Origin of the sequence: Idiomarina tyrosinivorans (assembly GCF_003987475.1) — a bacterium.
In the GTDB taxonomy this organism is placed as follows: Bacteria; Pseudomonadota; Gammaproteobacteria; order Enterobacterales; family Alteromonadaceae; genus Idiomarina; species Idiomarina tyrosinivorans.
On the sequence record NZ_PIQH01000009.1, the window covers coordinates 1 to 57,120 of the forward strand.

Sequence of the window (57,120 nt, forward strand, 5' to 3'; positions counted from 1 at the left end):
ATATTGATTAGCGTCTCGTTGGGGCGCGGGGGCTCCGGTAAAAAGCATCTCTGGCCAGGGAGGGCCAGAGACTGAGCGGCCATGGATGGCTCGAGCGTCTTTTTACCGGAGACACCGTGAACCAGCGGGACGCTGAGCACCAATCACCCCAGCGCCCACACCCCGAGTTTTCCCCCAACCCTGACGATGCCGCGAGCCTAAGCTAGCAGCCGCGGTAAAGAATTGCCGACGCGCCCAAGCTCATCGCCGTGGTAGAGAGCAACCAATCCCTAGCCAGCAGGCACAAAAAAGCCCGCGGTGAAGCGGGCTGTTGTTGGTTATCTCGCGTTTAGGCGAAGTTTTTGTTCACGAAGTCCCAGTTTACTAGGCTCCAGAACGCGCCTAAGTAATTAGGGCGAGAGTTACGGTAGTCGATGTAATAAGCGTGTTCCCAAACATCGACTGTCAACAGTGGAGTCATTCCGTCATGTGCAACTGGGGTGTCTGCGTTGCTAGTATTGACGATGTCGACAGAGCCGTCAGACTTTTTCACTAACCAAGTCCAGCCTGAACCGAAGTTACCTGCTGCTTGGGCGTTGAATTCTTCTTTGAATTTGTCGAAAGAACCAAATTTGCTGTTAATTGCGTCAGCGATTGCGCCTGTTGCTTCACCGCCACCGTTCGGGCTTAGGCAGTTCCAGTAAAACGTGTGGTTCCACACTTGTGCGGCGTTGTTAAAGATGCCGCCTTTTTGTGATTTGATCAGATCTTCTAACGACTGACCTTCAAGATCCGTTCCTTTCACAGCATCGTTTAACTTGCTGACGTAGGTCGCATGGTGTTTGCCGTAGTGGTATTCCAACGTTTCTGCTGAAATATGTGGCTCCAATGCGTTCTTCTCGTACGGAAGTGCTGGTAATTCAAATGCCATGATGTGTCTCCATAAGTTGTTGTGTGCTTTAGTCCGCTTATTCCTCTAGCCGACTTAAGTAATTATGCATTACGAGATATAAGGGCATCTGGTTCGCCTTTCAAGGAGATTTTTTAGATTAAGGCAATAGTTTTTGTCTAACTGAACATTCGCCGAGGTCTGTGTTAAACTTATGCGCTAACTACATGTAGCACAAAGCGTTTGAGGTCGACTAATGGAAACGCAAGACAAAATTAAGCAGCAAATTGCTGAAAACCCGATTCTTTTGTACATGAAAGGCTCTCCGAAGTTGCCGAGTTGTGGGTTCTCAGCGCAAGCGGTACAAGCCATGATGAGCTGTGGCCAAGCTTTCGCATACGTTGATATTTTGCAGAATCCTGATATTCGTGCGGAACTGCCAAAATATGCCAACTGGCCAACGTTCCCACAGTTGTGGGTGGAAGGCGAGCTAATCGGTGGTTGCGACATCATCTTGGAAATGTTCCAACAGGGTGAATTGCAAACGCTCATTTCTGAGGTTGCGGAGCGTCATCCTGCGCCGGAAGAAAAGTCATAATTGAGTAAAGCTTTTTGGGGGTTGTTTACGTAGTAAAGAGTCCCCATCTTTTTAGAGCAACAATTCTTTAAACTAAACAATGGAGTGAATCAATGGGTGTATTAGTAGGTCGTAAAGCCCCAGATTTTACTGCTGCCGCGGTACTGGGAACGGGTGAAATTGTTGAAGACTTTAAATTGTCTGATGCAATCAAAGGCAAAAAAGCGGTAGTGTTCTTCTACCCACTAGACTTCACCTTCGTTTGTCCATCTGAGTTGATCGCATTCGACAAGCGTTTAGACGAGTTCAAAAAGCGTGGCGTTGAGGTTATCGGTGTTTCTATCGATTCACAATTCACTCACAACGCATGGCGCAACACGTCAACCGACGACGGCGGTATTGGTCAAGTGAAATATCCGTTGGTTGCTGACGTACGTCACAGCATTTGCAAAGCGTATGACGTTGAGCACCCTGAAGCAGGTGTTGCTTTCCGTGGCTCTTTCTTAATTGACGAAGACGGTGTGGTACGTCACCAAGTCGTTAACGACTTGCCATTGGGCCGTAACATCGACGAAATGTTGCGTATGGTCGACGCCCTGAACTTCCACCAAAAACATGGTGAAGTTTGCCCGGCAGGTTGGGAAGAAGGTAAAGAAGGTATGAAAGAAAACGCTGAAGGCGTGGCTGCATACCTTTCTAAAAACGCTGACAAGCTGTAAGTCTAAGCGTTATCAAATAGAAAAGGGCGACATCCTCTGGGTGCCGCCTTTTTTGTTGGGTTAAAAGTGGTATTTGATGAGCAAGTTAGCATTGCGCTCGTCGATGCCATCAATACCAAATTTATTGTTCCAAAATACGTATTCGATCCCCACATAGAGTTTATCATCACCCAATCCCACCAACGGCGCGATGTTGTACTTTAGCTGTGAGGTAAAGTTCATTTCAGCAGCATGGCCGTTACTCGCCGATGACCAGTCAATAAAACCATCGTAGTAAAGTGGGCCTAAGGCCAATCCCCAGGTTGTGGTGAGTTGGTAGTTACTCTCATAAAACTCGTTGCTGCGGCGATATAGGTTGAAGTTTAGGTAGTCAAAGCCTGGCGCCTTTACCCCGATACCCGGGCCTATTAGGTAGTTGTTAAAGCCGTCACCAAACTCCCAAGTAGTCGCGACATAGAGCCCACTGATCCAATCATTACTCCAGTCGGTGACTTGTAGGCGCGGCGATAATTCACCGTAGGTTTCGGTAAAGCCATTGTCAGATTCAATGCGGTCAACAAACAAAAAGCTGTCACCCCAAGAGGTTGCGGCAGTGTGCTCGAAAGTGAAAACTTGGCGATCGTTGTCACCCAACTCATATTCACTACCGTTAAGGTAGGTTAGGCTGGCATCTTGCCAAATAATTTTCGCTTGAGCGGACGCGCAAAGTGCTAATCCGAAGGTAGCAGTGAGGGTTTTGATTAGGGTTCGCATAGCAGTTCCTGTTTGGTTTTCTATAAAGTTTACTCTGTGGCAGACGATTCGTCATCGCCGAATGACCAGCCGCCTAACTGCTGCCAACGATTAACCATCCAACAAAATAACTCAGCGGTACGCTCGGTGTCGTAGTCTGCGGAATGGGCGTGCTTTTGGTCGAAATCAATTCCCGCCGCTTGGCAGGCTTTAACTAACACTGTTTGACCTAGCGTTAACGCCGCCAGTGAAGTGGTATCAAAGGTCACAAACGGGTGGAATGGGTTGCGTTTGATATTCGCCCGCTGCGCGGCTGCCATCATAAAAGAATGATCAAACGTGGCGTTGTGTCCCACCAATACGCAACGCTGACAGCCAGCCGCTTTCTGTGCTTTGCGAATGGGTTTGAACATTTCTTTTAGCACTTCGGCTTCAGCTTCGGCACCCCGCAAGGCACTGAATGGATCGATGCCGTTAAAATCGATGGCGGCTTGCTCAATGTTAGCGCCCTCGAAAGGCTCTACATGGTAGTGGAGCGTTTGCTTGGGAAATAATTGACCGTTATCGTCAAAATCTAAAATCACTGCTGCAATTTCTAACAGTGCATCGGTGCTCGCATTAAAGCCCGCCGTTTCGACATCAATGACCACGGGAAAGTAGCCGCGAAAGCGTTGTTTCATTAAGGTGTTTGGCGATTCGCTCACAGCGCCCCCTGATTGTCGGCGTAAAAGCGCTTATTATGGCAGATCCGATAGGCAATTTCTTCTTTGCTAGGCTAAAGAGATTGGATTTTAGGCCGATAAAAAGTCAAAGAAAAATAGCGTAGCTTTAGGTGTGATCTATGATAAAACTTGCGCAGTTAACCCTTGCCGTAGCTGTTGGCGCCACATTAAGTTGTGCAAGCGCTAGCGCAGCTGTTAGGCACTATGGGGCGAGTTTGGATAATTCTGAATGGCAACTCGCGCAAGCTTCACGATTACAGTGTGAGCTGTCCCATACCATTCCGCGCTACGGTAAGGTGGAATTTGTTAGCCGCGCCGGCAAGCAGTTAAATTTGACCATGCATATGGATATGCGCCAACTGCCAGACACTTATGGGGTTGCTAGTATTCGTTCGATTGCGCCGAAATGGCAGCCTGGGCACGGTGGTTACCGGCTCGGTGATATGCGCCTGTACAAGCAGTTCGATGGCGAACTATCGAAAGACCTTGCTTGGACACTGTTAAGCGAGCTGGAGAAAGGTCGCTTGCCAACATTCTTCTATCAAGATTGGTATAACCAACGCGATAAACTCACAGTGTCGTTATCTGCGGTAAATTTTCGTCCGCAATACGATGAATTTATGCAGTGTGTTGGGCAGTTATTACCCTTCAGTTTCGAAGATATTTCGTACACGGTATTGACCTACCAGTCTGGTAATAAAGGGCTAACGACCAGCGCGAAGAAAAAATTGGCGCAAATTAGTCAATACTTGCAAGTGGATACCGATCTCGACTTGGTTCTTGTCGATTCTTACACCGATTCCTTCGGCGCGCGTTATCCAAACCAGCAACTGTCACAGCGTCGAGCCGATGAGATTAAGCAATTCTTCGTGCAACGCGGTGTTGCTGCTGATCGTATTATGACCGTAGGGCATGGTGAGAACCGTCCTATCGCCAGTAACGACGATAACCTTGGTCGCGATAAAAACCGTCGAGTTATCGTGCAACTATCAAAGCCAGACAACACGGGGTTAGCACTCTAACCCCTCAATCGCTGGTCTTGTCTTTAAACTCACACAAATCTTCAATAATACAAGAGCCACAACGCGGCTTGCGGGCAATACAGGTGTAGCGGCCGTGCAGAATCAGCCAGTGGTGGACATCCACTTTAAATTCCGCTGGTACCACTTTCAGTAATTTTTGCTCGACTTGGTTAACGTTTTTCCCTGGCGCTAGTTTGGTGCGATTAGACACCCGGAAAATGTGCGTATCGACGGCGATGGTAGGCCAGCCAAAAGCGGTATTCAAGACCACGTTGGCGGTTTTCCTGCCAACCCCCGGCAACGACTCTAACACTTCACGGTTTTCCGGTACTTCACCATCATATTCAGCGACCAAGCGTTGACAGGTTTTGATCACATTCTCGGCCTTGGCGTTAAACAGCCCGATGGTTTTGATGTACTGCTTAAGGCCGTCTACGCCGAGCGCTGCCATACTGTACGCGTCAGGCGCGACAGGGAATAACTTGCGGGTCGCTTTGTTCACGCCAACATCCGTCGCCTGAGCGGAGAGGATAACTGCTATCAGCAGTTGAAAAGGCGTGTCATATTCTAATTCAGTGGTTGGCTTTGGATTGTTGTCCCGCAACCGACTGAGAATTTCGATACGTTTCTGTTGATTCATAACGACTAATTGTTGTTATTGTGCCGTCACGCGAGCGCGCTCGACCGATTTCTGTGGTTGCTCTGCGTGCATTTTCTGGCGTTTATCAATGACATTTTTTGCGGCAATAATGAAACCCATGGTAATAAAGGCGCCAGGTGGCAAAATCGCCAGTAGTAACGGGTAATCAATTTGAAATAATTCAATTTTAAGCGACGCCGCCCAAGGACCGAGCAATAATTCTGCCCCTGCGAACAATGTGCCGTTACCCAATATTTCGCGAATGGCTCCCAGCAACACCAGCACACAAGTGAAGCCTAAGCCCATAGCAAAGCCGTCAAATAACGATGTTTGCCAAGGGTTCTTGGATGCGTAGGCTTCGGCGCGGCCGATAATCGCACAGTTAGTGACGATAAGTGGAATAAAGATACCCAGTGCTTGGTATAAGCCATAAACGTAGGCATTCATCAGCAACTGAATAACGGTTACCAGTGCAGCGATGACCATCACAAATACTGGAATGCGGATTTCATCCGGTACCCACTGGCGTACCAATGAGACAATTAAATTCGAGCCCATCAGCACAGCGAGAGTCGCAAGCCCCAAGCCAAGAGCATTAGTGACTGTCGAGGTCACTGCCAACAGCGGGCAGAGCCCGAGCAGCTGCACGAGTGCTGGATTATTAGACCATAACCCTTGTTTAGCTAATTGTTGATACTCACTCATGATGTTGCTCCTGACAGTGCGGCAAGTTATCACTGTAAACCTTTTCAGGATTCGCTTTAATAAATTCAACGGCGCGTTCCACCGCACCGACAACCGCCCGCGGCGTGATCGTGGCCCCAGTAAATTGGTCAAACATGCCACCGTCGCGTTTTACCGCCCAACGGTCATCGTCCGCACCTTTTACGGTTTTGCCATTAAACTCGTTAATCCAATCACTCTTGCGCGTTTCAATTTTATCGCCAAGGCCAGGTGTTTCTTTGTGTTCAAGTACTCGTACGCCCATAACATAGCCGCTGTTATCCACCGCAACCAACAGCCGAATAGCGCCGGAATAACCGTTCGGTGCGGTCACTTGCATAGCCACTGCTTGCGGTTTTTGCGCTAGCCACGCGCGATACAGTGTCGACGGTTGCTGCGCTTGCGGTAACGTGAGCAACCGGCAGCTTTGGTACAAGTCGTTGTCATGCCGAGCCGGCGGGATAATTTGATTCAAGGTACTGAGTAGCTGTTGCTGCGCCTGTCGCTCTATCTGCGACGCAGTGAGCTTTTCGGTGCCGACCACTAACGCCGTAGCAATGACGGCGAATAGTGCCAGAATCAAGCCATTTTTTCGCATGTTACTGAGCGTCATGCTGAACCTCCATGGCCATATACTGTAGGACGAGTATAACGGTCAATAATAGGTACGCAGAGGTTTGCTAGGAGTACCGCAAATGCCATGCCATCTGGGTAACCGCCAAAACTGCGGATAAGCCAAACCAGCAAACCAATTAATAGCCCAAAGATCCAGCGACCTTTATTTGAGGTGGCCGCGGAAACCGGATCGGTGGCAATAAAAAATGCGCCAAGCATGGTTGCGCCACTCAGCACATGTGTCACTGGACCTAACATTTGGTCGGGACTAATGCTGTGAGCGATTAACGCGGGTGCAGCGACTCCGACAATGACCCCTAACGGGATATGCCAAGAGATGATTCGCTGTTGCAGGAGCACTAAGCCGCCGACTAAATAGGCGACATTCACCCACTGCCAACCAACGCCAGCGATACCTTGGAAAACCGATTTCGCGGTCAATTCAGATAAGGTGTAGCCTTGGGTCAGTCCGGTTTTGACGGTATCTAATGGTGTTGCCATAGTGACACCGTCAATCCCGGTTCGCAGTTGTTCTACGCTAAAACCTGACGGCGTGTACTCAAATACAATAACGTGGAGGGTTTGCCACAGGCTTAAATCGTTATCGCTGAGTGTTGCTGGCGGCAACCAGCTAGTCATTTGCACTGGGAACGACACGAGTAATAGCACATAGCCGACCATTGCCGGATTGAAAATGTTCTGTCCCAACCCCCCGTACACTTGCTTGGCAACAATAATCGCAAAAGCCACACCAATCACTATCACCCACCACGGAGCCAACGGCGGAATACTGATCGCCAACAGCACTGCGGTGACCAATGCACTATTATCTTTTAAGCTGGCCAGAGCCGGGCGATTCCGTGTTTGCAACGCAATTGCTTCTGTAGCCCAAGCGGTGACGATGGCCAGTAGCAATTGGAAAAGCACACCCCAACCAAAGAAGAACAGTTGCACCAATACTCCTGGTATCGCTGCCAATAACACCCAACGCATCACATCGGAAGTTTGTCGGCGATTGTGCTCATGCGGGGAAGACGCAATAAAAAATGACATGGCTATGATTCATCCTTTTCGTTGTCTGCTGCGTCAGCCGCTTGCTGCTTTGCCTTTTTAGCCTTTGCACGGGCAATGGCTGCGGCCACTGCCGCTGACTTTTGCGGCTTATCGTTGGTTGCTGGGGCTTCTGCGTTGGCGGCTTCGGCTTTTTTCCGTTTTACCCGTTCAAGGGCCGCTTGCACCGGATCTTCTGCACCACTTTGTTGCGCCTCTTGTTTGGCTTTTTGTCGCGCTTCCGCGGCTTTGCGGTGACGTTCCAAACGCTCTTCTTTTTCCCGCTCTAAACGCTGTTGGCGTGCCTCAAAGCGCTCCCTAGCAATTTCTGCTTTGGCCTTTTCGCGGGCAATATTTTTAATTTCTGCTTTGGCCTTGCGGTAGTAATGCACGAGTGGAATTTCGCTAGGGCAAACGTAAGCGCAAGCACCGCATTCAATACAATCAAATAGCTGCTGTTGCTCCAACGCGTCGTAATCTTTGGCTTTGGCTAACCACTGTAATTGTTGTGGTTGTAGCGATGCAGGGCAAACATCAGCACAAGCGCCACAACGAATACAGGCGAGCTCTTGACGGGTGGGTGGCAACTCTTTTTCGGTTGGTGCTAGCAAGCAGTTGGTGGTTTTGACAACGGGTACGTCCAATGCCGGTAGCGTAAAGCCCATCATTGGCCCGCCCATGATCACGCGCGGAAGGTTATCAGGGGTAAAGCCTGCCTGCTCCATTAAGTGTGCGATTGGAGTACCCAATAATGCCCACACACACCCGGGTTGCTGGAGGGCTTCTCCCGTAAGCGTTACTACCCGCTCCAGCAATGGTTCACCGTCGATGATTGCGCGTTTAACCGCAAATGCGGTACCCACGTTTTGCATCAGTAAGCCGATATCCATAGGTAGGCCTTTACTCGGCACTTGGCGTCCTGTCAGCAGCTGTATAAGTTGCTTTTCGCCCCCCGATGGATATTTTGTTGGCACTATGCGCAGAGCAAACTGCGAACGCTCAGCGATGGCGTCGCGCATTGCCTGGATCGCTTCTGGTTTATTATCTTCGATGGCGATCAAGGCTTTTTCGATACCGGTAATATGCAACAAGATATCGACACCGGTGAGGATTTCCTCTGCATGCTCGCGCATCAGTCGGTCATCGGCGCAGATATAAGGCTCACATTCGACGCCATTAATGATTAAATAATCCAGTGGCTTTTGCTGTGCTAGTTTTTGTGCAGTAGGGAAGCCTGCACCACCTAATCCTGCAATGCCGGCTGCTTTAATGGTGGCAATCAACTCTGCCCGATCGTGTTGTCTGAAATCGGCTAAGGGCTTTTTCTCGATCCAGCGTTCTTCACCATCTGGGCTGAGTACAATAGAAAGCTCACTGAGTCCCGACGGGTGAGCGGTAGCGCGTGGTTCGATGGCAATCACCGTGGCTGAGGTTGGAGCATGGACCGGTAAGCCGTTAGTGAGTCCCGGTTTTGTTAGCGCTTGGCCTTTTAATACACGGTCTCCCTCAGCGACAAGTAAATCGCCAGCTTGGCCGATATGTTGGCGCAAGGGCAACACTAATTGTTGCGGTAGCGCAATGCGTCGCAGGGGTTTGTCACTGGCGGGTTGTTTGCGCTCTGGCGGATGGATTCCACCAGGAAATGTCCAAATAACGCCTGCTTCGATGTCGCTAATATTGCCTCGCATACCGCCTTACTCCACCATCTTTACAGGAATTGCTTGCGCCTCTGGATGGCGCTGCTGTATTTGTCCAAGATCCCACTGCCATGTTTCTGGACGCGGACGTTCCGCGACCATATCAATACAATCGACGGGGCAGGGCTCAACACACAAATCACAGCCAGTGCATTCATGTGCTATCACCGTATGCATTTGTTTTGCCGCGCCGAGAATGGCATCGACGGGGCAGGCTTGGATACATTTTGTGCAACCAATACATTCGTCTTCGCGAATGACCGCGACAGTTTTTACTGCTTCTTCACCGTGCGCTGAATCTAGCGGCTTAGCCTCTACGCCCATTAAGTCAGCTAGTTCTTTAATGGTGGCTTCACCGCCCGGCGGGCACTTATTGATTTCATCGCCGTTGGCGATGGCTTCAGCGTAAGGTCGGCAACCCGGATAACCGCACTGACCGCACTGAGTTTGCGGCAAAATGGCGTCGATCTGGTCGACGATAGGGTCGCTCTCTACACGGAACTTCACTGCAGCAAAGCCCAGTACGAGACCAAAAATAAGCGCTAAAACGCCTAATGCAATAATGGCACTGACAATACTCATTAATTCGTCACCAATCCACTAAAGCCCATAAATGCGAGTGACATTAAACCAGCCGTAATCATTGCTAGTGCAGAACCTTTGAAAGGGGCAGGCACATCGGCTGCGGCTAGGCGCTCGCGGAGAGCTGAGAATAAGATAAGGACTAGCGAGAAACCCAGCGCGGCGCCTAGGCCATAAATGATGGATTCAATAAAATTATGACGCTCGTTGATGTTCAGTAGCGCAACGCCCAAAACCGCGCAATTAGTGGTAATAAGGGGCAAAAAGATACCCAGCAAACGGTACAATGTGGGGCTGGTTTTATGCACCACCATCTCGGTGAATTGCACAACCACGGCAATGACCAAAATAAAACTCAGGGTTTGCAGTGACATTAAATCCAATGGCCGCAACAGATATTCGTTAACCAAATAACTGCAAACCGAGGCTAAGGTAAGTACAAAAGTGGTGGCCGCGGACATGCCAATAGCGGTGTCGAGCTTATTCGACACGCCCATGAAGGGGCATAAGCCCAAAAATTTTACTAGCACAAAGTTGTTTACCAACACGGTGCCAATAAGCAATAAAAGGTAGTCAGTCATGCCAACGGTTGTGAATCTGTGGAAAACAGCGCCTATTATCGTTTTTTCGCCGCCGAGAAACAACACGTTAAGCGTGTGGGATTATCTAAACCCCAGATTTTTAGCTTTTTGTCACTAATTCTTAACACCCATGTCACCACCTTGCCATGTCAGTTGGCAACCATGACCCCAGCATTCGTTTGCCAACTTGGTAAGCATTTGCTGCCACATTGCTGACTGCACAAGGGGGTTAACGATGAAAATTTTACTCGGTGTTCAAGGAACGGGAAATGGCCATTTAAGCCGCTGCAGTGCGTTAGTTGAAGCGCTAGAGCGCTATCAGGTGGATGTTGATGTGCTCATTTCTGGGCGTGCACCAGAGCAATTATTTGATGTCGATAGTTTTGGCGACTACCGCTGCATGAGCGGACTAACCTTTGCCACTTCACGCGGTAAAATTGATGTTTCAGCTACGCTCAAAAGCAATGCTTGGCAACAGTTTTGGCGCGACTACCATCGCCTTGACTTGACGCCATACGATTTAATTGTGAGTGACTTTGAACCGATTACCGCGTGGGCGGCGAGAAAGCAACGGCGACGTTGTATCGGCATTGGTCGCCAATATGCGTTTTGTTCAGCGTTACCGCAGGCAGAGGTTCGCGCCACCCAACGTTGGTTTATTCAACAGTTTGCTCCGGCAACAGACGTATTAGGTATGCATTGGGTGGAAGCCGACGGCGTACTGCCACCGATTATTCATCAGCGCGGGAGGCGCTTGCCAGCACTCCCGCAGCAGGTGTTGGTTTACCTGCCGTTTGAATCGTTGGATGATATTCGCCATTGGCTAGCCCCGCTTACTGACTACCAGTTCAGTATTTTTCACCCGCAGGCAAAACGGGGGCAGGCCGGTCACTTACAGTTCTTCGCACCTTCAAGAGTCGGATTTGCCGAGCAGTTTTCACAGGCCTCAGCAGTGATCAGTAATGCGGGATTTGAAACCACCAGTGAAGCTTTAAGTCAGGGAAAAAAGCTGCTGGTTAAGCCGTTGCATGGTCAGTTTGAGCAACGAGTTAACGCCAGTCTATTAGAAGCCTATGGACTGGGTAGCTTTCATCACCAATTGAGTGATGTAAAAATTCGTCAGTGGTTAAGTCATGCTCGCTCGAGCCAGCTGCACTGGCCCAATGTCGCTGAAGCGGTAGCGGATTGGTTAGCGAGCGGTGCTCAGCGACCTGCTACCGAGCTAGCACGAACGCTCTGGCAGCAGAGTCGAATCCGCCGAGTGGCCTGACCGTTAGGTAGAGAATTGTGATAGACGTTGACGCAATTGCTTCGCCAGTTCTGCCATTTGTTCGCAATCGTTTTCAGAGCGTTGAATATCGTCGGCGACGGCTTGCGATAATTGCGCCATTTCGTGGATGTTTTCGGCAACGTTCTGACCTACTTGTGCTTGTTCCTCTGTGGCGGTCGCAATTTGGGTACTCATATCTGAGGTTTGGGTAATTAAATCGGCAATAATTTGTAGTTCTTCGCCGGTCTGGTTTACCGCTTCTGCAGTTTCTTGGCTCAGGCGCTGACCCGCTTGCATCGCTTCTACCGCCTTTTGGGCACTGCTTTGTAAACGGCTGAGTTGTTGTTGGATTTGGTCGGTGGATTGCGCAGTGCGTTGCGATAGCATGCGCACCTCGTCAGCGACTACCGCAAAGCCGCGACCGGCTTCGCCCGCGCGAGCAGATTCGATGGCGGCATTCAGTGCTAGCAAGTTGGTTTGCTCAGAAATAGCAATGATGGTGTTGGCAATATCGCTAATGCTGTCGACGTCTTTGGCGAGCATCGATACCGTCTGATCCGCTTCTTCCATACTTTGGTTGAGGGTATTCATTCGGGTTAATGCAGCGCTGACTGAATCTGTGCCCACGCGACCATGTTGGTTGGCCTCGCTTGCCATATTGGCAGTTTGGCTGGCGTTATTGGCAATATCTTTAATGGTGGTTTCCATTTCATTCATAGCGACAGACGACATGTCGGTTTTTTCATTTTGTTCCGCGGCACGGCCACGCACAGTGCGCATGGCCTCGGTAATTGAGTCAACCCGCTGTGCCAGTTGTAAGGAGCTCTCTCGCACCGCATCAACAATATTACGCAGGTTGGCAATAAAGCGGTTGAAACTTTGTGCCAATTCACCGACTTCATCGTCACTATCGATATCGATGCGCTGGGTAAGGTCGCCGCCATCTGAGGCCATCGCTGATAAGCGCCGGGTTAGCAGTTTTAAGGGTTTGACTAAACGCCGCGAGAACCATACCCCGATGGCAATGAATGCGGCACAAATGAGCAAGCAAAGCACAACGATCATGATCGTAGCGGTATTGAGCCCTGATAGCAGTTCAGCCCGAGGAACCTCGGCAACAACGCGCCAATCGGTATTAGGCAAAGGCGCACTACCGACGAGCCAGCTATCACCGTTACGGTCAATCATGGTTTGCTGCACGCCATCTCCGCCAAGCAGTTGTTTGGCGGCTTCTGGAGTTAACAGTTTGCCAAGCTGAGGGAAGTCTTTGCGAGTAGGGTGTACCTGTACGGTGCCGTCGGCACTGACTAAGTACACCGAGCCTTGGTCACCTAAATGGTATTGCCGTACGGTTTGCTGCAAGGCTTGCAACGACTGACCAACACCGGCAACACCAACTAGCTGATTATCATACTTGGCACGTACGTTAACGAACACGGTCGGAATTCCGGTGCCCTCGTCAACGTCAAAATTTAGCGCGATATCGTTGCTGCTATTTAAAAATTCAAAGAACCATTGATCGCGTTCAGCGGAGCGAGAAAGTTGTTTAAGTACCCCTTGCTCGGTGTAGTAGTTGAGGCTACTTTGGCTGACAAAGAAGGCGCTAACAAAATTATTGCGTTGACTAACACTGGTTAAGTAATCAATGAGCAGTTGTCGTTGACTGCTGTCCTCGCCCTGCGCTGACCAGTGCGTCATAAAACGGTTGTTAGCAACGGCTTGAGCAACTTCGATAGGCTGGCTTAAGCTGAGCGCAATTTTTCCTTGCACATCCCCAAGTACCGCTGGTAGTTCATTGTTTTCCAAGCGGTTGGTGAGTAAGTCACGCATCACCCAAGTGCTAACCCCAACGGACACGATAACCAGCAATAACAGTGCGGCGCTGATCCCAGAGACTAATTGGGTTTGAATTTTCATTGTTGCCTCGTCGCTAACGCATAAATCAAAACGGAGATTTAAGTAGGCTATCGGCTACAGTGAAAGAATCTATAGATAGAATGGTATAGAAAGCGAGCTTATTTAAGCTGCTGCAGGAGATGGCTCCCCAGGTTGGATTCGAACCAACGACACATGGATTAACAGTCCACCGCTCTAACCAACTGAGCTACTGGGGAATATCTGAGGTTGGTATCGGTTATTGGCTCCCCAGGTTGGATTCGAACCAACGACACATGGATTAACAGTCCACCGCTCTAACCAACTGAGCTACTGGGGAACAACCGATAACGGTGGCGAATATTATAGTTAGGGGGTGGGGCTGTCAACCATTTGTCAGGCCTTTTTCAACGATTCCTGTTCGACTGCCGTTTTTCTGCGCAATTGTGAAAAGGAAATAAAAAATTCGCGCTTGTCAACTTTGCGAAAGGTCGAAAAATATTATTTATGTTATATTTTTATGTCAGCAAAATTATCCACAGATCGATGTAAGTGCCGAGCATCTTGGGGTGTACGATCTTACCCACAATTTCTGTGGATAACCATGTGAGCAATTTCAGGGATGCCCCATTTTTACAGGGCTTGAAAGGTATTTTTGACGTTGTACAAAAACTGCCTAAAAAATTAAAAAGCAAATAGAAACAACAACTTAATTATGTCTAATGAAAAATATTTGAAACGATTATGGTGGAGATTGCTGTATTGTGTGAAGAATCAGCACCTTGTGCATTTCTTGAGTCATTTGTTCAAAATTCATGCCCAAAATCACTAGACATCAGTGGAAAAATTTGTCTCGGACGCCAGTGCATGAAGTGGTAAAATTATGAACAGCTTGTAATAATTAGAAAAAACGTTAGATGTATAAAAAAGCGGTGGCAATTGGCCACCGCTTTTTCTCACCAATCTATCTAGCGGTATTGCTTGGCGAAGGTCGCTATTCTCTCTACAGCACTTTCTAGCGTCGCCAAGTCTGTTGCGAAAGATAAGCGGCAGTGGCCAGGGGCACCGAACGCTGAACCAGGAACTAACGCCACTTTTGCTTCGTTAAGGAGTTTCTCACAGAAGTCGACGTCATCATTGATACCGACTGTCGCCATTAATCCTTCGATATTAGCGAAGGTGTAGAAGGTTCCGTCACCCGCAATACAGTGGATGCCATCAATATCATTCAATGCTGCTACCAAATAGTCGTGGCGCTGTTTAAAAGCACTAACCATGGTAGTGATACAGCTTTGGTCTCCCTCTAACGCCGCTAAAGCCGCATATTGCGAAATACTGGCGGGATTCGAGGTGCTTTGCGATTGAATCTTTTTCATTGCAGCGATTAAGGCTTTAGGTCCTGCCGCATAGCCGATGCGCCAGCCCGTCATCGCATAAGCTTTAGAGACTCCAGAAAGAATGATGGTTCGTTCTTGCAAATCGGGTGCTGCCATCATGATATTGGCGAAGGGCTCGGTCGACCACAAGATATGTTCGTACATATCATCTGTTGCAATCAGCACATCTGGATAGTCGCGCAATACCTCTGCCAACGCCGCTAGTTCGGCCTTGGTATAAGCGGTACCACTAGGATTAGAAGGGCTATTTAAAAACAGCAGACGAGTGTTGGCTGTTAATGTCTCACGTAATTGCTCGGCAGTAATTTTGTAGCGTTGCTCAATGCCGCCGCTAACAATTACGGGCTCGGCACCAACAAGTTTCACCATATCTGGGTAAGATACCCAATATGGTGCGGGAATAACGACCTCATCACCGGGATTTAGCCAAGCGCTAAGTAGGTTAAAAATACTGTGTTTACCGCCCGCAGAAACCAACACTTGGTCAGCTTGATAGGTCAAGCCGTTATCACGTTTTAGCTTATCACAGACCGCTTGCTTTAATTCGCTGATGCCGTCGACGGCGGTGTATTTGGTTTTACCTGCGTTGATCGCGGCGATCGCTGCTTGTTTAATAAAATCCGGGGTATCAAAGTCCGGTTCGCCAACACCCAAGCCGATAACGTCGTGACCTGCACTACGCAGTTCTGCGGCTTTTTGGGTGACCGCTAGAGTAGGGCTAGGTTGAATTGCATTTACGCGATCTGAAAGCTGAAATTTCACAGCGAAATCCTTTTTATTTCGGTGCCAAAGAAAGCTCTTACTATACGTGATCAGGGGGAATTAAGTCCATTATCGTCGTTGACATTCATAGTCATCGGCGGTGCTTTCGGTTAGACTATCGGGCGGTTTGTAGCACGAGGTAGCCATGAAAGCACAACGGTCAAGAGACGCTCTACTGAACGACCCCATTGCAACGACGCTGTGGCAGATGACTTGGCCTGTAGTAATTGGTGTACTAACGCTAATCAGTTTTAACGTTGTTGATACGTTTTTTATCGGTCTGCTTGGCACAGACCCGTTGGCAGCCGTTAGCTTTACCTTTCCTATTACCTTCACGGTCATCAGTCTGACCATTGGTTTGGGCATTGGAACGTCCGCAGTGATTGCACGCCAGCATGGCGCAAACCATCCTGATTCTGCCAGGTTTGACGGTACCATCGCGTTACTATTGTCGGCGGCGTTGGTTGCCATTTTGGCATTGCTGGGCTTTTTCAATATGGACCGTATTTTTTCAGCGCTACAGGCACAAGACCGGTTGCTACCATTGATTCGCGATTACATGAGTATTTGGTTTGCCGGTAGTGTAATGCTGGTCACACCGATGATTGGTAATGCGGTGTTGCGCGCTTCAGGTGATACTCGTACCCCTTCTTTAATTATGGCAAGCGGTGGTTTATTAAATGCGATTTTCGATCCCTTATTGATTTTTGGGTTAGGTCCTATTCCTGCTATGGGGATTCGTGGCGCAGCCTATGCCAGTGTCATTTCATGGGCTATTGGCGTGGTGCTGGTGGTGATTTTGTTGGTACGAGCAAAATTGTTGAGTGTCAGTCCGCCACCGCAACGCACTTGGTTGCAGGAAGCACGTGTGGCAGCGAAAAAAATTCTCACTATTGGCTTACCCGCAGCAGGCGCGAACATGTTAACGCCGCTAGCAATGGCGGTATTAACGGCGATTGTCGCGGCATATGGTGCTCCAGCAGTGGCTGCATACGGGGTGGGAACACGGCTAGAATCGCTGGCCAGCGTGATCATTCTGGCGTTGTCGATGAGTTTGCCGCCTTTTATTAGCCAGAATCTTGGGGCGGGAAATATCCAACGCGTCGAACAAGCTTACAAAACTGCCATCAAGGCGGTGCTGGTTATTCAAGCCGTCATCTACATTGTGCTTGTGGCCTTGGCATCATTCATTGCTGATGCCTTTGCACAAGAACAGGCGGTAAAGAATATTGTTGAGTTGTTCATCTATATATTGCCGCTGAGTTACGGTTTACAAGGCGTTATTATTTTAACGAACTCTAGCTTTAACGCCTTGCATTTACCGATAAAGGCATTATTACTCAGTGTGTTCCGTTTGTTTGTGATGTTTGTGCCATTGAGTTACTTGGGTAGTGTCTTGGCAGACCTAATGGGTTTATTTATCGGCGGCGTTGTGGCTAATCTGATTACCGCGACTGTTGCGTACTATGGGTTTAGATATCAACTACGGAAGAGCGCTGGGAGTAACGCGTGAGTAAATCGTTCGAGTTAACCTCAAAATATCAACCTGCTGGCGATCAGCCAAAAGCCATCGAGTCGTTGTTAGATAACTTAAACGCCGGCTTAGCACAGCAAACGTTGCTCGGGGTTACTGGCTCGGGAAAAACGTTTACCATGGCGAACGTGATTGCAAAATCGCAACGTCCGACATTGATCTTGGCGCACAACAAAACCTTGGCCGCGCAGTTATACGGGGAAATGAAAGAGTATTTCCCCAACAACGCCGTAGAATATTTTGTCTCTTATTACGATTACTACCAGCCTGAAGCCTATGTGCCGACCACAGATACCTTTATAGAGAAAGATGCGTCGATCAACGACCACATTGAACAGATGCGATTATCAGCAACCAAAGCACTGTTAGAACGGCGTGATGTAGTGCTGGTTGCCTCCGTTTCAGCGATCTACGGCTTAGGCGACCCAGACGCTTACATGAGTATGATGTTGCACTTACGTCGTGGCGATATCATTGACCAACGCGACATTCTCAGACGCTTGGCGCAACTGCAATACAAACGCAACGATGCCGCTTTTGAGCGTGCGACCTACCGTGTGCGCGGCGAAGTAATTGATATTTTCCCTGCGGAATCTGAAGAAATGGCAATTCGCGTGGAATTGTTTGATGACGAAATTGATCGCATCAGTTTTTTCGAGCCGCTCACTGGGCAAGTGACACAGGCCGATGTGGCGCGGGCGACGGTTTATCCGAAAACCCACTATGTGACGCCGCGCGAAACCTTATTAGCTGCAGTAGAAAAAATTAAAGTGGAATTGAAGGAGCGCCGCGAGCAGTTGCTCTCTGCAAATAAACTTCTTGAAGAGCAGCGCATTACCCAACGTACCCAGTTTGATATCGAAATGATGATGGAGCTGGGCTACTGCTCAGGCATCGAAAACTATTCCCGTTATCTATCAGGGCGAGCACCGGGCGAGCCGCCACCGACCTTGATGGACTATTTACCGGACGACGCGTTGCTGATCATCGACGAGTCGCATGTCACGGTGTCGCAAGTGGGAGCGATGTACAAAGGCGACCGTTCACGCAAAGAAAATTTGGTGAATTATGGCTTCCGATTACCCTCAGCGCTGGATAACCGGCCATTAAAATTTGAGGAATTTGAAGCCATCTCGCCGCAAACGATTTATGTCTCGGCAACGCCTGGTAAGTATGAGTTGGAACGCTCATCGGGCGAAGTGGTGGAACAGGTTGTGCGTCCAACTGGGCTCGTGGACCCAGAAATTGAAATTCGCCCAGTCGCTTCGCAGGTCGACGATCTGATGTCAGAAGTGCGGCTCCGAGTAGAGCTTAACGAACGAGTGTTGGCAACCACGCTGACCAAAAAAATGGCAGAAGATCTGTCTGACTATTTAGATGAGCACGGAATTCGCGTGCGTTATCTGCACTCAGATATTGATACCGTAGAGCGGATGGAAATTATCCGCGACTTACGTTTGGGTGAATTTGATGTGTTGGTGGGCATTAACCTGTTACGTGAGGGCTTGGATATGCCCGAGGTTTCTTTGGTGGCGATTCTTGACGCCGACAAAGAAGGGTTCTTGCGTTCTGACCGTTCGTTAATTCAGACCATCGGTCGCGCGGCGAGGAACGTCAGAGGTAAAGCTATCCTCTATGCGGATAAGGTAACCGGTTCAATGCAGCGCGCGATTGATGAGACTGATAGACGTCGAGCGAAGCAGATTGCCTTTAACCAAGAACATGGTATTACGCCTCAAGGCTTGAATAAAGCCGTAACCGATGTGATGGATTTGGGCGGTAATGCTGCGCGTAAGCGGAAAGGGCGCGAGGTCGCAGAACCACGAGCGGGCTACGGTTCAAAAACCTCAATCCCCAGCAGTCCGAAAGAAATTATTCGCCAGATTGATGATATCGAGAAAGCCATGTTGGCGGCGGCGAAAAACTTGGAGTTTGAAAAAGCCGCACAACTCCGCGACGAAGTGGCAGAGTTGCGCGAACAACTGAAGTTGGTGGGCTAGATTAGTCTGCCTCGCGCTCAAACATGTTGTGGCGCATTTCATCGCTGACCTCAGTAGGCCGTTGATAACGTTCTTCAATCGCATACGCCTTGCGTGCAGCAGGGCGCTGCTCAATCCGTTCCAGCCAAGCTTTGACATTGGGATAGTCGTTAATATCAATATGTTGCTTGTCCCAAGAACGACACCACGGATGAGCTGCCATATCTGCAATGGAATATTCTCCGGCGATGTATTCTTTGTCGGCAAGCTGCTTGTCTAGTACTTTATAAAGCCGCTTTGTTTCTTTTAAGTAGCGCTGTTGAGCATACGGGAGTGCTTCCGGGGCATAATTGAAGAAATGGTGGTTCTGTCCCAGCATCGGGCCAAGTCCGCCCATTTGCCAATTTAGCCACTGCAAGACTTGATAACGTGCCGCACCTTTGGCCGGTAGAAAACGTCCGGTTTTTTCCGCTAAGTACTGTAAAATTGCGCCCGACTCAAACAGTGCAAAGGCTGCTTCGGTCTCATTGTCGACCAATGCCGGCATCTTGTTGTTCGGACTAATTTTCAGAAATTCGGGATCAAATTGGTCGCCTTTGGTGATGTCCACCGTGTGGATGGTGTAAGGTAGTTCACACTCTTCCAACATTAGCGTGATTTTATGCCCATTGGGTGTTGGGAAATAATAGAGATCGTACATCGTGTCCTCTTTCTTACAGATGATTAACCTGTGGGTTTTGATCAGTAGCCTTAAAGCGATTAAATGGATCAGTAATTAGCATGAGTCAACCGACCTTTTCGACATTCCGTTACCGTCGCGGAGACGGCCAACTGCAGTTGCCTAACGGTATTTTATTGGTTGTCGCATTTTTACTACGCGGTTACATCGCCTGGGCGATAAGCCTGACTTTTAGCGAAGACAGGACGCGCTTGTTAGGGCTGTTTTTTGCCACCGAAGAACAATTTCTGCTAGCTGTGTTAGTGGGCTTGCCGGCATTGCTGGCGATGCTAGTGATTACCCTGGTACGCGAGGATAAACCGAACTTTTGGAACCGCCTGATGCGTTGGATCCAGCCATTATTGGTATTTTCGCTGCTGCTTGATGCCGTGCTGCTGAGCTGGTTGACCTTAGTGCAGTTTCACGGCCATTTCAGTGTACCCAGAGCGCTGCTGTTATTCAGTTGGTGCTGGGCGTTATGGTATTGTTTAAACTCACGACACTGGCGCGTTTATCGCACTGCAATGGCGTCAGCAGTAAACGAAACGCGTTCGTCTACTGCCGACTCATAAATGCCATTATTGTTGCAAGTAACGGGCATGGAAGCGCAATTGCTCCTCAATAAACGAGGCGATGAAGTAGTAACTGTGGTCATAGCCTTCATGTAAGTGTACCTTGCCGTCGCCACCAACATCGCTTAACGTTTGCTTCAACACCTCGGGCTTTAACTGCTGGTCAAGGAAGTTGTCAGCTAAGCCTTGGTCGACCCGCAGTGGCAATGTCTGTCCAAATTCCCGCAACAGCTCGCAGCTATCGTACTGCTTCCACGCCGCTTTATCGTCTCCTAAATAGGCACTGAACGCCTTTTCACCCCATGGACAGTTGCTTGGATTGCTGATCGGGGAAAACGCTGAACAACTTAGATAACGCGCTGGGTTTCGTAGGCCGATCACTAATGCACCGTGGCCACCCATAGAATGGCCAGCGATAGCGCGGCGATCATTGAGTGGCAGGTGCTGCTCCACTAGCTGAGGGAGTTCGCTGACAATGTAATCATACATCTGGTAATGCTGACGCCATGGTTGCTGGGTGGCATTCAGATAAAACCCGGCGCCACAGCCGAGATCGTACTCACCGTCGGCGTCTGCGACATCGTCACCTCGGGGGCTCGTGTCTGGAATAATCAGCGCCAGTCCCAAATTCGCCGCGACCCGCTGTGCTCCCGCTTTGGTTGCGAAGTTTTGGTCGGTACAGGTTAGCCCCGACAAAAAGTATACCGCCGGCACCGGCTTGTGCTCCGCCGCAGGGGGCAAATAGACGCTGAACTGCATGTTGCAGTTCAGGGTCGAGGACTGGTGTTGATATTGTTGTTGGCGCCCGTCAAAACAGCGCGTCTCACTAACCAGTTCCATGAAACACTCCTTAGTAATGAATCACCGAACGAATCGACTCACCTTCATGCATTAAATCAAAGGCTTCGTTGATTTTTTCTAATGGCATGGTATGAGTGATAAAGGTATCTAAATCAAATTTTCCATCCATGTACTGGCGGACGTAATCCGGTAATTCACTGCGGCCTTTGACACCACCGAAAGCGCTACCTCTCCAGACCCGACCTGTGACCAGTTGGAATGGACGTGTAGAAATTTCCTCGCCCGCACCGGCAACTCCGATGATCACCGATTCGCCCCAACCTTTGTGACAACACTCTAGCGCGGCACGCATCACATCTACGTTACCAATACATTCGAATGAGAAGTCAACGCCACCGTCGGTCATCTCGACGATCACTTGCTGAATCGGTTGGTCGTGTTTGCTAGGGTTAACAAAATCGGTCGCGCCGAGTTTCTTGGCGATATCGAACTTATCTTCATTAACGTCAATGGCAATGATGCGCGATGCTTTGGCCATTACCGCACCCATGATAACGGCTAAGCCTATGCCGCCAAGGCCAAACACGGCAACCGTGTCGCCCGGTTGGACCTTTGCGGTATTTTTTACGGCACCCATGCCTGTTGTCACGCCACAGCCGAGCAGACAGATTTTTTCTAAAGGCGCTTCTTTTGGCACTTTAGCGAGAGAAATCTCAGGCACTACGGTATGTTCAGCGAAGGTTGACGTGCCCATGTAGTGATAGATCGGTTGCCCATCTTTGGAGAACCGAGTCGTTCCATCTGGCATTAGGCCTTTGCCCTGCGTCTCGCGCACAGCTTGGCACAAGTTAGTCTTACCTGAACGGCAGAACTTACACTCGCCACATTCAGCGGTATACAACGGAATCACATGGTCGCCGACTTCGAGTGAGGTGACGCCCTCGCCAACGGCCTCTACAATGCCGCCGCCTTCATGGCCAAGAATGGCAGGAAAGACGCCCTCAGGGTCAGTGCCTGACAAGGTGTAAGCATCAGTATGGCAAACACCGGTTGCAACAATACGAACCAATACTTCGCCTTTGCGAGGCATCTCTAAGTCGACTTCTTCAATGCTTAGCGGTTTGCCGGCTTCCCACGCTACCGCTGCACGGGTCTTCATGGTTTCCATTAGAACTCCTAAATGACTGATTAACAGTTAGGTATAGTTTAGCTTTTTCAGTTACAGAGGTAATCTGTCATAATGGCAAATAACTTTTGCATATATGAAAAACACAAATGAAAGCATGGATAGGGATTGACGAATTTGTCCAAGTCGCGGAAACCGGCAGTTTGACCGCTGCAGCCAAGCAGCTCGGCATTTCGGTCGCACAAGTCAGCCGTAATATCGCAACACTGGAGCAACGGCTCGGCATTCAGTTGCTCTATCGAACGACGCGGCGCACCCGTTTAACCGACGAGGGGCAGTTGTACTTGCCGCATTGCCAGCACTTGTTGCAGGGTAGGGAAGAGGCCGACTTAGCGGTTATGGCAAGGCGAGAACAACCGCAAGGTTTGTTGCGGATAACAGCGCCAGTATTTTACGGGGAACAGGTGTTAAGCCCTTTTCTCAGCATCTTTCTGCGGCGTTACCCCGATTGCCAAGTCGACGTAAAATTAAGCAATGACACGCTCAACTTACTTGAGCAGCATGTCGATGTAGCCATTCGTTTAGGCCAGTTGGGGAACCCTCGCCTGCATGCGCGCAAACTTGGCAGCCGGCACCACTATTTAGTTGGAGCGCCAAGCTATTTTGCTCAGTATGGGCGTCCGAGCAGCATTGAAGACCTGCAGCAACACGCCTGCCTTACGGGATCTATCAATCACTGGCGCTTTCAAGCGAACGGCGAAATCATTCGCTGGCAGCCGCAGCAACGATTACAGGCGAGATTACAGGCGAATAGTGGGGTGGTATTGGTCAACGCGGCAAAACAAGGCGTAGGTTTGGCGTTACTGCCAGACTATTATGTGGTGGAGGCGATTAAACAAGGCGAATTAGACGAAGTCTTAGCCGATTACCGACAACCCGATGATGGTATTTGGGCGCTTTACCCAGAAAGCCGTCAACGACTGCCTAAGGTCAGAGTGTTCATCGATGAGTTGCACGAATATTTGAACGGCTAAGGTAAAGAAAGATTGGTGGATGGTACTGGGCTCGAACCAGTGACCCTCGCCTTGTAAGGGCGATGCTCTCCCAACTGAGCTAACCATCCACACTAGGGAGGAATGCTACGCCGGAAATTGGTGGATGGTACTGGGCTCGAACCAGTGACCCTCGCCTTGTAAGGGCGATGCTCTCCCAACTGAGCTAACCATCCACTTACCGACTTCCGCGTCGTTGCGAGGAGGCATTATAGGGCGCGAAATGCCGCTGTCAAACAAAAATTTCGGAATCACGTTTGTTTGCTGGGTTTTTAATCGTTTGTGATTCGTTAATGCGCTTTGTTCGGCTTCTTGATAAAATTGGGCGCAACTTTTTGCTCATCAATAATGAAAGGATAAATCATGGCAGTCGTCACACGTTTTGCGCCCAGCCCAACCGGATATCTGCACGTCGGTGGAGCTCGGACAGCATTGTATTCTTGGTTAGTCGCAAAAGCTCAGGGTGGCGAGTTTGTGCTGCGTATTGAGGATACCGACCGCGAACGTTCGACTCAGCCTGCCATCGACGCCATTTTGGAAGGGATGAACTGGCTTGGCCTCAATTGGGATAAAGGACCTTTTTATCAAACCCAACGCTTCGACCGTTATCAGCAATTGATCGAGCAACTACTGGCTGAAGATAAAGCCTACAAGTGTTATTGCTCAGCGGAGCGCTTAGAGAAAATGCGCGAAGAGCAAATGGCGGCTGGCTTAAAACCGCGTTATGACGGCCACTGCCGCGATAACCCAAACGTTTCAGGCGACAGCTATGTCATTCGTTTTCGCAACCCGCAGCAGGGCAGTGTGGTGTTCGATGATCATATCCGCGGACGGATCGAATTTGCTAACACCGAGTTGGATGATTTAATCATCGCTCGCAGCGACGGCACACCGACGTATAATTTTTGTGTGGTGATTGATGATTGGGATATGGGTATCACCCACGTGGTGCGTGGTGAAGACCACATCAATAATACGCCGCGGCAGATTAATATTCTTCAAGCGCTAGGTGCGCCAGTGCCAGAGTATGCCCATGTATCGATGATTTTAGGCGATGACGGTAAGAAGCTGTCAAAACGTCATGGTGCAGTGAGCGTGATGCAATACCGTGATGACGGTTATCTACCTGAGGCAGTGATCAACTATTTAGCACGGCTAGGTTGGTCGCACGGCGATCAAGAAATTTTTAGTCGTGAAGAGTTGATCAAATATTTTTCGCTCGACGATGTCAACAAAGCGGCCTCAGCGTTTAATACCGAGAAGCTAAATTGGCTTAACCAACATTACATGAAAACCTTACCGGCGGAGCAGGTTGCGCCACAATTACAATGGCAGTTTGAACAAATTGGGGTAGATACCAGTCATGGTCCAGTGCTAACAGAGGTTGTTGCTTTGCAAGCAGAGCGGGTGAAGACCTTGAAAGAAATGGCGGAAATGAGCCGCTATTTTTACCAGTCGGTAGAGAGTTTTGAGCCGACAGCGGCGAAAAAACATTTGCGTCCAGTCGCGAAGGAACCTCTGCAACAGGTTAAACAACGCTTAGCTGACGTTAACGAGTGGCAGGCAGAAGCTATTCAACAAGCCATTCACCAAGCGGCTGCCGACCTTGACGTTGGCATGGGCAAAGTAGGGATGCCTCTGCGCGTAGCCGCGACAGGTGGTGGTAACTCGCCGTCATTGGATGTCACCTTGGCGCTTATTCCGCAGTCGGTAGTGTTGGCGCGTATCGACTTGGCGTTAGACTTTATTGCCGAGCGCGAAGCGAACCAGTAACGGGTCTTGGTGCAGGGGTTGGCGGTTATTTCAGCGATTTGCCGCAAAAATCGTCAAGTAACGGTTTTTTGCCAAAAAATTGTTGACACTAACAAGCTCTGCACAATAGAATGCGCCCCGCTGTTGAGACAGACTTGCACGGCAATCTGTGGGGCTATAGCTCAGCTGGGAGAGCGCTTGCATGGCATGCAAGAGGTCAGCGGTTCGATCCCGCTTAGCTCCACCAAAAACTCAACAGTCGGTAAGTGAATATTGCGTCCCCTTCGTCTAGAGGCCTAGGACACCGCCCTTTCACGGCGGTAACAGGGGTTCGAATCCCCTAGGGGACGCCATTTCATCTACCACGCGGAACGAGTATCGTTGCGTCCCCTTCGTCTAGAGGCCTAGGACACCGCCCTTTCACGGCGGTAACAGGGGTTCGAATCCCCTAGGGGACGCCATTTTCGTCACGCACACTTCAAGTCCGGGTCCCCTTCGTCTAGAGGCCTAGGACACCGCCCTTTCACGGCGGTAACAGGGGTTCGAATCCCCTAGGGGACGCCATCTTATTGTTTACTTTCCTGTTTTACCAAATCCAATAGATACGGTTCCAAGAAGTCGGCGATCAGCGGTTGCGCTTTTGCTGTTGGATGAATACCGTCATCTTGAATCATTCCTACTTTACCCACCAAGGGTTTCATGAAAAATGGCACCAGCGTAATACCTTGCTGATCAGCAATCTGTTGGTAGGTTTGGTTAAACATTTCCGCAAATCGTGGACCATAATTAGGCGGCAACTGCACCTCACTGAGCGCGACGCTAACCCCCTGTTGCTGCGCAGCATCAATAATTTGGTTTATACGCTGGCGTAATTGGCTCAAGTCAAAGCCCCGCAGGCCATCATTGCCTCCTAGCTCGACAAATATCGCCGCAGGCTGATGCTCGGCTAAAATGTTGTCTAAGCGGTTCAGCGCTCCTTGGGTTGTTTCACCGCTAATACTGGCGTTGATGATCGTCAGGTTGGGGTGGGCTTGTTGCCAACGTTGTTGTAATAATGATACCCATGTTTGGTTTTTTGCGACGCCATAGCCGGCACTTAAACTGTCTCCCAAAATGACCAGTGAGTCATTTGCCAAAACTGGCCGTATAAGAACCACAAGAAAGATTACTAAAAGCCAGTGTAGGCCATAAAATTTAGGGGTTTTTGTCATAGTATGCTCATTAAAACAACGCAATTAGAAAAACGGGTTGAAACCTCCGAGGGTCCACTGCAAATACTGCACCCGATTGATTTACAGATCAACGCAGGCGACAGTGTCGCCGTTGTTGGCGCTTCAGGGTCGGGTAAATCGACCTTATTGTCGTTGCTTGCAGGACTTGACTTGGCGAGCGCAGGGCGCGTTGAAATTGACGGTGAAGATTTACAGCAACTCGACGAAGAACAGCGAGCTAAGGTTCGTGCCGACAAAATTGGCTTTATTTTTCAATCGTTTTTGCTCGTCCCCAGTCTAACTGCGCTAGAGAATGTGATGTTACCTGCTGAGTTAGCCGGAAATAGCGAAGCTCGGCAACAAGCCAAGCAAATGCTCGACAGCGTCGGCTTAGGCGAGCGCGCTCACCATTATCCCAATCAATTGTCTGGAGGTGAACAGCAGCGAGTAGCGATTGCGCGAGCGTTTATTGGCAAGCCGAAGATCTTATTTGCCGATGAGCCAACGGGCAATTTAGACGCTAAGACAGGGGAAAAGATTGAGCAATTATTGTTTCAATTAAACCAGCAACAGGGCACCACATTGATAGTCGTGACTCACGACAACAAGCTTGCGCAACGCTGTTCACGCAAGTTAACCATGGCTGCAGGTCGGCTGACCGAGGAGCAGTGATATGTGGGCGAGAATTTCTCTACGCTTGTTACGCCAAGAATTAAAGCGCGGCGAGCTGACAGTGATGGCGCTGGCGATTGTGTTGTCGGTGACCGCGGTGCTGTCATTATCGGTGTTCAGTGACCGCTTGCAGCAAGGGTTGATGAACCGCAGTAGCGAGTTTTTGGCCGCCGACCGCGTGCTAAGTTCACGCCGCGAGATCCCTCAGCAGTGGTTGGATAAAGCACAATCCATGCAACTTAGTGTGGCTTGGAAAGTAATGTTTAACTCAATGGCTTATGCCAAGCAACAACTGCAACTAGTGGATATCAAGGCGGTCAGCAAGGGGTATCCACTGCGCGGTCAGCTGAAAATTGCGCAGCAACCTTTTGCTGAAGGCCAAGCCACCACAAAACTCCCAGAAACAGGTCATGCTTGGGTGGATTCACGGCTACTGCAATCGTTGCAATTAACCATTGGCGATCGCATCGAGTTAGGGCGCTCCAGCTTTATTATCAGCCAAGTACTCAGTTACGAACCCGATGTGGGCTTTTCGGTGTTTACCGACAGCCCGAATGTGCTAATCCGCCGCAGCGATTTGGCTGCCACGGGGTTGATTCAACCAGGAAGCCGCGTCCGCTATAACTTGCTGCTCAGCGGCAGCGAACAAAACCTAGCCGATTATTATCAGTGGCTGAAGCCCAAACTTAACGGTGACACTTACCGCTGGCGTAGTGTCGAAGATGGCGATTCACCGTTGGCGCGGTCGCTCCGTCGCGCCGAGCAATTTATGTTGTTGGCTAGTTTGTTGGGTGTGATTTTGGCGGCTACTGCCGTTGCTGTAGCCGCGCAACGCTACTGTCAGAGAAATTATGACGTAGTGGCGATACTCAAAACGCTCGGTGCGGGCACGTCCACGATTCGGAAAATTTTCATTTTCCATTTACTGATGTTGACCTTACTCAGTATCGCTATTGGTTGGCTATTAGGCTGGGCGATTCAAGCTGCAGTTATTCATTACGTTGCGCAGCAGCTCGGTGAAACCCTTCCGAACGCAGGCTGGCAACCTTATGCGTTGGCAGCAACCACGGGGTTTGTGAGTGCGGTTATGTTTACCCTGTACCCATTGTTACGATTATTAACCATTCCGCCATTGCGCGTTTTACGCCGCAATTTAAGTAGCAGTCTAACGGCTCGGTGGTTGCAATGGCTATTCTGCGGCGGCACGATTTATTTTTTATTGGTGATCTACAGCCAACAATGGTGGTTGTCCACCGCGCTATTTGCCGGCGGAGGCGTTGCGGTAGCTATTTTATTACTGATCAGCCGCGGTTTTATTCGGTTATCGCGGCAGGCGGGAATGCAAGCCGGCAGTGCTTGGCGCTTGGCCATGGCTGGGTTACAGCGGCGAGCGAGTAGCAACAGCGTACAGATGTTGAGCTTCGCTACCGCAATCATGCTGCTATTACTGGTGATCGCGTTACGTAACGAGTTACTGAATGATTGGCAGCGACAGCTTCCGGCGGACGCCCCCAATTATTTTGCGGTGAACGTTGCAGCAGATGACGTGCAAAATATGCAACAAAGATTTGCCGAGCAGGATGTTGAAACAACCGACTTCTATCCCGTTGTGCCCGGACGTTTAACGCATATAAACGATATCGTTTTGGTTGATGAGGCCAGCAAAGAAGGACCTGAAAAGCAGCCGCAACAGGAAGTCCGAGAAGGTGTTGGACGCGAGTTGTCGCTAACTTGGCGAGAAACGTTACCACCGAATAATGAGGTGGTTGATGGTGCCTGGTGGCAACCAAATGCGAACCCGCAAGTTTCAGTAGAAACGCGCATTGCTGAGCGGTTGAAAATTGCGTTAGGCGACCAACTGACATTCGATATTGGCGGTGAGGTATTCAGCGTCCCAGTAACCAGTATCCGAGATGCTGACTGGAATTCACTGCAACCCAATTTCTATATGATCTTTAATCCGCAAACGCTAGCTGACTTTTCTACCAGCTATATCACCAGCTTTTATTTACCTGCGGCGCGCAAAAACGAATTGTATTCGTTGTTAAAACCCTACCCAGAAGTCTCGCTTATTGACTTGGACGCGATTGTTGCTCAATTGCGAGAGGTTGTAGCGCAAGTCAGTCTGGCGATTATTTATGTACTGGTGCTAGTCATTATTGCAGGTGCATTGGTGCTGGTTGCGCAGGTGCAAGCAAGCATGGAAGAGCGCCAAAAAGAGTTGGTTATTCTGCGTACGTTAGGTGCACCGGGTACGTTGTTGCGACGCAGTGTCAGCTATGAGTTCCTCATTATGGGCGCGATCAGTGGGTTGATTGCCAGTATTGCGATGGATCTCTCGTTAGCGTTATTGCAAACCCAAGTGTTTGGCATGGACGCCATTTGGCATTGGCGCTTCTGGTTAATTGGACCTTTGGCGGGGGCGATTGTTGTTGCCCTGCTAGGGCGGCTATCGTGCCAACAGTTGCTGCGTAAAAATACCGCGGAATTGATTCGGCATTGGGTGTGATTGACTACACTAGGATTTAATCACCACTACCTGGGTCACTGATTATCTGGCGGAGGAGTCTATGAAACTGTTAATGACTGGCGGCACGGGGTTAATTGGTAGAGCCCTGATCAACCGCTTGCAGCACCGTTATCACATTACTGTGATCACGCGCTCACCGACCAAAGCTTACCGCTTGCTGGGACATGACGTACATGCGATTCGTTCGATTGATGAGTTGCCGTCGTTGAATGACTTCGCGGCGGTCATTAATTTGCAGGGTGAGCCGATCGCGGATAAGCGTTGGAGTGCCAAACAAAAGCAAAAATTGCAGCAAAGTCGTTGGCAGATAACGCGCCGTTTGGCAGCCATGATTGCGCAGGCGGAAGCCCCGCCTGATGTTTTCTTGAGTGGCTCCGCGATAGGCTATTATGGACCTCAACAGAGTGATGTAAAAGTCACTGAAGCGGAGCATACCACGCACTATGATTTCGCCCATGAGCTTTGTGCTGAATGGGAGCAGCTAGCGTTTGCGGCCGAGAACGACCATACCCGCATCTGCACGCTTCGTACTGGCGTAGTGTTGGCGCCGAAGGGTGGGGCACTTAAGAAAATGCTACCGGCCTACAAAATGGGATTGGGTGGCCCCATGGGCAACGGTCAGCAGATGATGTCTTGGGTACACTTAGACGATGAAGTGGGGATGATAGAAACGCTATTGGACAACGACCAAGCCCAGGGTGCATATAATCTTACAGCCCCAGAACCAGTGAGTAACCAAGTGTTTAGTGAGACGTTGGCGGAGGTACTAGGACGCCCGCATCTCTTCAAGGTACCTGCCTTTGTATTGCAACTGATGTTGGGGGAGATGTCGAGCATGTTGTTAGAGGGGCAAGCAGTTTACCCAAAACGCATGCAGCAGTTAGGTTATCGATTCCGCTATCCGCAGCTAACAGAGGCTTTGCAAGCCTGTATTAACGCTCGCTAAGCGCTACTAAGGTAGCGCCTTGCGAAACGGTTTTACGGTCACCTGCCGATAGACACCCGCGTCGATGTATGGATCGGCTTCGGCCCACTGTTGTGCGCTCTGCAGATCATCAAACTCAGCGATGACCACTGAGCCAGTGAAGCCCAGCGTGCCGGGATCTTCCTCTGCAATAGCTGGGCAAGGGCCGGCAACTAATAATCGGCCATCCTCTTGTAATGCTGTTAAACGCGCCAAATGCGCGGGGCGCGCTTGTTGCCGTTTAGACAGCGAGTCTGGATGGTCTTCAGCAAATATGACGAACCACATCGTTGAGGCTCCTATTATTGTTGTAGTTGTTCTGGATCATGTTGCTTCGCACGTTGGTAAAGAAAAATACCACTGGCGATGGATAACAGTAAGAACAACGAAATAACCCCAAATACTTTAAAGTTGACCCAAGCAGACTGACTCCAATTGACCGCGATATACCAATTGACGGCGGCAATTGCCAGTAAAAACAAGGCCCAGCCATAGGTCAGAATTTGCCAGTCTTTTTTCGCCACTTTGATATCGTTGCCAAAGAGACTTTCCAGCGGGCTTTGCTTACGCCACCAAAGCGTTCCAACCAAACCCAGCGCCATCAATAAGTAAATGATGCTGACTTTGATTTTTACAAACCAGTCATCATGTAACACTAGAGTAAACGCCCCGAATACCATGACTGCACCAAGTATGACCCAGTGGCGTCCAGTAACAGGACTTTTTAGCCATTTAAGCGCGATGATTTGCACTAATGTGGCGGCCATTAATACTGCGGTTGCCCAATAGATATCCGCGGCCTTGTAAACCACAAAAAATGCGATTAACGGCAAGTACTCCAACATCAGCGCCACAGTTTACTCCTTCAGGGTTGCTGCTTTCATTTTGGCGACAAATTGCTGCAAAGCCGCCAATCGTTGCGGATCATTTTCGAGGTTTTTCTCAATGATTGCAACGACTGCAGAACCACTAATAGCCCCCGCAGCTCCAGCGGCGATGGCAGCGCTGACATGGTCAGGAGTGGAAATACCAAAGCCGAGTAGGCAGGGTGCTGCCTGAAGTGACTTAAAGCGTTGCAGCAAATGCGTTGCCGGGCTTTGCATCGCAACGTCAGTACCGGTAACGCCAGCGCGACTGAGCAAATAAATATAGCCCTCGCTGTGTTGGGCAATTTGTTGTTGCAGGGCGTCTGATGCATCAGGGGGCGCGATAAAGATCGGTGCGATGCCGTGACGTTTGGCAGCAGCGGAAAAACGGATTCCCTCGCGAACGGGGGTATCTGCCAGTAACACGGAATCGACCCCCGCCTCGCGCAGTTGCTGATAGCTATTATCTACACCTTTAGCAAATAGCAAATTAGCGTAGGTGAGCAAGCCGATCGGGATATCGGCGTCATAGGCGCGGATTTCACGCAATATCTGCAAGCAGTCTTGGAATTTGGTACCCGCCTCCAATGCGCGAATGTTGGCACGCTGAATGACCGGGCCATCGGCAACGGGATCACTGAATGGCATGCCTAATTCCAAGGCGTCTGCACCGCCATCAATCAGCGCCTTTATCTGGGCAATACTGGCTTGTGGTGTCGGGTCGCCTAGTGTAACAAAAGGCACAAAGGCGCCTTGCTGTCGCTCAGCTAAGCTTGCGAAGCGGGCTTGATAACGGCTCATGCTGACTCCTGTTGGGCTGCGAAAATTTTGCGGACATGCTCAATATCTTTGTCGCCGCGACCGGACAGATTGACTAATAGAATTTCTGGGGCATCTGGCTCAGCGGCACGACGCAATGCATACGCCAGTGCGTGAGCAGATTCCAATGCGGGAATGATTCCTTCGTAACGGCTAAGTAATTGAAATGCGGTTAGCGCTTCTGCGTCCGTCACCGATTCATAACGGGCACGACCAATGCTTTGCAAATGGGCATGTTGAGGACCGACACCTGGGTAGTCTAAGCCTGCAGAAATCGAATAACTTTCCTCAATTTGCCCCTCGTCGTCTTGCATCAAATAAGAAATACAACCGTGCAAGATGCCCGGTTTACCGGCTGCTAGCGTGGCGCCATGTTGGTGGGTACTCAAGCCTTTGCCGGCAGGTTCAACACCAACAAGCTCAACGCCATCTTCATCAATAAAGTCGGCAAACATTCCGATAGCATTAGAGCCACCGCCAACACAGGCTATGACTTCGTCGGGAAGGCGTCCTGCTTGCTCAATAATTTGCTGCTTAGCCTCTTCACCAATCATTCGATGAAATTCACGAACGATCGTCGGAAATGGATGTGCGCCTGCGGCAGTACCAAGCAAATAATGCGTGCTTTGGTAACTGGCCGTCCAATCGCGTAACGCTTCGTTTACGGCATCTTTGAGGGTACCGCTTCCAGCGTCGACAGGCACCACTTTCGCGCCCATCAACTCCATTCGAAAGACATTCGGCTGTTGCCGTTCAACGTCTTTTTTACCCATGTAAATGACGCAGTCTAAATCGAGCAGGGCACACGCCAGTGCGGTTGCAGTGCCGTGCTGGCCGGCACCTGTTTCTGCAATAATGCGAGTTTTTCCCATACGCTTGGCTAACAACGCCTGACCTAGCACCTGATTGGTTTTGTGCGCGCCACCGTGCAGCAGGTCTTCGCGTTTAAGATAAATTTTACAGCCATTAGCACGCTCTAGTGGCAAATTTTGGCACAACGATAATGGCGTTGGGCGACCCAGATAGTCTTTCAGTAACGCCCGAAACTGGCGCTGAAAGTCGGCATCGTTTTGCGCCTCAATAAAGGCTTGTTCTAGTTGGTCCAGTGCCGGTAATAGAATTTCTGGCACAAATTGCCCGCCAAAATCGCCGAAATAGGCTGAATATGTGGATGTCATGATACCTCCTGCAAAGGTACGGCTTTACTATCACGGCCGTACTGTCGAATCTGTTGAAACGCTAAACGTATTTTTGCTGCATGCTTTTGCCCAGGGCGAAACTCTAATGCTGAGTTCATATCGACACTGCTAACCCCTGTATTGAGTGCCTGAGTAACGTTCTCGGCACCGATGCCACCGGCTAGAATTAACGCTTGTGGATCGCCAAACTGTTGCAATTGCGCCCAGTCAAAACTTTGCCCAGTGCCGCCACGACCATTGTCTAACAAGTATTTATCTGCGCGCAGATCGGGCAGCCGATCGATTGCGCTGGCATCTAATGCCTTCCATATCTCAACCCCCGCTAGACCTTTTTGAGCCAGTTGTTTGCGCAGTTCGCTGACATAATCGATATCTTCATGACCGTGCAACTGAATGGCTGCTAAGCCTAGACTGTGCGCGTGCCGACAAACCTCGGCAACGGCTTGGTCAGCAAAAACTCCAACCCAGTGCAGTTGCGGTGCGGCTGCAATAATCGCGTTGGCGCGCTCAATATCAACACAGCGTGATGAATGGCTGACAAAAATCAGTCCGGCATAGTACGCGCCAGCGGCCGCAGCCACCATGGCGTCGGCTTCTCGGGTAATACCGCAGACTTTGTGTTTGCCGAACAATAGGGCTTTGATGGCCTGTTCGATATTGCTCGCCGCAGATAACGCACTGCCTACCAGGAAACCGTCTACGTAAGGGGCGGTTTGGCGGATCGCGGCATGGTTATCAAATCCCGATTCAGCAACTAATAAGGCATCGCTAGGCGCCAATGGTGCCAGTTCGGCACTGCGTCTTGGATTGATCGAAAGATCGGTTAAGTCGCGATGGTTGATACCAATAATTTTAGCCCCTAAGGCGGCGGCACGGCGCATTTCAGCCTCGTTCGCTACTTCAGTGAGAACATCTAATTGCAGACTCTCTGCAACGGTCGCAAGGGCACGATATTGCTCATCAGAAAGTACCGATAACATCAACAAAACAGCGTCAGCGCCAAATAAGCGTGCACGATAAACTTGCTCGGGTTCAACAAAAAAGTCTTTGCACAGTACTGGAATATTCACCGCCGCGCTCACTGCGCTGAGGTACTCATAACAGCCTTGAAAGAATTCGGGTTCGGTTAACACACTGATAGCGGCAGCATACGGTTGGAAACTGCGAGCTAGCGCCACTGGATCAAAGTTTTTACGTAACAGACCTTTTGATGGTGAAGCCTTTTTACACTCCAGAATAAAGCCCGCATCAGGCTTGTTGAGTGCGGCATATAAACTGCGCTCACTGGGTTGTAATTGGCGTTGGTAACTTGCCAGTGGGTACTGCTCAGCCTGCTGCAGGTTTTGCTGCTGCTTGTGTTCAATAATGGTGGTTAAAATATTACTCATTAGCTGACCTTCGGCAATTGAATAGCGGTTAAATAGCGGCTAGCCTCGCCACTTTGTAGATGACTGACAGCGGCTTCTGTAGCCTCATTAAAGTTTGCTGCTCTGCCTGCCATTACCAATAAAGCGGCAACATTCATCGCCACCGCATGCGTTTGAGCGGTGTTACCTTGGCCGGCAAGTATGGCTTGCGTAATCGTAGCGTTAAAACGCGCATCACCGCCCTTTAGTGCCGCCACAGGTTGTTGTTGTAAGCCAAAATCTGCGGCACTGAGTTGGTACTCATGCAACGCGCCGTCGCGCAATTCTACCACTTGTGTTGGGCCGTGCAGAGCAAGTTCATCTAAGCCGCTACCGTGGACCACCATCGCCCGTTTAACGCCCAACAGGCGCAGGCTTTCCGCCATTGGCCGGCACCAGTCAGGATGGTAAACCCCCAATAGTTGGATATCAGGCGCTGCGGGATTTACCAGTGGCCCAATCAAATTGAACAGGGTGCGGGCCTTTAAGGTTTGACGCACGGGCATGACATTTTTAATGCCAGGATGGTAATGCGGTGCAAACAGAAAACAGAAACGTTGCTGCGCCAATGCGCTAGCAGCTTGTTCAGGGTCGACTTCGACGGCGATACCGAGTTGCTCTAACACATCGGCTGAACCCGATTTAGATGAAACACTACGGTTGCCATGCTTGGCCATGGTTAAGCCCATACTGGCTGCGGCCAGCGCAGCAGTAGTAGAAATATTGAAGCTGTTACTGCCATCGCCGCCGGTGCCGCAACTATCGCAGACTAACGCGTTAGGTCGCGTTATCATTTTTGCTGCCGAGCGGATGGCTTGAGCCGCACCAGCAAGTTCTTCGGAGGTCTCACCGCGCATTGCCATAGCGACAACAATGGCGGTCATTTCAATGTCATTAAGTTCGCCGCGCACCAAACGCTTAAACAGCGCATAGCTATCGGCTTGTGATAATCGTTGTTGGTTAAGGAGTGCTTTAACTAACTGCATGACTGGCTCCTACGCGACGGGTTTGTGCTAAGTAACTGACACTGGCTTGCAATAACGCTGGGCCTGTGGTGGTCAAAAGCGATTCTGGGTGAAACTGAAAGCCCAGTGCCGAGCCATGATAAAACTCAGCGGCCATTGGGATGGCATCGGTTGGGCCTTGCACGGTGGCTAGCACATTAACGCTGGAGGGTAACTGGTAACCACTTAACGAGTGGTAGCGGGCAACCCGCAGATGATGCTGGGTAGCCACGTCATCGAACACGGGATGGGGGCGACATTGTATGGTTGAAGCTTTGCCATGAACGATTTCACCACAGTGCTCGACAGCTCCGCCACTGTGTAGACAGAGGGCTTGAAAGCCCAAGCAAATGCCAAGCATTGGGATACGTTCAGCACAGTGCTCGATGACCGCCATCAAACAGCCAGCATCGCGCGGGTGGCCTGGTCCAGGGGATAACACCAGCAACTGCTTGCCATCGAAGTCATCTAGCGCTTGGCAAAGTAGCGCCGCATCGACGTTATTGCGGTATACGGTTAGTGGTATGCCGAGCCGTTGCAGCTCATCGACCAAGTTGTAACTAAAGGAGTCGATGTTATCTAGCAAAACGATGCGGTCAAAGGCTGAGTTTGTCATAGGGCTAACTCCTGATTCGCGCTTTTAATCGCGTTGATAACGGCTTGCGCTTTGTTTTCGGTTTCGGCAATTTCGCTGGCAGCAATGGAGTCGTGGACGATGCCTGCGCCGGCTTGAATAATTGCCCGTTGGTTCTGTACAAAGGCTGAACGGATAACAATGCAGGTATCCATATCGCCATTTCCGGTTAAGTAACCCACGGCGCCGCCATAACTGCCCCGGCGTTGTTTCTCTGCCTGCCGCACTAAATTAGCGGCACTGACTTTGGGGGCGCCAATGAGGGTACCCATGTTCATACAGGCTCGATAGGCGTGAAGCGCATCAAATTTTGCGTCAAGTTTCGCCACCACCCGAGACACCAAATGCATAACATGCGAGTAACGGTCTACTTGTAGTAAGTCCGCCACATAGCGGGTTCCAGGTTCGGCAATCCGCGCTAAATCGTTGCGCGATAAATCAACCAGCATCAAATGCTCTGATAATTCTTTCTGGTCGAGGCGCAGGTCTAACTCCAAACGGCCATCAAGATCTAAATCAATGTTGCCATTTTTGTCTTTGCCGCGTGGACGTGTACCGGCGATGGGATAGAGTTCTACTTGGCGGTTGGCCGCGGTAAATTTTAATGCTGACTCGGGAGATGCACCGAATAGCTGGAATTCACTGGCTTGTAAGAAGAACATGTACGGCGATGGGTTTTGCTGGCGGAGGTAACGATAAGCACTAATGCTATCAGCACAAGCGATGCTGAACCGGCGTGATGGTACCACCTGAAAAATATCACCGTTGCGAATATGGCGTTTCATCTCACTAACAATGTCCGCATATTGTTCTGCGCTGGGTGCGGCGTCAATGTCGTTTGAGACTGATTGCGGAGCGGGTTGATAGTCGCTCCGCAATTGACAGTGAGCGGCGAGGGTTCCTAACCGCGCCAATAGTTGCTGGCGCCGCTGTTGTAGCTGCGGCCCACTGAAAAGACTGCCTAATAACTCGGTTGTCTGTTGCTCGTGATCGATCACCACCAAGGTTTCGGCCAAGTAGAACTGGTAGTCCGGGCATGAGTTTTCGCCGTCGGGGACAGCTTGTAACGGCTCAAACGTGGCCAGTAGGTCGTAGGCAAACACGCCACCAAGAAATACCGCTAACGGGTGTTGCTGGGCGGCTGCATTACTTTTTTGTAGACCTTGTTGGAGCGCCCGCAAAGGCTCTAAATTGCTTGGCGCCAGCAGCCGCTGTTGTTCATCTTGTAACGTCGTTGTCGGGGTTTGAGTTAGCACCTCTATCTGCAGGCTCGACGATTGCTGTTCAACTTGGAACAAGGTTGAGCGGTTTTGTAGTTCTGTTGCTAACCAAGCGAGTAACACTTCACCATTGGTAGTGATTGCTTGTACGCTGATGGTGTGGCCTTGGCAAATCAGTTTTAGTGCTGGATCGACAAGAAGTAGACTTTTTAACTGCTTTTTGCTGTTGATTTCTGCCGACTCTAACAACATGCAATCATTGCTTTGCTGGGCTAGGGTTGCGAACAGCTGCAATGGATCGGCGGTGTACGGTATTGCCATTTGCAGGCTGGTTATTTGCCCTAGCTGTTCGGCTTCGGGTTTGGATTGTTCTACTGCGTTCACCTTATGGTTCCTTCTCACTCTAATGCTATCTGGTCAGAGCGGGCAGTAGAAACAAAAAAGCCCGCTCAAACGGAGCGGGCTTTGCGACTTCGACTGTTTAGTTATTTATAAACACGCCAACACCGCCCGCTGGTTCGGGAAGTGCCACCACCAATTCATGGTTGTTAATGGGCGTGCTGGTTGCATAAAAATCAATATCCAAGTCGGTTAAATACGTTTCATCAAAGGCCAAGATGTCTTGACTGAGCAGTCACAATAAGTGCCTACTCGCTTGTTGTCAAGAGTCTATTGGCCAGTTTTTATTGAGTATTGAGCAGCTTGTCCAGATTTTGGAATGGCTTGCAAAATAAACTCACGTAATGCTTCATTGGCTTTCTGAAGGTCTTCACGGCGTAAATACATCATATGACCACTTTGATAACCGTGAAATTGCAAGCGGTTGTCTAACTGACCACTGGGATCGATATGCCGCAACGAGTATTTGGCATCAAAGTAATTTGTTGCGCCGTCAAAATAGCCTGATTGGATCATCACCTGCAGGTAAGGGTTTTCAGCCATTGCCGAACGCAGATTTTCACCAACATGATTGTTGCTGCGGTCCCACGGATGAACGGGGCCAAATACTTGATATTTAACATCTGTCGAGAACTGCAATTCGCGGCGCACATAGTCGTTCATCGCTGGCGCAAAGGCTTGTTCCCAGGCGCTGAGTTCGGCATTGTAATCGGGTGAATCGCCGCTGCGTTTGGCATCTATACCGAGGTAGCGTGAATCCAATCGGCCAATTGTGCGATCCTGCTCGCGGAGTAGATCTTTCCAGAAAAACTGGGGCGAAATACGCAGATGGTTAGCAGCAACGCTTTGTTCGCTGAGGCCAGAGTATTTCGCGACCTCTGCAATCAACTGCTGTTTGCGTTGTTGCGGCAGTGCAGAGCCCAACGCAAGCGCCGGTAGGTACTGTTCTACAGTAAATTGTTCGACTTGCTGTAAAAGCTGCTGTAGCGGCAGTTTTTGTAGCTCTGGAGCTAGCTGTTTATGGTACCAAGCTGTTGCGGCGAAATAGGGCAAACGGTTGGCTTGCTTTACTGGACCGTCGCGACGAATACCGAGATCAGTCGGTGAGACCAGAATGACGCCGTTAAAAAACATCCAGTGACGCTGTTGCATGGCCTTGGCTAACCCTGAAACACGCGTGGTGCCATAGCTTTCGCCGATAAGAAACTTGGGGGAGGTCCAACGCTGGTAACGGGTTACAAAGGTATTAATCCAATCCGACAGATAGTTAATATCAGCATTGACGCCAAAGAATTTCTTCTGTTGTTGTTCTTTACTCGGATATTTGCCGTCTTTATCGGGTAAAACGCGAGAATAGCCGGTATTTACCGGGTTCACGTAAACGATGTCGGCAACGTCTAATAGCGAGTAGGGGTTATCTTGATAACCGAATGGCTGAACCGGATAACCCTCATCGTTGATTTTTAAGGTCTTCGGACCCGTGTAGGCTAAGTGCATCCATAGCGACCCCGAACCCGGTCCACCATTAAATGAAATCACCAAAGGGCGCTTAGCGTTATCGTCAACATCTGAACGCTTGTAGTAGGTGAAAAACAATGTCGCTATGGCATTCCCATGTTCATCCCACACCGGCTGAGTTCCTGTGGTTGCGGTGTATTCGACGCTATCACCACGAATATCAACTTGGTGTTCGGTGGTGACCGTTTTCTCAATAGGGATATTGATAGCGGCTTGTTCTAACGCGTTTGTGTCTTGCGCTATTGCGGGGATTGCGCTGACTAAAAACAGTCCAGCGAGTAGCTTACGAAAGTGCACTGTCATACGGGTTTCCTTGCCGATAATACGTGCCTCCAGTATTCGATGGAGTCACGGTAGATGCAAGTTAACTGCGGTCAGAGTACGGTATTTGCCGTTGAGCGGCCATCAGCCTGGCACAGCAGGGGCGCATCGGCGTGAATGGTAGAGACGCCTTTTAGCATGCCATATTTGCTTTGTAGGCTGGTGTAGGTGCCGTCCGCTTTAAGCCGTTGAATTCCCTTTTCAAGTTGTTGGATGTAGCGCTTTGCGTTCGGGTTGGTAGGAGAGAAACCAATATAAATTGGTTCACGATCGACGGTCCCGGCGGCTCGCAAAGAAATCTCATGACCACGCCACTGTTGCATTTGATAATTGAGCACTCGCTGTTCTTCGACAAACACGTCAATTCGGTCTGCGGCTAGCAAGTTGAGTAATTGTAATAGCGGCTGCTGCCCGTAAACGCGTGTTACTGAAAGCGTTCTGACGCGCTCGTTGTCAACAACGTCAGCCAAAAAGTTGCCGTAAGAGTAGCCGGCAATGATTCCCAATCTCATATTAGCGAGCGACTCTGGACGCTGGTAACGCCAGTTACTGTCGGTAGTGGTATAGGTTTGGTGAATGGCGTGCAACAACGGCGTTTTTGGCAATAAAATTGGTCGCGCCTCATATTGTCCGACGCCTAATAACCCTTCCGCGTTGTTTTGGTGCACGCTTGCTATTGCACGTTGCCAGGGCTGAATTCGGTAATTAATGCGGTGGCCGAAGGGTTGCAACGCACACTGAGCGACCTCCACCAAAAAACCGGGATACTGCGTATTAGGTTTGCAGTTGTAGGGGCACCACTCATCAGCCACCATGGTTAAGGTGTCTGCTTTTGCTGACGGGCAGAAAAAAAGCCCTGCTACCACTGACATTACGAGACACATACTTCGCATAACGTCAGTGTAAGAGGGCTTTAGCGCGAATGACTATATGACATCCGGAAGATTTTACGCGGTCAAGCTTTGCTCAATTTCTGCTTTCGCAGAGGCAAGCGCGCGCTCTTTGTTTTCTGGGCTCAGATTCACACCCTCGGCACGGATAATCTCGATGTCATCAAGCCCGATAAAGTTAAACGCCGCTTTAACGTAACTTTCTTGGTGGTCTAACGCTGCCGCTGGACCTTCACTATAGATACCGCCACGGCCAGACGCGACGATGACCTTTTTGTTACGCAATAAGCCGACAGGTCCTTGTTCAGTGTATTTAAAGGTCGTACCGGCTTGTAAAACACGGTCAAACCAGGCTTTCAGCTGGGTTGGGATGGTGAAGTTATACATCGGCGCTCCCACCACAATAATGTCGGCGGCAAACAGTTCCTCTAATAATTGCTCGGTTAAAGCGAGAGCTTGTTGCTGAGCTTCAGAACGCTGTTCGGCATCCATCCCCGCCGCCATTAACATCTCACCTGACAAATGCTCTGGCGCTTGGGCGATAAGGTCACGCTGAACAACCTTGGCGTCTGGGTGGCGACGTTGCAGATTAGCAACGATATTAGCGGTCAATTGGCGAGTGACTGATTGCTCAGCAAACAAACCAGCGTCTAGTTGTAAAATATTCATTAGATATTCCTTCTGTAGCAAGGGGTAAAATTTATCTGCTGCAAAGGATAAGGTTGTTCTGTTTTTGTGTGTAGTAGGCTAAAATGGGAATTACTGTTCCAATAATGGAATAATTAAATGTTCGATATTACTAATCTTGCGTTTTTTGCGGCAGTCGCCGAACACCAGTCGTTCAGTGCCGCAGCCCGGCAACTGCAAATGCCCAAGTCGACCTTAAGTCGAAGAATCGCTGAGCTCGAAGAGCAACAAGGGATAAAATTGTTGGTTCGAACCACAAGGCGAGTATCGTTAACCGACGTTGGTAAGGAGTTTTTGCGGCATTGCCAAGCTGTGGTGCAAGCCGCCGAGGCTGCTCAACAAGTGGCACAATTTGTCCGTGAGAAGCCGCGCGGGAAAGTGCGCTTGAGTTGCCCTCACTCGTTCAGCCAACACTTACTCTCAGCAATCATTCCACAGTTTCTCGCGGACTACCCTGAAGTATCGTTGGATATGGTGGTGACCAATAATCCGGTGGACTTGGTGAGCGACCAAATTGATATTGCCTTAAGGGTTCGCGACCAAATCAGCGACGCCTCACATATAGTGCGACCGCTTGGTAAAGCGCCGCTGACATTGTATGCAAGCCCGAAATTGATCGCTGAGTATGGTGAGGCAAAACACCCCAGTGATATTGTTGACTGGCCAAAATTGTCGTTGCATTACAGTAGCGGTGTTTATCAGTACAAATTAACCCATCATCAGGGACAACAAATGACGTTGCAGTATCAGGCACGCTTGATCACTGATGACTTGGTGATGTTGCGTGAGGCAGCGATAGCTGGACAAGGTTTAGCCGCACTGCCGAACTATATTTGTCGTGAAGCGTTGGCGGCGAAACAGTTGGTCAGGTTACTACCAGAGTGGTCCTTGCCGACCGGACAAATGCTGTTGGTTTACCCTTACCGTCGGGGCCTACTGCCGGCGGTGCGGGTATTGATCGATTACTTGGTCGAAAAATTTCCTGAACAAGCCGGTATTGCTGGTGTGCACGATGACTTGTCGAACGACGCATAAGGCAGTAAAGTGCAAATAAATTAAACAGATGTTTGAATTGCTATGACAACAATGACTCGCTACGAAAAGTTATTTGAGCCTTTGGATTTAGGCTTTACCACCCTAAAAAACCGCGTGTTAATGGGCTCAATGCACACTGGCCTAGAGGAAGAGAAACACGGTTTCGAGAAGCTGGCAGCGTTTTACGAGGAGCGTGCCAAAGGCGGTGTCGGGCTGATTGTTACGGGTGGAATCAGTCCGAATTTTCGTGGTCGCCTGAGTCCTTTAGGCAGCGAACTGTCGAAGCCATGGCACGTCAATAAACATCGCCAAGTCGTTGATGCCGTTCATCGCCACGGTAGTAAGATCTGCCTGCAGATTTTACATGCGGGCAGATACAGTTTTCATCCGTTCTCATTAGCGCCAAGTGCGATTAAGGCACCGATTTCTCCGTTTAAACCTAAAGCCATGTCAGTTGGGCAGATTCAACGCACCATCAAACACTATGGTCGCGCCGCTAAACTGGCGCAGAAAGCCGGTTACGACGGCGTTGAAGTGATGGGTTCTGAGGGGTATTTAATTAACCAGTTTCTCTGTCCGCGAACCAACCAACGTGAGGATGAATGGGGTGGGAGTTTTGCTAAGCGGATGCGCTTTGCGGTGGAAATTGTCAAGCAGATCCGGCGTCAGGTCGGTGAACAGTTTATCCTGATTTTTCGCTTGTCGATGCTCGATTTAGTGGATGATGGGCACACCTTGGACGAAGTGATTACTCTTGGCAAAGCGCTTGAGCAACAAGGGGTCACGATTATCAATACTGGTATTGGTTGGCACGAAGCAAGGGTACCAACCATAGTGACCTCGGTTCCGCGCGCCGCATTCAGTTGGATCACTGAACGCGTGCGGCGTGAACTCAGTGTGCCGGTAGTGGCAGTCAATCGCATCAACATGCCTGATATTGCAGAACAGATTTTAGCGTCGGGACAAGCTGACATGGTGTCGATGGCACGACCGTTGCTCGCAGATCCTCATTGGGTCGCCAAAGCACAAGCGCAGCAAGCCGAGCAAATTAATACCTGCATTGCCTGTAATCAAGCATGTTTAGACCACGTGTTTGAGCAAAAGCGCGCGTCTTGTCTAGTCAATCCGCTGGCTTGTTATGAGACGGAACTGGTGATGAAACCGGTAACGCGCGCTAAACACCTAGCGGTTGTGGGGGCAGGGCCTGCGGGCTTAGCTTTTGCTTGCTATGCCGCAGAGCGGGGGCATCAAGTTGAGTTGTTTGATCGCAATAGCGAAATCGGCGGCCAGTTTAACTACGCGAAACAGATCCCGGGTAAAGAAGAATTCCATGAAACCTTACGCTATTTCTCGCAGCGCTTGAAGGCAACTGGGGTAAAACTGCACTTGGGCAAACAGGTCAGCCTGGCTGATTTTAGTCAAGGGCAATTTGATGAAGTGATTGTAGCCACAGGCGTGGCACCGCGGAAACTGGATTTGCCTGGTATCGACAGTGATAAAGTGTTGGGCTACTTGGATGTTTTGCGAGACCACAAAGCGGTGGGGAAAAAGGTCGCGATTATTGGTGCTGGCGGCATTGGCTTCGATGTTGCTGAGTATCTTAGCCACGAGAAATCGTTGGCCACCGATGTTGCGGCATGGCAGCAACACTGGGGTATAGATACCGACTATCAACACCGCGGTGGCATTGAGCAACCGACTGAACAACCGCCATTACGTGATATTTGGCTGTTACAGCGCAAGCCCAGTAAAGTCGGCAAAGGTCTGGGGAAAACCTCGGGTTGGGTTCATCGTGCTGAACTTAAACGTGCGCAAGTGAAAATGTGGAACTCGGTGCAATATAAGCGCATTACCGAGCAAGGGCTAGAGATAGAGCGCAATGGAGAAACGCAAACACTCGCGGTTGATCACATTATTGTTTGCGCTGGGCAAGTGTCGGAGCAAAGTCTATTTAACCAACTGCAACAGGCTGGCGTACATTGCCATTTAATTGGGGGGGCGGATGTCGCCGCAGAGTTAGATGCTAAGCGCGCCATTCGCCAAGGTGCCGAACTGGCGGCACTGGTGTAGGCGGTAAAACCTCCGTACAATACTATTAGAACGTTAACGGGGGTCTAATGCGAGCCGATTATCATTGCCACAGTTATTTCTCCGATGGTGCTCTAGCGCCATCGGAGCTGGTTATACGAGCGGCTGAACAAGGCTTACAACAACTTGCAATCACCGATCACGATAGTGTTGCTGGGTTAGAACAGGCGCAACAGACCATTGCCACGCAGCAGTTAGCTCTGACGTTGATCGCCGGGGTTGAAATTAGCTGTCGCTGGCACAGCTTCGAAATTCATATTGTCGGCTTAAACATCAATCCGCAAGCAGCAGACCTTGCACAACTGCTGACGCAACAACAACAGTGTCGGCGTCAGCGTTTCGCCGCAATGGTGGAGAAACTACAGAGCCGTTTGCAAGGGTTTGTGGTGGAATTACCGCAACAACAAACGATGCCGACACGTAAACATTTAGCCGATGCACTGTTAAGCCAGGGCTATGTGAGTGAATTTGGTCAGGCGTTTAAACGCTATTTAGGTCAGGGTCAGTGTGCCTATGTTAAACCTGAGTGGTGCTCGGTTGCTGATGCGATTGCGGCAATTAACGCCAGTGGTGGGGTCGCGGTGCTTGCACACCCTCATGCGTATCAAATGAGTAATAAATGGTTACGGCGCTTGATCGTGGAAGCACAACAGCACGGCCTAGCTGCCATTGAAGTTAGCCAAACCCAGCAGTCACCGGGCCAGCGTGAAGCATTGGCAGGTTTTGCCAAAGACTATCAACTGAGCGCGTCGGTCGGTTCAGATTTCCATTATCCCAGTCGCTTTCGCGAACTGGGCAAAAACCTTTGTTTGCCAGAAGGCTGTGTGCCAATATGGCATCATTGGCAGGGCAGCAAGGAACACTAGCGTGAGTCAATATTTTGAGGTCCATCCACAGAATCCGCAGCCGCGCTTGATTCAACAGGCGGTGGCGATTGTGCAACAGGGCGGGGTGATCATTTATCCCACCGATTCTGGCTATGCAATTGGTTGTCAGCTTGGCAATAAGCGTGGCAGCGAACGAATTTGTCAGATCCGCGAATTAGATAAGGACCACCATTTCACGATTTTGTGTCGTGATTTATCGGAGTTGTCGGTTTATGCACGGGTCGATAACGCTGCCTTTCGCTTGATCAAGAATAATACGCCGGGCCCCTATACTTTTATTTTGAAAGGAACTAAAGAGGTGCCAAAGCGGCTACTAAATCCGAAACGTAAAACCATCGGTTTGCGAGTACCAACGCACCCCGTTGCTTTGGCCTTGCTAGAGCAGCTCAATGAACCGCTCATGTCGACCAGTTTGATTTTAGGGGATAATGCATTGGCGGAATCGGATCCGGAAGAAATTCGCGAGAAATTAGAAAAGCGCGTTGATGTCATCATCGACGGTGGCCATATGGGCGAACAGCCTACAACAGTGGTCGATTTATCCGAGGGCGGGGCGGTTATTTTGCGTGAGGGGGCTGGCTCGGTAGAACCCTTTGAGCATGCTTTATGAGTGTTGCTGAACAGCAGTCGTTACCATTAGGTTTTGTTCGCGGCGAAGCGGTCGTTGATAAGCCTGAAGATTTATATATTCCGCCGGATGCTCTGGAACTGATTTTAGAGTCTTTCAGTGGCCCAATGGATTTGCTGTTGTATTTAATTAAGCGGCAAAAGTTAGATATTGTTGATTTACCGATACTTAATATCACTCGCCAATATGTCGAATATGTCGAGATGATGAAAGAGCTGAAACTGGAATTGGCATCCGATTATCTGGTCATGGCGGCAATATTGGCAGAAATCAAAAGCCGAATGTTGTTGCCAAAGCCGCCCCAACAAGACGATGAAGATGAGGAAGATCCGCGTGCGGCGCTGATCCGACGATTGCAAGAATATGAAGCAATCCGCAAGGGCGCGGAGTGGATTGAGCAACAGCCACAAACGGCCCGTGATACCTTTATTGCTGAGGTAGAAAGTAACGCGCAACAACATATTGAGGTGACCCCGCCTGCGGTAGAACTGGCAGAACTTGCGCTGGCTTTTAGCCGGGTGCTGCAACAGTTAGACTTAAAAGCGCACCATCATATTCAGCGAGAGCAACTCTCCACACGCGAGAGAATGTCACAGATTTTGCAGCGCGTCTCAGAACAAACCCATATTCGCTTTAGCGCGTTGTTCTCGGCTGAAGAAGGCAGAGCTGGTGCGGTGGTGAGCTTTTTAGCAATCCTTGAATTGGTCAAAGAAGCATTAATAGAGGTGGTGCAGGTGAATCCCGACAGTGAAATCCATATTCGCCAACGGGGAGCTGAGGCCAGATGAATCCAGAACAGTTACAACAATTGTTAGAAGCGGCGTTATTCGCTGCACCTAAGGCGATGACGGCAGAGCAATTGAAGCAACAATTGGCGCCGTTACAACAAGTGTCGCTGAAACAAATTCAGCAACAATTGCAAAGCATACAAGCATTCTACCAAGAACGTGGTGTACAATTAGTCAAGGTGGCCTCCGGCTATCGTTTTCAAACTCGCCCTGAACTCGGCGCAGCGTTGGCTGGAATGTGGGAAGAGAAGCCACCACGCTATTCTGCTGCACTGTTAGAAACGCTAGCCCTAATTGCCTATCGTCAGCCTATTACCCGGGCTGAGATAGAGGAGGTTCGCGGCGTGAGTGTGAGCAGCCAAATTATGAAAACCTTGCAAGAGCGAGAGTGGGTTGAAGTGGTAGGGCATAAGGATGTCCCCGGACGGCCACAGCTTTATGCAACGACTCCCGCGTTTTTAGACTATTTTAATCTCTCTGACTTGGCCGAACTGCCAGTCATAGATGAGCCGGAATCGATAACCGCTGAGACAGCGACAAACGAAGAGTAAACAGCATGACAGAGAAGTTGCAAAAAGTATTGGCCCGTTCAGGGCATGGTTCGCGCCGAGAAATCGAAGCGAAAATTGCGGCTGGAAGAATTCGGGTCAATGGCCAAGTAGCGCAGCTAGGTGAGCGCATCGACGCCGATGCTGAGGTGCGAATAGATGGCCATGCCGTCTCAGTAAAGCCTCCAGAAGAGGTGATCTGTCGTGTGTTGATGTATCACAAGCCGGAGGGGGAACTCTGTACCCGCAAAGATCCAGAAGGCCGTCCTACGGTCTACGATAGGCTACCGAAAATGCAAGGTGCGCGCTGGGTCGCAGTAGGTCGTCTCGATGTGAATACCTCTGGGCTATTGTTGTTTACTACCGATGGTGAGCTCGCTAACCGGTTGATGCACCCAAGCCAGCAAATTGAACGTGAATATGCTGTCCGCGTTTTTGGCGAGGTGGACGAAGCGATGTTGCAGCGCTTGCGTAAAGGCGTGCAGTTAGAAGATGGTCCCGCAAAGTTCGAAACTATTCGGGTCGCTGGCGGGGAAGGAATCAATCGTTGGTTCCATGTCACCCTTAAAGAGGGGCGAAATCGAGAAGTTCGCCGTTTGTGGGAGTCACAACAGGTTCAAGTAAGCCGTCTAATGCGCATCCGTTATGGTAACATTCCGTTGGAGAGTGGCTTACCGCAAGGTGGCTGGGCAGAATTACCCTTGGAACAGGTTAATTATTTGCGAGCTGAAGTAAATTTAGCAGCAGAAAAGCGCTCATTTTTAGACCCTCGTCACAGCGAACCTAAACACCGACGCTTTGCTAAAATTCGCAAAGCAACCGCCAAGCAACGTGAACGGCAGAAATCCAACAAAGACAAAAAGCGTCAACGCTAAAACGGTATGAATGAAGGCTGGCAATGGCTGAATGAAAGCCGTTTCGCGGAGCACTGGTATTTTGCGTGGCCGTTTCGCGATGATGTTTGGCGTGACAATGCCGCGCCTGCTCAACGGGCGCTGGTGCAGTTGGTGGCGAAGTTGTTACCGTTTCATGCTGTTACCGTGATTGTGCGACCAGAGTTTGCTGCACAAGCGCGACGCCAACTCCCACAAGCCACACAGTTGTTAAACATTGCATATGACGATGTCTGGCTGCGTGACTACTCGCCGTTATTCAGGCGCTCTAGGCAGCATCCTAATGTCGTTTCTGCACTGAGCTTTGGGTTCGATGGTTGGGGTGGAGTGCAGCTCGCTATGGCTAATGACCGGCAGTTTGCCAAGGCGTTGTTAGCACACTTAGCGCTGCCGCAGATGCATCACCAAGCAATATTAGAAGCCGGTGCGGTGAGTCATGACGGTGCCGGTACGGTACTGTTAGGCACGGGCGCATTGTTGCGCGGCGAAGACGACGCTGCCCAGCGCAAAGCACTGCAACAGCGCTGGCAAGTGTTGTTCAAGCAAGCGTTGGGAGTAGAGCAGTGCGTTTGGCTTGGCGCTGGATTGCAGGCCGACGAGACCGCGGGCCACGTGGATAATCAAGCGGTGTTTGTGGATGATGACCGCATTATTTACAGCTTACCTAACTTTCCTTCGCACCCAGATTGGCGCACTTGCCAGGCCATTGAGAAGCAACTTATTGCATTGCAACACGCAAAAACCGGCAAACCTTATCGGCTTGTCGCGTTACCGTTACCAGAATATGGTGTAGCAACTGAACGCCAGCGTCGCGGTGTAAAGCGGGTAGCAACGGCGCTATATCGTAGTGTAAACACCCCAATCTTACGCAGTTACGTGAACAGCATCGTTACCCCCAAGGTTATCTTGGTTCCGCAATTCGGTATTGCTGAAGATCAGCAAACACTAGCGATTTTACAAGCGCATTTTAGCGAACGAGAGGTACTGGGGGTTGCTGCCGAAGAATGGGTGCTAGCCGGCGGTGGGCCGCATTGCCTTAGTTGCTGGTCGCCGTAGTGGAAGAGGAAATTATTAAGCGGCTACGGCCCTGTGCTTTCGCGTCATACAGCAGCTCATCGGTACGTTTGTAAAGCTCGTTAAAGGTTTCCCCAGCTTTAGCCATGGCAAACCCCATACTGAAGGTGATTTTTACGCTTTCGGGGAGCCCTTCAATCGATACTTGGTTAAGGCGAGTTTGAATTCTTTCAAATATTCCTTCCGCATGTTGCGCGCCCGCGTTAGGCAGTAACAATAGCCATTCTTCGCCACCCAGACGACCGTAGCGGTCATTATCGCGGATACATTGCTCAACAATGCGAGCAAAAGCGCGCAACACGTTATCACCAACGTCATGACCGTATTTGTCATTAATGTCTTTAAAGTAATCAAAGTCGATGATGGCGATGGAAATGGTCGCTTGCTGTTGTTCTAACGCATTGCTACAAGCACGAATAACGGCTCGACGGTTAGGCGCACCGGTCAGTTCATCACGCAACGCCAACTCGGCAAAGCGTTTGCGCGATTGGATTTGTTTCCAGAGTATGTAACTGACGATGATGATAGATAACACCACTGCGATAACCGCGATTAATGCGAGTAGCAACGAGGTTTGTTGTTCTTTCAAGCGAAGCTGGTTGAGTTGGTTTTCTTGATTCAACAGTTTATTGCGGGCTTCCTGATCTTTGATTTCCAAGCGCACCATAATTTCTTGCACGCGGCGATTGCTGTTATTACTCAGCAACTGTTGCTGCATTTGTGCGTAATCTTGGTAGTGCCGTAAAGCATCTTCAAAGTTCCCTTTTTTTTGGTAAAACGCTGACCATAACTTCGCCAACCGAGCACTTTGGTCGACTTGGTCTAAGGTTTTAATCAATGACTCTGTGGCACTTAACGTCTCACCGGCCGCTTCGAGCTGCCCCATGCCCAGTAGGCATTCAACGATATTTAACCGCGTTGTGGCTTCCATAGGATGGGCTGCCGCAGCCTGGAAAAAGGGTAAGGCTTGGCGAAACTGAGCCAATGCTTGGGCGTAGAAGTCTTGCTGTAGCGCCAATTCACCCATGGCGTTGACGGCGTATGCAATGCCCAGTTGATCGTTCAATTGTTCGCTAAGTTGCTGAGCGGTGGTGAAGTGCTTTTGCGCTTTCTCAGGTTGGCCTGTTTCACGATAGGCTTTGCCAAGATTGTAATGTAATACAGAGCGCTCCCAGCGGCCCATACTTTGTTTGGCGATTTCTAATGCCTGTGCCAAGTGAGAAATTCCCATATCGTCTGCACCTGCAGACAGATAAACATCACCAATTAAGGCATGAAATTCCATTTTCAGTTTTGCAGAATTTATCTCTTGCTCACGCTCTACTGCCTCTAACGTCGTCAGGGCGCCTTCGATATCGCCGAGTTGACTCATCACTTGTGCAACACTTAACTTCGCTTCTGCGAGCAACTCCGAGTCGCCACTGCTGGTCGCCGCATCAACGGCAAGTTGAGCGCTACTTGCAGCCTTTGACTGCAACCCGCGTTGTAGGAAATACAGCGAACGGTTGATATAGAGTAAGGCTTGCGCGCGTGGTGCATTGCTGAGTTCGGCAAAGCGCAGGCCTTCTTTAATGGCCTTAGCCGCAGCACTTTCATTGCCCAGACTACGGTATGCTTCGGAGCGCACTGCGAACAGCAGGGCAAGCTGCTGATAATCGCGTTGATTCGATAGCGTCTGTAGCTGCGCCTGGGTATCTTTGAGCAATTGCTCAGGATTGTTGGTGGCTTGCCGACGCCACGCATCAATGTCTTGTGCGTAAACGCTACAAGACATCAATACCACGATCACGCTCAGAACTCTTAACAATGTTGGCAACGGCAAACCTGCTGTAAGGTTAAATAAATGTTAGCGAACGCTCATTTTATCGTCATTATAAATGAAATCAATCGCTTATTGTTTAAGCGCAAAGGTCACTTCGAGTTGTGCTTCGACTGTTTGCTCGCCAGGTAGGGAAACCTCCTTGCGGCTATCCATCTGCATCGTCATTCGCATCATTTGTGGGCGCGTGGTTGATTGCTCCCGAATGGTTAACGCTTGGCCGAGGACCAAACCGGCGCGTTGTGCCAGTTGTTGCGCCTTAGCTTGGGCTTGCGCAAAGGCTTGGCTTAACGCCTGTTGATACATCGCCTGCGGTTCGCTTAGATCAAATTCAATGGCACCGACACGCGTTACGCCACGGGCCAGAGCAAGGTCAATGATTTGGTCGTATTGGTCCAGTTTATTTAACGTCACTTTTATTTGGCGTTGAACTTGAAACCCTTGTTGCTGCAGCTTACCAGCGCTGTCATTGTCATATATTGGCATAATTTGCAGTTGGTAAGACTGAATGTTTTTGGCTGCCACATCACGTTTCTCAAGATCACCCAATAAGCGCGAGGTCGCTTGATCGACGGCAGTTTTAAGGCTGCTGACTTTACTTCCGCGTTGCTCAATCCAAAACTGAATCGTTGCTTGGTCTGGGACTGCCGAAACCGCGCCGGAACCGGTTACCGTAATTGCTGATTGTTGCTGGCCTTGTGGCTGGGCATAGCTGCAGGCACTCAGTACTAGGCCGATTAAAATTACGCCCAGTCGTGTAGCGGCATTTGCGTTATGACGAAAAACTTTCATGTTAAACTTCTCCTTTATACAGTCTTTGGAATGTTGGAGTGATGCCATGAAGGTTAGTTCAGAAAACGTCAGTTATCAGGATGTTTTTGATGCAGCGACACGACTGCTTGCACGTCGCGAACATTCTGCGACTGAACTGAAGCGCAAGCTCACCTTAAAAGGTTGGCCGTCAGCGTTGATCGACGAAGCGATCGCAAACCTCCAACAGCAAGACTGGCAGAGCGATGAGCGATTTTTGCAAAGTTATGTTCGGCAACGGTTGGCGCAGGGCGATGGACCGCTTAAGTTGGCGCAACAAGTGTTGCAAAACAAAGGTGTTGATCAGCAGCAATGGCAGCAATTCTTGGCCAGTTGTGAGATAGATTGGCAACAACAGTGCGCTGAAGTCGTGCGGCGGCGGTTCGCCGATAACGTGCCAGATTCGCAAAAAGCGTGGGCAAAGCAAGTGCGTTTTTTACAACAACGAGGCTTTACCCAAGAGCAAATTTTTGCCGTGGTGCAACGCCCGAAAAACTGGTCGTAGCAGGCTGGTCATGGTAGGCTAGCGCGTTATTCGAACAATCGCTAAAGCGCAAAAAGAGGCTGGTTCTTTCATGAGCATGAGTAGTGCCGAAATTCGTGAAACATTTCTGCAGTTTTTCGCTGAGCGCGGGCATCAACGCGTTCCTTCTGCATCAATGATCCCTGGTAATGATCCGACGTTGCTTTTTACCAACGCCGGCATGGTGCCATTTAAGGATGTGTTCCTCGGCACTGATAAGCGTAACTATCAGCGAGCTACTTCAGCCCAACGCTGTTTGCGCGCTGGCGGTAAGCATAACGATTTAGAAAATGTGGGTTATACCGCGCGCCACCATACCTTTTTTGAAATGCTGGGTAATTTCAGTTTTGGCGACTACTTTAAGCAGCAAGCTATTGAATTCGCATGGCAGTTCTTGACCGAGGTGTTGAAGTTACCAAAGCAGAAGCTTTGGGTGACGGTATTTACCGAAGATGACGAAGCTTACGATATTTGGGCCAAACACATTGGGGTACCGGAAGATCGAATTTCTCGTATCGGTGAAAAGGATAACTTTTGGTCGATGGGTGATACGGGTCCTTGCGGGCCTTGTTCAGAAATTTTCTATGACCATGGCGAAGATGTGTGGGGCGGTCCTCCTGGCACCGCGGAAGAAGATGGCGACCGTTATATTGAGATTTGGAACTTGGTTTTCATGCAATATAACCGCCAAGCAGATGGTCATCTAGAGCCGCTACCCAACCCTTCTATTGATACGGGGATGGGGCTGGAGCGTATTTCTGCGATCATGCAAGGGGTGCACAGTAACTACGAAATCGACACCTTCCAGCGGTTGATTTCGGATGCCGCCGCGGTGATTGGTAGTGATGATAAAAGCAGTAAATCTTTGCGCGTTATCGCCGACCATATTCGCTCTTGCAGCTTCCTCATTGTTGATGGCGTTACGCCGTCGAACGAAGGTCGTGGCTATGTGCTGCGCCGCATCATCCGTCGCGCAGTTCGCCACGGACATTTGTTAGGTGCTAACGAACCGTTCTTCTACAAACTGGTTGATTCGCTGGTTGAGCTAATGGGTGAAGCCTATCCGGAACTGGCTGAGAAAGCGCAAACTATCGCAGACGTGTTGTTGCGTGAAGAACAACAGTTTGCCAAGACGCTTGCTCGCGGATTAGCAATCCTCGCGGATGAAGTCGCTAACTTGAGTAATGATGTTATCCCAGGTGACGTCGTTTTCAAGCTTTACGATACCTACGGCTTCCCACAGGATTTAACGGCTGACATTGCTCGTGAAAAAGGCTTGAGCATTGATGTAGAGGGCTTTGAAAAAGCCATGAACGAGCAGCGAAAGCGTGCCCAGCAAGCGTCGCAGTTTGGTATTGATTACAACCAACAGCTTAAAACCGACAAAAAATCGGCGTTCAGCGGTTACCAACAGGTCGCACAAGAAAGCCAAGTTATCGAGTTATTCAAAGACGGTGAAACGGTTCAGCAGTTGGCTGCGGGCGAACAAGGCATTGTGGTGCTCAGCGAAACGCCATTTTACGCTGAAAGTGGTGGTCAAGTTGGTGATACTGGCGTGCTACGAAGCGCCGCTGGCGAGTTTGTCGTAACCGACACGCAGATGCTAGGTAAAGCGATTGCGCATCACGGTAAAGCTGAGGTGACGCTGCAATTGGGCGATACGGTCAGTGCCGAAATTGATAGCGAACGGCGTGACAATATTCGTCGCAATCACTCGGCAACGCATTTGGTCCACGCTGCGCTAAGAAACCTTTTGGGCGATCACGTCAGCCAAAAAGGCTCGTTAGTTGAAGCCGATAAAATGCGTTTCGACTTCTCACACTTTGAGCCACTTAGCGCAGAACAAATCGCCGAAATTGAACGCGTAGTAAACGCGGAAATCCGTCGTAATACGCCGCTGACGACAGCGTTGATGGATATTGAGGAAGCGAAAAAGGCTGGGGCTATGGCGTTATTCGGCGAGAAATATGACGACCAAGTACGAGTGGTACGCATGGGCGATTTCTCAATGGAGCTTTGCGGCGGAACACATGTTCAAGCAACCGGCGATATCGGCTTGTTCCGAATTGCATCGGAAGCGGGAATCGCTTCCGGGATCCGCCGTATAGAGGTGGTGACTGGAGCGGCTGCGATTGCCTTTACCCAACAGCAACAGCAAAGACTGCAAGCCATAGCGACGCAATTAAAATGTGATCCATTGCATGTTGTTGAACGTTTCCAGCAGTGGAGTGAACGATCACGACAGTTAGAGAAGCAAGTTGCGCAACTGAAGCAACAGTTAGCGGCACAAGCAGGCGGTGATTTAGTTGCCAACGCAGAAATCTTTAACCACGTTAAGGTGATTATTGCTAGCCTTGATGGTATCGATCCAAAATCGCTACGTTCTACCGTTGACGATTTAAAAAACCAAATGGGTAGTGGCATCGTATTATTAGGCACAGCGGTGGACGCGAAAGTGAGTCTTATTGCTGGAGTGACAAAGGACCTCACTGATCGAGTTAAAGCGGGTGATTTAGTTAACCAAGCCGCAGCAGTCGTCGGTGGTAAAGGCGGTGGACGTCCAGATATGGCGCAAGCCGGTGGGTCGCAACCTGAGCAGCTTGAGCACGCCTTAACATCGGCTAAGCAATGGTTGCAACAGCAACTCGGCTGAGCACTTGTTGACGGCTGTTGGTCGGATATAACTCATTAATACGCTTTTCGTTATAGTGTATTTGCTGAAAAGGCTGATAGTATTTAACACACTGTAAGAAAAGGAAATGTTCGTTGTTGGTAGATCAAAGCCAAACAGTAACGAAGGAGCAGGCTGATGTTAATTTTGACCCGACGAGTCGGTGAAACTCTGATGATTGGTGACGATGTTACTGTCACTGTGCTTGGCGTCAAAGGCAACCAAGTACGGATTGGTGTGAATGCCCCGAAAGAGGTGTCGGTGCACCGTGAAGAAATCTATATGCGCATTCAGTCTGAAAAGGATGATCCTCAGGACGGTGAAGGGTCCTAAGCGCCAGATTCAGCCGATGATTTAGTGTGGAAAGCCGCTCCCGTATGGGGGCGGCTTTTTTCTATTATTCTCGGGCAGTTTTGTAAAAATTGGCAATCTTGCGTTTTTTTTGCACGAGATGGTCAAATATCCCACACTCGAGCCGGGAAAGGGAAAAAATGGTTTGACATTATTGCCGACATCGCTAGAATGCTCGCCACAACGTTGCGGAGAGGTGGCCGAGTGGCTGAAGGCGCTCCCCTGCTAAGGGAGTATAGGGTTTGTAGCTCTATCGAGGGTTCGAATCCCTCCCTCTCCGCCAAGTTGTTAAGGTAAGCGCTCGTAGCTCAACTGGATAGAGTACCTGGCTACGAACCAGGCGGTTGGAGGTTCGAGTCCTCCCGAGCGCGCCAAGCCTTAACTTCAACGTGACATACCAATACGCGCTCGTAGCTCAACTGGATAGAGTACCTGGCTACGAACCAGGCGGTTGGAGGTTCGAGTCCTCCCGAGCGCGCCATCTACATTTTCTTTACATTTCCGAACTGAATAGCGACTATACTTCCATTGTCATTGTTTCTTTGACAAGCTGTTGTTTTGTTTAATGGTTTCAAACAGCGAGGTCGTTAAGGTGTCACAACTTCTGGCGCAAGCCGCTGAACTAATGCTTATTGGCATGTCCTCAGTACTGCTATTTTTATTGCTGCTGATAGCAGCAATGAAGTTGTTAAAAACGTTGTTCCCTTACTTTCCTGATCAACCTCAACGACCTACAGCGTCTGCGATACCTTCGCGGGCGATGATTGCTGCGGTCACTGCGGCAGTCCATCAACATCATCACGCGGTAACCAAGGAGCAGTCCCATGACTAAAGCTTTGCAATTAACCGACGTCGTTTTGCGTGACGCCCATCAGTCACTACTCGCAACCCGAATGCGTTTGGACGACATGCTACCCATTGCAGAAAAGCTCGATAGTCTTGGATATTGGTCGCTGGAGTCTTGGGGTGGAGCAACCTTTGATGCCTGTATTCGGTATCTAGGAGAAGATCCCTGGGAACGCATTCGAGAGTTGAAAAAGGCGATGCCAAACACTCGCCAACAAATGTTGTTACGCGGTCAGAACCTGCTGGGTTACCGGCATTACGCCGATGACGTGGTACGAGCCTTTGTCGAGCGAGCAAAAACCAATGGTGTAGATGTCTTTCGTATTTTTGATGCAATGAACGACGTGCGTAACTTGCAAACGGCGATTAAAGCGGCGAAAGAGGTTGAGGGGCATGCACAAGGGACATTGTCGTATACGGTTAGTCCCGTTCATACCTTAGAAACCTGGGTGA

The 57,120-nt window shown here is 49.9% G+C and carries 54 protein-coding genes, 11 tRNA genes and 1 other annotated feature (1 of these 66 only partly in view); of the genes, 32 read left to right on the plus strand and 33 right to left on the minus strand.

The features are described 5' to 3' along the window. Positions 1 to 328: 328 nt before the first annotated feature. Positions 329 to 910 carry a superoxide dismutase gene (locus CWI84_RS09575; protein ID WP_126842380.1) on the minus strand — a complete coding sequence of 194 codons (582 nt, stop codon included), beginning with the start codon at positions 908 to 910 and terminating at the stop codon, positions 329 to 331. Positions 911 to 1,124: 214 nt separating this feature from the next. Between CWI84_RS09575 and CWI84_RS09580 the strand changes: the two genes are divergently transcribed. Together CWI84_RS09580 and CWI84_RS09585 are read left to right on the plus strand one after the other, a co-directional pair. Then, entirely contained in the window at positions 1,125 to 1,466 is a 342-nt protein-coding gene (locus CWI84_RS09580; protein WP_126842381.1) for a Grx4 family monothiol glutaredoxin, read from the plus strand. A 92-nt stretch (positions 1,467 to 1,558) separates the two neighbouring features. Next, the gene (locus tag CWI84_RS09585) at positions 1,559 to 2,164 is read left to right on the plus strand and encodes a peroxiredoxin (RefSeq protein ID WP_126842382.1); all 606 of its coding nucleotides are present in this window, start codon (positions 1,559 to 1,561) and stop codon (positions 2,162 to 2,164) included. A gap of 60 nt (positions 2,165 to 2,224) precedes the next feature. On the opposite strand, the gene CWI84_RS09590 is transcribed toward CWI84_RS09585, so the two are convergent. Both CWI84_RS09590 and rnt read right to left on the minus strand, forming a co-directional pair. Beyond that, positions 2,225 to 2,917, minus strand: coding sequence for a DUF5020 family protein (locus tag CWI84_RS09590; protein ID WP_157981015.1), 693 nt, complete (start codon positions 2,915 to 2,917; stop codon positions 2,225 to 2,227). 29 nt (positions 2,918 to 2,946) lie between these two features. Beyond that, the gene (rnt, locus tag CWI84_RS09595; protein ID WP_420843728.1) at positions 2,947 to 3,576 is read right to left on the minus strand and encodes a ribonuclease T; all 630 of its coding nucleotides are present in this window, start codon (positions 3,574 to 3,576) and stop codon (positions 2,947 to 2,949) included. 161 nt (positions 3,577 to 3,737) lie between these two features. On the opposite strand from rnt, the gene CWI84_RS09600 reads away from it, so the two are divergent. After that, positions 3,738 to 4,640, plus strand: coding sequence for a flagellar protein MotY (locus CWI84_RS09600; protein WP_126842384.1), 903 nt, complete (start codon positions 3,738 to 3,740; stop codon positions 4,638 to 4,640). 4 nt (positions 4,641 to 4,644) lie between these two features. On the opposite strand, the gene nth is transcribed toward CWI84_RS09600, so the two are convergent. From nth to rsxA, 7 genes are read right to left on the minus strand one after another with little or no spacing between them, the layout of a single operon-like run. Further along, positions 4,645 to 5,280 carry an endonuclease III gene (gene nth / locus CWI84_RS09605; RefSeq protein ID WP_126842385.1) on the minus strand — a complete coding sequence of 212 codons (636 nt, stop codon included), beginning with the start codon at positions 5,278 to 5,280 and terminating at the stop codon, positions 4,645 to 4,647. Between the two features lie 15 nt (positions 5,281 to 5,295). Beyond that, a complete protein-coding gene (locus CWI84_RS09610) occupies positions 5,296 to 5,985 on the minus strand; it encodes an electron transport complex subunit E (RefSeq protein WP_126842386.1) in 690 nt (229 codons plus the stop codon). Next, complete coding sequence (gene rsxG, locus CWI84_RS09615) at positions 5,978 to 6,616, minus strand: electron transport complex subunit RsxG (RefSeq protein WP_126842387.1); 639 nt, start codon at positions 6,614 to 6,616, stop codon at positions 5,978 to 5,980. The genes CWI84_RS09610 and rsxG overlap by 8 nt, the downstream gene beginning before the upstream one ends. Then, positions 6,613 to 7,671 (minus strand): electron transport complex subunit RsxD, encoded by a 1,059-nt coding sequence (gene rsxD / locus CWI84_RS09620; protein WP_126842388.1) that lies wholly within the window; start codon positions 7,669 to 7,671, stop codon positions 6,613 to 6,615. Before rsxD ends, rsxG begins: the two co-directional genes overlap by 4 nt. Positions 7,672 to 7,673: 2 nt before the next feature. Beyond that, positions 7,674 to 9,356, minus strand: a complete 1,683-nt coding sequence (gene rsxC, locus CWI84_RS09625; protein ID WP_126842389.1) for an electron transport complex subunit RsxC — start codon at positions 9,354 to 9,356, stop codon at positions 7,674 to 7,676. 6 nt (positions 9,357 to 9,362) lie between these two features. After that, entirely contained in the window at positions 9,363 to 9,947 is a 585-nt protein-coding gene (gene rsxB / locus CWI84_RS09630; RefSeq protein ID WP_126842390.1) for an electron transport complex subunit RsxB, read from the minus strand. After that, positions 9,947 to 10,528: an electron transport complex subunit RsxA gene (gene rsxA / locus CWI84_RS09635; RefSeq protein WP_126842391.1), complete on the minus strand. Its 582-nt coding sequence runs from the start codon at positions 10,526 to 10,528 to the stop codon at positions 9,947 to 9,949. Before rsxA ends, rsxB begins: the two co-directional genes overlap by 1 nt. Positions 10,529 to 10,763: 235 nt before the next feature. Here rsxA and CWI84_RS09640 point away from each other — a divergent pair, with 235 nt between their 5' ends. Beyond that, positions 10,764 to 11,798 (plus strand): glycosyltransferase family protein, encoded by a 1,035-nt coding sequence (locus CWI84_RS09640; RefSeq protein ID WP_126842392.1) that lies wholly within the window; start codon positions 10,764 to 10,766, stop codon positions 11,796 to 11,798. 3 nt (positions 11,799 to 11,801) lie between these two features. Here CWI84_RS09640 and CWI84_RS09645 read toward each other — a convergent pair whose 3' ends face one another. From CWI84_RS09645 to CWI84_RS09660, 4 genes are all read right to left on the minus strand, one after another. Then, positions 11,802 to 13,715, minus strand: coding sequence for a methyl-accepting chemotaxis protein (locus tag CWI84_RS09645; RefSeq protein ID WP_126842393.1), 1,914 nt, complete (start codon positions 13,713 to 13,715; stop codon positions 11,802 to 11,804). A 120-nt stretch (positions 13,716 to 13,835) separates the two neighbouring features. Then, positions 13,836 to 13,912 (minus strand) — tRNA-Asn (locus CWI84_RS09650). 24 nt (positions 13,913 to 13,936) lie between these two features. Then, positions 13,937 to 14,013 (minus strand) — tRNA-Asn (locus CWI84_RS09655). Between the two features lie 628 nt (positions 14,014 to 14,641). Next, entirely contained in the window at positions 14,642 to 15,832 is a 1,191-nt protein-coding gene (locus tag CWI84_RS09660; protein WP_126842394.1) for a pyridoxal phosphate-dependent aminotransferase, read from the minus strand. Between the two features lie 145 nt (positions 15,833 to 15,977). Here CWI84_RS09660 and CWI84_RS09665 point away from each other — a divergent pair, with 145 nt between their 5' ends. Further along, entirely contained in the window at positions 15,978 to 17,345 is a 1,368-nt protein-coding gene (locus tag CWI84_RS09665; RefSeq protein ID WP_126842395.1) for an MATE family efflux transporter, read from the plus strand. Then, positions 17,342 to 19,366, plus strand: a complete 2,025-nt coding sequence (gene uvrB, locus CWI84_RS09670) for an excinuclease ABC subunit UvrB (protein ID WP_126842396.1) — start codon at positions 17,342 to 17,344, stop codon at positions 19,364 to 19,366. Before CWI84_RS09665 ends, uvrB begins: the two co-directional genes overlap by 4 nt. A 1-nt stretch (position 19,367) precedes the next feature. Here uvrB and CWI84_RS09675 read toward each other — a convergent pair whose 3' ends face one another. Next, entirely contained in the window at positions 19,368 to 20,045 is a 678-nt protein-coding gene (locus tag CWI84_RS09675; protein WP_126842397.1) for a glutathione S-transferase N-terminal domain-containing protein, read from the minus strand. An 80-nt stretch (positions 20,046 to 20,125) separates the two neighbouring features. Here CWI84_RS09675 and CWI84_RS09680 point away from each other — a divergent pair, with 80 nt between their 5' ends. Then, positions 20,126 to 20,635, plus strand: coding sequence for a DUF2919 family protein (locus tag CWI84_RS09680; RefSeq protein WP_126842398.1), 510 nt, complete (start codon positions 20,126 to 20,128; stop codon positions 20,633 to 20,635). A 6-nt stretch (positions 20,636 to 20,641) separates the two neighbouring features. Here CWI84_RS09680 and fghA read toward each other — a convergent pair whose 3' ends face one another. Both fghA and CWI84_RS09690 read right to left on the minus strand, forming a co-directional pair. After that, a complete protein-coding gene (gene fghA, locus CWI84_RS09685) occupies positions 20,642 to 21,475 on the minus strand; it encodes an S-formylglutathione hydrolase (RefSeq protein WP_126842399.1) in 834 nt (277 codons plus the stop codon). A 10-nt stretch (positions 21,476 to 21,485) separates the two neighbouring features. Next, positions 21,486 to 22,604, minus strand: coding sequence for an S-(hydroxymethyl)glutathione dehydrogenase/class III alcohol dehydrogenase (locus CWI84_RS09690; RefSeq protein WP_126842400.1), 1,119 nt, complete (start codon positions 22,602 to 22,604; stop codon positions 21,486 to 21,488). A 107-nt stretch (positions 22,605 to 22,711) separates the two neighbouring features. Here CWI84_RS09690 and CWI84_RS09695 point away from each other — a divergent pair, with 107 nt between their 5' ends. After that, positions 22,712 to 23,596 (plus strand): LysR family transcriptional regulator, encoded by an 885-nt coding sequence (locus CWI84_RS09695; protein ID WP_126842401.1) that lies wholly within the window; start codon positions 22,712 to 22,714, stop codon positions 23,594 to 23,596. A gap of 13 nt (positions 23,597 to 23,609) precedes the next feature. Here CWI84_RS09695 and CWI84_RS09700 read toward each other — a convergent pair. Further along, a tRNA-Val gene (locus CWI84_RS09700) sits at positions 23,610 to 23,685 on the minus strand. A gap of 29 nt (positions 23,686 to 23,714) precedes the next feature. Next, positions 23,715 to 23,790 (minus strand) — tRNA-Val (locus CWI84_RS09705). Positions 23,791 to 23,977: 187 nt separating this feature from the next. Between CWI84_RS09705 and gltX the strand changes: the two genes are divergently transcribed. From gltX to CWI84_RS09730, 5 genes are all read left to right on the plus strand, one after another. Continuing rightward, complete coding sequence (gene gltX / locus CWI84_RS09710; protein ID WP_126842402.1) at positions 23,978 to 25,387, plus strand: glutamate--tRNA ligase; 1,410 nt, start codon at positions 23,978 to 23,980, stop codon at positions 25,385 to 25,387. A gap of 150 nt (positions 25,388 to 25,537) precedes the next feature. Continuing rightward, positions 25,538 to 25,613: transfer RNA gene (locus tag CWI84_RS09715), tRNA-Ala, on the plus strand. 30 nt (positions 25,614 to 25,643) lie between these two features. Next, positions 25,644 to 25,719: transfer RNA gene (locus CWI84_RS09720), tRNA-Glu, on the plus strand. A gap of 32 nt (positions 25,720 to 25,751) precedes the next feature. After that, positions 25,752 to 25,827, plus strand: a tRNA-Glu gene (locus CWI84_RS09725). Positions 25,828 to 25,854: 27 nt separating this feature from the next. Beyond that, a tRNA-Glu gene (locus CWI84_RS09730) sits at positions 25,855 to 25,930 on the plus strand. A gap of 2 nt (positions 25,931 to 25,932) precedes the next feature. On the opposite strand, the gene CWI84_RS09735 is transcribed toward CWI84_RS09730, so the two are convergent. Further along, positions 25,933 to 26,502 carry an arylesterase gene (locus CWI84_RS09735; protein WP_241968769.1) on the minus strand — a complete coding sequence of 190 codons (570 nt, stop codon included), beginning with the start codon at positions 26,500 to 26,502 and terminating at the stop codon, positions 25,933 to 25,935. A gap of 78 nt (positions 26,503 to 26,580) precedes the next feature. Here CWI84_RS09735 and CWI84_RS09740 point away from each other — a divergent pair, with 78 nt between their 5' ends. From CWI84_RS09740 to CWI84_RS09750, 3 genes are all read left to right on the plus strand, one after another. Further along, positions 26,581 to 27,249 (plus strand): ABC transporter ATP-binding protein, encoded by a 669-nt coding sequence (locus tag CWI84_RS09740; protein WP_126842404.1) that lies wholly within the window; start codon positions 26,581 to 26,583, stop codon positions 27,247 to 27,249. Position 27,250: 1 nt separating this feature from the next. Beyond that, a complete protein-coding gene (locus tag CWI84_RS09745; protein WP_126842405.1) occupies positions 27,251 to 29,758 on the plus strand; it encodes an ABC transporter permease in 2,508 nt (835 codons plus the stop codon). Between the two features lie 61 nt (positions 29,759 to 29,819). Further along, positions 29,820 to 30,725 carry a TIGR01777 family oxidoreductase gene (locus CWI84_RS09750; RefSeq protein WP_126842406.1) on the plus strand — a complete coding sequence of 302 codons (906 nt, stop codon included), beginning with the start codon at positions 29,820 to 29,822 and terminating at the stop codon, positions 30,723 to 30,725. Positions 30,726 to 30,731: 6 nt separating this feature from the next. Here CWI84_RS09750 and CWI84_RS09755 read toward each other — a convergent pair whose 3' ends face one another. The 11 genes from CWI84_RS09755 to CWI84_RS09805 form a co-directional block, all read right to left on the minus strand. Beyond that, positions 30,732 to 31,031: a YciI family protein gene (locus CWI84_RS09755; RefSeq protein ID WP_126842407.1), complete on the minus strand. Its 300-nt coding sequence runs from the start codon at positions 31,029 to 31,031 to the stop codon at positions 30,732 to 30,734. Positions 31,032 to 31,045: 14 nt separating this feature from the next. Beyond that, complete coding sequence (locus CWI84_RS09760) at positions 31,046 to 31,597, minus strand: inner membrane-spanning protein YciB (protein WP_126842408.1); 552 nt, start codon at positions 31,595 to 31,597, stop codon at positions 31,046 to 31,048. Between the two features lie 3 nt (positions 31,598 to 31,600). Next, a complete protein-coding gene (gene trpA / locus CWI84_RS09765; RefSeq protein ID WP_126842409.1) occupies positions 31,601 to 32,410 on the minus strand; it encodes a tryptophan synthase subunit alpha in 810 nt (269 codons plus the stop codon). Beyond that, a complete protein-coding gene (trpB, locus tag CWI84_RS09770) occupies positions 32,407 to 33,606 on the minus strand; it encodes a tryptophan synthase subunit beta (protein WP_126842410.1) in 1,200 nt (399 codons plus the stop codon). The genes trpA and trpB overlap by 4 nt, the downstream gene beginning before the upstream one ends. Continuing rightward, complete coding sequence (gene trpCF / locus CWI84_RS09775; RefSeq protein ID WP_126842411.1) at positions 33,603 to 35,015, minus strand: bifunctional indole-3-glycerol-phosphate synthase TrpC/phosphoribosylanthranilate isomerase TrpF; 1,413 nt, start codon at positions 35,013 to 35,015, stop codon at positions 33,603 to 33,605. Before trpCF ends, trpB begins: the two co-directional genes overlap by 4 nt. Next, complete coding sequence (gene trpD, locus CWI84_RS09780; RefSeq protein ID WP_126842412.1) at positions 35,015 to 36,019, minus strand: anthranilate phosphoribosyltransferase; 1,005 nt, start codon at positions 36,017 to 36,019, stop codon at positions 35,015 to 35,017. The genes trpCF and trpD overlap by 1 nt, the downstream gene beginning before the upstream one ends. Then, positions 36,006 to 36,653, minus strand: a complete 648-nt coding sequence (locus CWI84_RS09785) for a glutamine amidotransferase-related protein (protein ID WP_126842413.1) — start codon at positions 36,651 to 36,653, stop codon at positions 36,006 to 36,008. Before CWI84_RS09785 ends, trpD begins: the two co-directional genes overlap by 14 nt. Continuing rightward, positions 36,650 to 38,275 (minus strand): anthranilate synthase component 1, encoded by a 1,626-nt coding sequence (locus CWI84_RS09790; RefSeq protein WP_275540941.1) that lies wholly within the window; start codon positions 38,273 to 38,275, stop codon positions 36,650 to 36,652. Before CWI84_RS09790 ends, CWI84_RS09785 begins: the two co-directional genes overlap by 4 nt. A 51-nt stretch (positions 38,276 to 38,326) precedes the next feature. Beyond that, positions 38,327 to 38,434: a sequence feature (Trp leader region), on the minus strand. Positions 38,435 to 38,560: 126 nt separating this feature from the next. Then, entirely contained in the window at positions 38,561 to 40,111 is a 1,551-nt protein-coding gene (locus CWI84_RS09795; RefSeq protein ID WP_126842414.1) for a S10 family peptidase, read from the minus strand. Between the two features lie 71 nt (positions 40,112 to 40,182). Next, a complete protein-coding gene (locus tag CWI84_RS09800; protein WP_157981016.1) occupies positions 40,183 to 41,001 on the minus strand; it encodes a substrate-binding periplasmic protein in 819 nt (272 codons plus the stop codon). A gap of 75 nt (positions 41,002 to 41,076) precedes the next feature. Further along, positions 41,077 to 41,688: an FMN-dependent NADH-azoreductase gene (locus CWI84_RS09805; protein WP_126842416.1), complete on the minus strand. Its 612-nt coding sequence runs from the start codon at positions 41,686 to 41,688 to the stop codon at positions 41,077 to 41,079. Between the two features lie 117 nt (positions 41,689 to 41,805). Here CWI84_RS09805 and CWI84_RS09810 point away from each other — a divergent pair, with 117 nt between their 5' ends. Genes CWI84_RS09810 through CWI84_RS09845 form a run of 8 tightly spaced genes read left to right on the plus strand, consistent with a single transcriptional unit; the run spans position 41,806 to position 49,629 of the window. Further along, entirely contained in the window at positions 41,806 to 42,741 is a 936-nt protein-coding gene (locus CWI84_RS09810) for a LysR family transcriptional regulator (RefSeq protein WP_126842417.1), read from the plus strand. 42 nt (positions 42,742 to 42,783) lie between these two features. Further along, the gene (locus CWI84_RS09815) at positions 42,784 to 44,811 is read left to right on the plus strand and encodes an NADPH-dependent 2,4-dienoyl-CoA reductase (RefSeq protein WP_275540942.1); all 2,028 of its coding nucleotides are present in this window, start codon (positions 42,784 to 42,786) and stop codon (positions 44,809 to 44,811) included. A gap of 47 nt (positions 44,812 to 44,858) precedes the next feature. Beyond that, positions 44,859 to 45,695 carry a PHP domain-containing protein gene (locus CWI84_RS09820; RefSeq protein WP_126842418.1) on the plus strand — a complete coding sequence of 279 codons (837 nt, stop codon included), beginning with the start codon at positions 44,859 to 44,861 and terminating at the stop codon, positions 45,693 to 45,695. A gap of 1 nt (position 45,696) precedes the next feature. Beyond that, a complete protein-coding gene (locus CWI84_RS09825; protein WP_126842419.1) occupies positions 45,697 to 46,326 on the plus strand; it encodes an L-threonylcarbamoyladenylate synthase in 630 nt (209 codons plus the stop codon). After that, on the plus strand, positions 46,323 to 47,132 hold the full coding sequence (locus tag CWI84_RS09830; protein ID WP_126842420.1) for a segregation and condensation protein A: 810 nt from the start codon (positions 46,323 to 46,325) through the stop codon (positions 47,130 to 47,132). The genes CWI84_RS09825 and CWI84_RS09830 overlap by 4 nt, the downstream gene beginning before the upstream one ends. Continuing rightward, the gene (gene scpB, locus CWI84_RS09835; protein ID WP_126842421.1) at positions 47,129 to 47,683 is read left to right on the plus strand and encodes an SMC-Scp complex subunit ScpB; all 555 of its coding nucleotides are present in this window, start codon (positions 47,129 to 47,131) and stop codon (positions 47,681 to 47,683) included. Before CWI84_RS09830 ends, scpB begins: the two co-directional genes overlap by 4 nt. Before the next feature lie 5 nt (positions 47,684 to 47,688). After that, a complete protein-coding gene (gene rluB / locus CWI84_RS09840; RefSeq protein WP_126842422.1) occupies positions 47,689 to 48,555 on the plus strand; it encodes a 23S rRNA pseudouridine(2605) synthase RluB in 867 nt (288 codons plus the stop codon). Between the two features lie 6 nt (positions 48,556 to 48,561). After that, entirely contained in the window at positions 48,562 to 49,629 is a 1,068-nt protein-coding gene (locus CWI84_RS09845) for an agmatine deiminase family protein (protein ID WP_126842423.1), read from the plus strand. Here CWI84_RS09845 and CWI84_RS09850 read toward each other — a convergent pair. Both CWI84_RS09850 and CWI84_RS09855 read right to left on the minus strand, forming a co-directional pair. Then, positions 49,610 to 51,436 (minus strand): tetratricopeptide repeat-containing diguanylate cyclase, encoded by a 1,827-nt coding sequence (locus CWI84_RS09850; protein ID WP_126842424.1) that lies wholly within the window; start codon positions 51,434 to 51,436, stop codon positions 49,610 to 49,612. The two genes, CWI84_RS09845 and CWI84_RS09850, sit on opposite strands and share 20 nt — an antisense overlap. A gap of 102 nt (positions 51,437 to 51,538) precedes the next feature. Continuing rightward, the gene (locus CWI84_RS09855) at positions 51,539 to 52,258 is read right to left on the minus strand and encodes an SIMPL domain-containing protein (RefSeq protein WP_126842425.1); all 720 of its coding nucleotides are present in this window, start codon (positions 52,256 to 52,258) and stop codon (positions 51,539 to 51,541) included. A gap of 46 nt (positions 52,259 to 52,304) precedes the next feature. Between CWI84_RS09855 and CWI84_RS09860 the strand changes: the two genes are divergently transcribed. The 8 genes from CWI84_RS09860 to oadA all read left to right on the plus strand — a co-directional run. After that, entirely contained in the window at positions 52,305 to 52,781 is a 477-nt protein-coding gene (locus CWI84_RS09860; RefSeq protein ID WP_157981017.1) for a regulatory protein RecX, read from the plus strand. 70 nt (positions 52,782 to 52,851) lie between these two features. Then, positions 52,852 to 55,452 (plus strand): alanine--tRNA ligase, encoded by a 2,601-nt coding sequence (gene alaS / locus CWI84_RS09865; protein WP_126842427.1) that lies wholly within the window; start codon positions 52,852 to 52,854, stop codon positions 55,450 to 55,452. A gap of 156 nt (positions 55,453 to 55,608) precedes the next feature. Beyond that, positions 55,609 to 55,803 carry a carbon storage regulator CsrA gene (gene csrA, locus CWI84_RS09870; protein ID WP_126842428.1) on the plus strand — a complete coding sequence of 65 codons (195 nt, stop codon included), beginning with the start codon at positions 55,609 to 55,611 and terminating at the stop codon, positions 55,801 to 55,803. Between the two features lie 208 nt (positions 55,804 to 56,011). Beyond that, positions 56,012 to 56,104, plus strand: a tRNA-Ser gene (locus CWI84_RS09875). A 14-nt stretch (positions 56,105 to 56,118) separates the two neighbouring features. Further along, a tRNA-Arg gene (locus tag CWI84_RS09880) sits at positions 56,119 to 56,195 on the plus strand. Positions 56,196 to 56,225: 30 nt separating this feature from the next. After that, positions 56,226 to 56,302 (plus strand) — tRNA-Arg (locus CWI84_RS09885). 111 nt (positions 56,303 to 56,413) lie between these two features. Next, positions 56,414 to 56,653: an OadG family protein gene (locus CWI84_RS09890; protein ID WP_198674508.1), complete on the plus strand. Its 240-nt coding sequence runs from the start codon at positions 56,414 to 56,416 to the stop codon at positions 56,651 to 56,653. After that, a protein-coding gene (gene oadA, locus CWI84_RS09895) for a sodium-extruding oxaloacetate decarboxylase subunit alpha (protein WP_126842430.1) crosses the window boundary here: on the plus strand, positions 56,646 to 57,120 show its beginning. Its footprint extends 1,346 nt past the window's final position; 475 of the gene's 1,821 nt are visible here — the first part of the coding sequence; the start codon lies at positions 56,646 to 56,648; its stop codon lies off the right edge, out of view. The genes CWI84_RS09890 and oadA overlap by 8 nt, the downstream gene beginning before the upstream one ends.

Coding starts and splice junctions, on each gene's coding strand:
- CWI84_RS09820 (WP_126842418.1), top strand. CDS start 44,859: ATGCGAGCCGATTATCATTGCCACAGTTATTTCTCCGATGGTGCTCTA.
- CWI84_RS09590 (WP_157981015.1), bottom strand. CDS start 2,917: ATGCGAACCCTAATCAAAACCCTCACTGCTACCTTCGGATTAGCACTT.
- CWI84_RS09785 (WP_126842413.1), bottom strand. CDS start 36,653: ATGACAAACTCAGCCTTTGACCGCATCGTTTTGCTAGATAACATCGAC.
- CWI84_RS09745 (WP_126842405.1), top strand. CDS start 27,251: ATGTGGGCGAGAATTTCTCTACGCTTGTTACGCCAAGAATTAAAGCGC.
- CWI84_RS09860 (WP_157981017.1), top strand. CDS start 52,305: ATGAAGGTTAGTTCAGAAAACGTCAGTTATCAGGATGTTTTTGATGCA.
- CWI84_RS09755 (WP_126842407.1), bottom strand. CDS start 31,031: ATGTGGTTCGTCATATTTGCTGAAGACCATCCAGACTCGCTGTCTAAA.
- csrA (WP_126842428.1), top strand. CDS start 55,609: ATGTTAATTTTGACCCGACGAGTCGGTGAAACTCTGATGATTGGTGAC.
- rsxG (WP_126842387.1), bottom strand. CDS start 6,616: ATGACGCTCAGTAACATGCGAAAAAATGGCTTGATTCTGGCACTATTC.
- CWI84_RS09830 (WP_126842420.1), top strand. CDS start 46,323: ATGAGTGTTGCTGAACAGCAGTCGTTACCATTAGGTTTTGTTCGCGGC.
- rsxC (WP_126842389.1), bottom strand. CDS start 9,356: ATGCGAGGCAATATTAGCGACATCGAAGCAGGCGTTATTTGGACATTT.
- CWI84_RS09585 (WP_126842382.1), top strand. CDS start 1,559: ATGGGTGTATTAGTAGGTCGTAAAGCCCCAGATTTTACTGCTGCCGCG.
- CWI84_RS09855 (WP_126842425.1), bottom strand. CDS start 52,258: ATGAAAGTTTTTCGTCATAACGCAAATGCCGCTACACGACTGGGCGTA.
- CWI84_RS09750 (WP_126842406.1), top strand. CDS start 29,820: ATGAAACTGTTAATGACTGGCGGCACGGGGTTAATTGGTAGAGCCCTG.
- CWI84_RS09845 (WP_126842423.1), top strand. CDS start 48,562: ATGAATGAAGGCTGGCAATGGCTGAATGAAAGCCGTTTCGCGGAGCAC.
- CWI84_RS09805 (WP_126842416.1), bottom strand. CDS start 41,688: ATGAATATTTTACAACTAGACGCTGGTTTGTTTGCTGAGCAATCAGTC.
- trpB (WP_126842410.1), bottom strand. CDS start 33,606: ATGACATCCACATATTCAGCCTATTTCGGCGATTTTGGCGGGCAATTT.
- nth (WP_126842385.1), bottom strand. CDS start 5,280: ATGAATCAACAGAAACGTATCGAAATTCTCAGTCGGTTGCGGGACAAC.
- CWI84_RS09675 (WP_126842397.1), bottom strand. CDS start 20,045: ATGTACGATCTCTATTATTTCCCAACACCCAATGGGCATAAAATCACG.
- CWI84_RS09800 (WP_157981016.1), bottom strand. CDS start 41,001: ATGTCAGTGGTAGCAGGGCTTTTTTTCTGCCCGTCAGCAAAAGCAGAC.
- rsxB (WP_126842390.1), bottom strand. CDS start 9,947: ATGAGTATTGTCAGTGCCATTATTGCATTAGGCGTTTTAGCGCTTATT.
- CWI84_RS09680 (WP_126842398.1), top strand. CDS start 20,126: ATGAGTCAACCGACCTTTTCGACATTCCGTTACCGTCGCGGAGACGGC.
- CWI84_RS09610 (WP_126842386.1), bottom strand. CDS start 5,985: ATGAGTGAGTATCAACAATTAGCTAAACAAGGGTTATGGTCTAATAAT.
- rnt (WP_420843728.1), bottom strand. CDS start 3,576: ATGAAACAACGCTTTCGCGGCTACTTTCCCGTGGTCATTGATGTCGAA.
- CWI84_RS09575 (WP_126842380.1), bottom strand. CDS start 910: ATGGCATTTGAATTACCAGCACTTCCGTACGAGAAGAACGCATTGGAG.
- rsxD (WP_126842388.1), bottom strand. CDS start 7,671: ATGTCATTTTTTATTGCGTCTTCCCCGCATGAGCACAATCGCCGACAA.
- trpA (WP_126842409.1), bottom strand. CDS start 32,410: ATGAGCCGTTATCAAGCCCGCTTCGCAAGCTTAGCTGAGCGACAGCAA.
- trpCF (WP_126842411.1), bottom strand. CDS start 35,015: ATGAGTAATATTTTAACCACCATTATTGAACACAAGCAGCAGCAAAAC.
- alaS (WP_126842427.1), top strand. CDS start 52,852: ATGAGCATGAGTAGTGCCGAAATTCGTGAAACATTTCTGCAGTTTTTC.
- CWI84_RS09600 (WP_126842384.1), top strand. CDS start 3,738: ATGATAAAACTTGCGCAGTTAACCCTTGCCGTAGCTGTTGGCGCCACA.
- rluB (WP_126842422.1), top strand. CDS start 47,689: ATGACAGAGAAGTTGCAAAAAGTATTGGCCCGTTCAGGGCATGGTTCG.
- CWI84_RS09740 (WP_126842404.1), top strand. CDS start 26,581: ATGCTCATTAAAACAACGCAATTAGAAAAACGGGTTGAAACCTCCGAG.
- CWI84_RS09815 (WP_275540942.1), top strand. CDS start 42,784: ATGACAACAATGACTCGCTACGAAAAGTTATTTGAGCCTTTGGATTTA.
- CWI84_RS09640 (WP_126842392.1), top strand. CDS start 10,764: ATGAAAATTTTACTCGGTGTTCAAGGAACGGGAAATGGCCATTTAAGC.
- scpB (WP_126842421.1), top strand. CDS start 47,129: ATGAATCCAGAACAGTTACAACAATTGTTAGAAGCGGCGTTATTCGCT.
- trpD (WP_126842412.1), bottom strand. CDS start 36,019: ATGCAGTTAGTTAAAGCACTCCTTAACCAACAACGATTATCACAAGCC.
- fghA (WP_126842399.1), bottom strand. CDS start 21,475: ATGGAACTGGTTAGTGAGACGCGCTGTTTTGACGGGCGCCAACAACAA.
- CWI84_RS09645 (WP_126842393.1), bottom strand. CDS start 13,715: ATGAAAATTCAAACCCAATTAGTCTCTGGGATCAGCGCCGCACTGTTA.
- CWI84_RS09810 (WP_126842417.1), top strand. CDS start 41,806: ATGTTCGATATTACTAATCTTGCGTTTTTTGCGGCAGTCGCCGAACAC.
- CWI84_RS09795 (WP_126842414.1), bottom strand. CDS start 40,111: ATGACAGTGCACTTTCGTAAGCTACTCGCTGGACTGTTTTTAGTCAGC.
- rsxA (WP_126842391.1), bottom strand. CDS start 10,528: ATGACTGACTACCTTTTATTGCTTATTGGCACCGTGTTGGTAAACAAC.
- CWI84_RS09580 (WP_126842381.1), top strand. CDS start 1,125: ATGGAAACGCAAGACAAAATTAAGCAGCAAATTGCTGAAAACCCGATT.
- gltX (WP_126842402.1), top strand. CDS start 23,978: ATGGCAGTCGTCACACGTTTTGCGCCCAGCCCAACCGGATATCTGCAC.
- CWI84_RS09665 (WP_126842395.1), top strand. CDS start 15,978: ATGAAAGCACAACGGTCAAGAGACGCTCTACTGAACGACCCCATTGCA.
- CWI84_RS09695 (WP_126842401.1), top strand. CDS start 22,712: ATGAAAGCATGGATAGGGATTGACGAATTTGTCCAAGTCGCGGAAACC.
- CWI84_RS09690 (WP_126842400.1), bottom strand. CDS start 22,604: ATGGAAACCATGAAGACCCGTGCAGCGGTAGCGTGGGAAGCCGGCAAA.